This is a genomic window from Flavobacterium sp. GW823-FHT06G12 (assembly GCF_058794775.1).
This window is the reverse complement of the sequence record NZ_JBXAHE010000005.1, coordinates 57,672-115,342: the sequence shown is the minus strand read 5'-3', so window position 1 is coordinate 115,342 and position 57,671 is coordinate 57,672. Positions and strand designations below refer to the sequence as shown.

Sequence of the window (57,671 nt, the reverse complement as noted above, 5' to 3'; positions counted from 1 at the left end):
ACATTCGAGTAAATCTGACTCATTTTGACACTAAATTCAAGAAATTCGATTTAGATCAAATGGATTTTAATATTCCGAATATTAATTTAAACGGACTTAAAGTAGTTTTAGATCAAGATGTTGTGGAGAAAATAGCTGAAGTTTCAGTCAAAACTGTTGATACCGTTTCAAAACGTCCAGATTTTAAATTGAAATTGGATAAAATAACTTTGTCTAAAATCGATATTTTATACGATAATAAAGATTCCAAATTAAATTCAGGTATTCGTTTAGGAAATTTAAATCTTGCCGTAAACCAAATCGATCTGAACAAACAGCTTTTAGATTTTGATACTTTCGAAGTAAAAAATCTTAGCGGAAATCTAAGATTAGGTACAAAAGATAAACAAATTCAAACTCCCAATTTAGATACAACGGCAATAAAACAAGCAGGTTGGAAAGTAAAACTAAACGAGACCAATTTAGAAAATATAGCTTTCAAGTTTGATGATATGCAGTCAAAACCGAAAACAAAAGGTTTAGATTACGCACATTTAGATTTGAGTAAATTCAATTTTAAAGCCGAGAAATTGTATTACGGAAATGATACTATTTCTGGAAATATACAAACATTGACTGTCAACGAAAAAAGCGGTTTGCAAATTCAAGCTTTAAAAACAGACTTCTTTTACGGTCCAAAAAATGCTTCTTTAGAAAATCTATATTTAAAAACGCCACAAACACTCGTTCAAGATAAAGTTATAGCACAATATAAATCGTTAGAATCGCTTCAAAAAGATTTAGGAAATCTTGCTATTGATGCCAATTTAAAACAATCAAAAATTGGTTTTAAAGACATTTTACTGTTCGTTCCAGATTTGCAGCAAACAAATCCGTTTAAAAGTAATCCAAATGCGATTCTGTACGTAGACAGTCGTGTGAGTGGAAAAGTAAAAGATTTGAATATTTCGAAATTTGAAATGAGTGGAATAGGTTCTACAAAAGTTTCCCTTTCTGGTAAAATTGCCGGACTTCCTGATGCTCAAAAAGCCTATTACGATCTCAATATCAAGAAGATTTCGAGTACTTCAAAAGACATCAATATGTTTGTGCCTGCGGGAACAATTCCTAAAAATATTCAATTGCCTTCGCAACTAAGCTTGCAAGGAAAATTTAAAGGTTCGGTGCAGAATTTCAAAACCAATTTGGCTTTAAACAGCAGTTTTGGAAATGCAAAAGTAGACGCTCTTTTTGATCAGCGAATTAAGAATAAAGAAAAATACGATGCAGATGTTTCTCTGCAGGAATTCGATTTAGGCCGATTAATTAAAAATGATTCGATCGGAAAAATTACGCTTAAAGCGAAAGTTAAAGGAAATGGTTTAGATCCTAAAACCGCAAATGCAGCGATTGATGGTTTAGTACAGAAAGCGGTTTTTAATCGATACACTTATAGAGATTTAGCTTTAAAAGGAAATATCGAAAATGGTTCTTTTGCCGTAAAATCTGGAATGAAAGATCCGAATCTGAATTTTAATTTGACCGCAAGCGGAGACACAAAAGACAAATATCCAACTGTAAAATTAAAACTGAATTTAGATATTGCCGATTTAGAAAAATTGAATCTCCATGCAGGACCAATGAAACTGCGCGGAAATGTCGATGCTGATATAACCAACAGTAATCCTGATTTTCTTAACGGAAAAGTGTTTTTATCCAATATTCAGATTTTGCAAGATGTTGAGCCAATCGTATTAGATTCGATTCGCGTTTTTGCTTTCGCAGACAAAGACAGCAATTCAATTAAAATTTCGTCTCAATTTCTAAAAGCAGAAGTAACCGGAAAATACAAATTGACGACTTTAGCAAATTCAGTTCAAAAATCATTATCGAAATATATAGATCTTAAAAATCCGAAAGTCAATGCAGAATCAGATGAGCAAAGATTGGCATTTATGCTGAAGGTAGATAATGATCCGGTGCTTTTTAAATTATTGCCAAAACTAACAGGTTTAGAGCCTTTTACGATTAATGGAAAATACAATAATCAGACTGATTCGTTGGAAGTAAAAGGAACGATTCCGAGAATTGTTTACGCAAACAATACCATTTCTGACGGGAAAATCAATATTGAAGCAAAAGAAAATGCTTTAGAATATTCTGTTTCTGTTGCTACAATTGAAAGCGGTTCTTTAAAAATTCCGTTTACAAGTCTAAGCGGACAAGTTCAAAATAATATTTTGACTTATGCGCTCGAAGTTCAAGATGCAAAACAAAAACAGCAGTATTTTATTGCGGGCGAATTTAAAGCAGAAGATTCTAAAAATATAGTAAAACTGGATGCTGAAAACTTCATTTTGAATTATGATAAATGGAATGTCGATCCAGAAAATGCAATTGAAATTGGAGAAAAAAGATTATATGTTAATAAATTCAATTTGAATAATAATGGAAATGAATTAAAAGTACAATCGCAAGGAAATCAAGACAATGCACCGTTGCAAGTCGATTTTGTAAACTTCAAAATTGAGACCATTATGAATATGGTCAAAAAAGACGAATTGTTAATGCAAGGTTTGATAAACGGAAATGCTTTGGTTGAAAATGTAATGACCAATCCAACTTTTACATCAGATTTAAAAATTGATGATTTTACTTTTAAAGGATCAAAAGTTGGTGATTTAGAAATAAAAGTTGACAATAAAACTGCCAATACGCTTGCCGCAAATGTAACGCTAAGCGATGAAGGAAATGATCTCAAACTAACAGGAGATTATCAATTAGACGCTGGAAGTTTTGATTTTGATGTTGTAATTAACAAACTGTACATTAAAAGCATTCAAGGTTTCAGTATGGGAAATATTACCGAAGGACAAGGCTTTTTATCTGGAAATTTTAATTTGACTGGAAATACTTCGGCTCCCAAAATTAATGGCGAATTGAACTTTAATGATGCTGGTTTTAGAGTAACGCAATTGAATTCTTATTTTAAAACTAAAAACGAAAAAATCACTTTCAGCAATGAAACGATTTCATTTGATAAATTCTCTCTTTTCGACGAAAATGACAATGAATTATACGTAAACGGAACCATTCAGTCTCCAGATTTCGTTAAATACAATTTTAATTTGGTTGTAGAAGCAGATGATTTTAGAGCAATTCATTCAAAAGCAAAAGACAACGATTTGTTTTATGGCGATTTGTTTTTAGATACAAAACTAAACATTAAAGGAAATTTGGATAGTCCAATTGTAGATGGAACGCTTAAAATTAACAAAGAAACCAAGTTTACAGTGGTAATGCCTCAGTCTGATCCGTCAATTGCAGATCGAGAAGGAATTGTAGAATTTGTTGATGAAGATAATGCCTATCTCAAACAAACGGTTGATATGCAGAATAAACTGAATCAATCGGAATTGAAAGGAATGGATGTGAATGTTGCTATTTCGATTGATAAAGAAGCAGAATTGACGCTGCTGATAGATAAGTCGAATGGAGATTATCTGAATTTGAAAGGTGAAGCAGAATTAGTGGGAGGAATTGATCAATCTGGAAAAACAACTTTGACCGGAAAATATGAATTCTCAGACGGTTCTTATCAGATGAATTTCAACGGAATAAAAAGAAAGTTCGATATTCAGCAAGGAAGTTTTATCACTTGGAATGGTGAGCCAACAATGGCAACTTTAAATATTACAGCCATTTATAAAGTAAACACAGCACCAATTGATTTATTAGGAAATCAATTAAAAGGAGAATCGCAAGCGGTACAAAATACCTATAAACAAAAACTTCCATTTCAGACTTTATTGAAAATGAATGGAGAATTGCTGAAACCAGAAATCTCTTTCGGAATTGTGCTTCCAGAAGGGAATTATAATGTTTCTACAGATGTTGTAGAAATGACACAAACAAAACTGAAACAATTAGAGCAAGATCCAGCGGAATTGAATAAACAGGTTTTTGCACTTTTATTATTAAACCGATTTGTGGGCGAAAATCCGTTTTCTAGCGAAAGTGGCGGTACAAATGCAGAATCTTTTGCTAGACAAAGTGTAAGTAAAATTCTTTCGCAGCAATTAAATAATCTGGCAGGAGATCTTATTACAGGTTTTGAAGTGAATTTTGACTTAGAATCGACAGAAGATTACACAACAGGAACCATGCAAAACAGAACCGATTTGAATGTCGAAGTTTCTAAAAAATTACTAGATGATCGTTTGAAGGTTACTGTTGGAAGCAGTTTTGGAGTAGAAGGACAGGAACGCGCCAACGAAGAAACAACCAACATTGCGGGCGATGTTGCATTAGATTATCAATTGACAAAAGATGGCCGTTATATGATTCGTGCTTATCGTAAAAACCAATATCAGGTTGCTGTAGAAGGTCAGGTAATTGAAACTGGTGTCGCGTTTGTTATCACGATGAGTTACAATAAATTTAGAGAACTTTTCCATCGTACAGAAAAAGAAAAGGAATTGATAAAAGAAGATAAAGTCCGTAAGGAAAAAGAAAAACAGAAAAAGAAAGAACAGAAGGAAAAGGAAAAATTGCAGGAGAACGAAGACGAAAAAACAATTGAAGGAAATGAGCAGAAAACATAATCATATAAACCCATTTTATATAAAGTGTATTGCACTGCTTTCCTTATTTTTTGTTGTAGGATGCAGTAATACAAAATACCTTCCAGAGGGCGATTTGCTTTATACAGGAGGTTCCGTGACGATAAAAGATTCGATTATGAAAAAGAAAAATCGAAAAGCATTAGAAAAGGAACTCGAAGGTTTGTTGCGCCCAAAACCAAACAAGCAAATCTTTGGCTTGCGTCCAAAATTATTAATCTATAATCTTGCTGGCGAACCTAAAAAAGATAAAGGAACAAGATATTGGTTAAGAAATAAAGTCGGAGAACCGCCAGTACTTTTCAGTCAGGTAGATTTAGATTATAATGCTTCTGTCCTTAGAAATTTTACTGAAAATAGAGGCTATTTTAAAACCCGTGTAAGTGCCGATTCGACTGTTCGAAATAAAAGAGTTACGGCAGAGTATATCGTTACGCCAAGACAGCAATACATTATAAAAAGCGTGATATTTCCAGACGATTCTTTAAAAATGTCAAAGATTATTGCAAAAAGCAGCAGAAGAAGTTTGCTTAAAGTAGGTGCGCCTTATGATTTGGATGTTATTAAAGCAGAAAGAGAAAGAATCGATGCAAGACTGAAAGAGAAAGGCTATTTCTACTTTAATCCAGATTATATTTTGGCCAAAGTAGACAGCAGCAAAGGAGATCACGAAGTAAGAATTAGATTGGTTATAAAAGATGATACGCCAGTAAAAGCTTTAACCACTTATAAAATTGATAAGATTTTTGTGTATCCAAATTATTCTCTAACAAATGATAGTGCGGTTTATCGAAAAAGAAACATGACACAATATAAAGATCTTACGATAATTGATACGACAGAAACTTTCAAACCAAGAATTTATGATCGTACGATTTATTTTAAAAAAGGAGATGTTTACAATCGAAAAGATCATAATTTGACTTTAAACAGATTTGTTAATCTGGGAACATTTAGTTTTGTAAAGAACGAATTTAAACCGTCTGATTCTATTCCGAATGCGTTAGATTCTTATTACTTTCTAACGCTTTTGCCTAAAAAATTTATTCGTGTAGAAGTTATCGGTAAAACCAATTCTGCGAGTTACACTGGTACAGAATTAAACTTAAATTGGAATAATCGAAATTTTTTGAGAGGAGCAGAATTGTTTACCGCTTCTGTTTTTGGAGGAGCCGATTTTCAGCTTGGTGGAACAAACAAAGGAAAGAATATTTATAAACTCGGAGGTGAAGTAAGTTTAACTTGGCCAAGATTTATAACGCCTTTTAATATTGAAGGAAATAGCGAATATGTACCTAGAACTAAGGCAACGCTACGTTACGAATACCAAAAAAGAACACAACTTTATGCTTTAAACTCTTTCAACACTTCTTTTGGATATATGTGGAAAGAGAACATTCGTAAAGAACATCAACTGAATGTGATTGATGTTACATATGTAAGTCCGAATCATGTTACACCAGAATATTTGGCTGATATAGAAGATGATCCCGCATTAGGAAAGGTGATTGAGAAACAATTAATTTTTGGTCCGACCTATAACTATACGTACACCAACACGATGCAAAAACGTAAAAAGAATACGATCTATTTTAATGGTGAATTGGATTTGGCAGGAAACATTACGGGTTTGGTTACAGGAGCAGACTATCCAAACAAAGTAAAGACAATATTTGATGTACCGTTTAGCCAATATGTAAAAATCAGATCTGATTTTAGACATTATCTAAAGCTTGGAAAAGAAAGTGAATTAGCCAGCAGATTGATTGTTGGAGCTGGATTTGCTTACGGAAATTCGAATACGCTTCCAGCTTCAAAACAGTTTGTTGTGGGAGGAACCAATAGTATTCGAGCATTTAGAGCACGAACTTTAGGACCAGGAAGTTATGTTATTCCACCAACCACAAATGATAATTATACGCCAGATCAATCAGCCGATTTAAAACTGGAATTCAATACAGAATATCGCGCTAAATTGTTTAGCATTGTAAGAGGTGCTGTATTTGTAGATGCTGGAAATATTTGGCTTTTACATGCCGATCCTGATAAACCTGGAGCAGAAATTTCAAAAGATTTTATGAAAGAAATTGCTGTTGGGGCAGGAGTTGGTTTACGTTTCGATTTGTCATTTTTGGTTTTAAGAACCGATCTAGCCATTCCTCTTCGAAATCCTGCTTTGCCAGACGGGCAACGTTGGGTGATTGATGATATTAATTTAGGAAACAGTTCTTGGAGAAAAGACAACCTAATTTTGAATATTGCTATTGGATATCCATTTTAAGTTTATTTGCCACTCCTGATAGCTATCGGGATCACGAATTAGCACAAATTTCTCTTCTGTGTTTTTCAATTTTACAAATTAAAATTTGAAAAAATTAAAAATTAAACGCTTCAAAAAATTAGTGTAATTAGTGTAATTCGTGGTAAAAAAAACTAAAAAAAGGAGTAAATTGGTCTAAAATATTTTAGAGGAATGCAAAACTTGATCAAAAGAATTATAGGTGTTGGAGTTATCGTTTTAATAATTGTTCTGGGATTTAAATATTGCCAGTTCAAAAAAGAAGATGATTCAGATATTCAGTACAATACCAATTTAATTCAGCAGCAGATTCTTAACGTTGGAAAATTGGTTGTAACCGAAGGACATTTCTCTGAAGTGATTACCTATAAAAATCAGCAGAAATATTTAATGGACATGATTTCTTTTGAGAAAAAAGCGCTTATTGTGGTCAACGCAAATGTTACCGTTGCTTACGATCTGCATCAGATGAAATATGATATTGATGAGAAAAATAAAACCATTACGATTTTAAATATTCCGAAAGAAGAAATTACCATCAATCCAGATATTCAGTTTTATGATGTAGAACAAAGCAAACTGAATCCGTTTACGGGAGATGATTACAATAAAATTAATAAATCGGTAAAGGCAAATCTGGCTAAAAAAATCGAAAATTCTACACTTAAAACCAATGCCCAAAACCGATTGATAAGTGAATTGTCTAAGATTTTAATTATGACCAATTCAATGGGCTGGAAACTGCAATATAACGGGAAAACTATTGAATCTGAAACGGAGCTGACTCAGGATTTGAAGCTTTAGGTAAAGGTTCAAAGAGGCAAAGGTTCAGAGGTTGTCTTTCACAATCTTGTCATTTCGACGAAGGAGAAATCTCCACAAGAAGCTCGACAAAGATTGGATTCTCGTTGCGGAGTTACTTGTGGAGATTTCTCCTCAAAATGACAAACGGTACGTTTTACTTAGTAAAAAAAACTTCGCGTCTTAGTGCCTTTGTGGCAAAGAACTATCAAAAATCAAATCCAATCCTCCAGAAATTAAATGTGCAATTTCAGGACGTTTTTCTTTCAATTGATCTAAATAAACTAGTACTTCCTGTAAAAGCTGTTTCTCATTTGAATCTTTCAAAAGTTCTGCAATTTCAACAGATAACAACCAGTCGTTTGAATGATTATTTTTAAGCTTTTCAAAAACAGATTTTAATTCGTTTTTAAAACTTTTATTTGTTCTGATTTCTCTAACTGTTGCGTATAAATTCTCCAATTCATCACGCTCATCAGTATGTTTTGCTTTTATGGTTTTCGTTGACGGAACAATATTAATTAAGTCAAAACTATTCACATCGGCTGGTCCTGAAAATGCCGAAATCACTTTTTTACCAATTGCCATATCATAATTGCCCCATTCAGGCTGAAACAAAACTGTTTCTCCATGCGTAACGGTGCAATTTCTAAAACTGATTAAAATGATTTCTCCATGAAGATTTCTAGAACCTGTAATAATTTCACCTTCAACAATAATATTGCCTTCAAATTCCAATTTTACCGTTTCGTTTTCTACAATTCGGTAAGCTTGCAAATCCTTCGGACTCATATCTTCAATTGCCAGATTAAAACCTTTTAGTTTTCCAATCGGACTTCCAAATCCGTGAGGATGCGTTAAAGTTCCATGGCCGACTAATTCTTTTTCGCGATAAGAAAGAGCCGTTTTTCCTGTAGTCTGAATGTAAACGGGTTTTCCTTCCTCTTCAATTACATTTGTGAAAACTCCAGAGATTTGTAAACCCGTACTTAATTCGATTGTTCCTAAAGCATTCGATTGTATCAGTTTTTGAATTCCAGAAAGACCTCCAGTTCGTAGAGCCATTTTATTGGCAAATTCCTCCAAAATCAAACTCAAATGAGAGAAAGTTGGCGTTACATAAAGTTGTGGTTGTAATTGCGTAATATCAAAGTTCTGATTGGCAGCAGAAATATCATAAGGTATTTTCTTCACATTGTCGGTCATACAGTGGGCGCTTTCACCAATTGAAGAAAGCAATCCAGCACCGTATATTTTTGGGTTTTCAACCGTTCCAATCAAACCATATTCAACAGTCCACCAGTGTAAGTTTCTAATTTGAGCCATTTCAGATAATTCGCCCATATCGTTTTGCAAATCGGCTACCGCTTTTTCAGCTTCGTCGATTTTTTCTTGAGGCGTATCTTCGGCTTCTTTTAAAATAGAAAGCAGACGAATCGCTTCATACATTTGATAATCTTTGTGAGACGAAATTGCTTTACAGCCAATTTCGCCAAAACGTCTCAAATATTCAGCATATTCGGGATTTGCAATAATAGGAGCGTGGCCAGCACCTTCGTGAATAATATCTGGAGCAGGAGTATATTCAATATGTTCCAATTGTCTAATATCAGACGCAATAACTAGAACATTGTAAGCCTGAAATTCCATAAAAGCATTTGGCGGAATAAATCCATCAACAGCAACTGCAGCCCAGCCAATTTCGCTTAGAATTCGGTTCATGCCGTACATGCTTGGAATAGAATCAATTTCGATTCCTGTTTTGCGTAAGCCTTCCAAATAAGAATGATGCGCTACTTTAGAAAGATAATCTACATTTTTACGCATAACATATCGCCAAACTGCCTGATTAATAGGAGTATAATCACTATAATCTTGAGGTTTGATGAATTGCTGTAAATGTTTAGGCAATCGCTCTAATAACGGATTGGTTTCAATGTTTGGATTCATTTCGAAAACGATGTAGATTAAAATGTAAAATTACGAATTTACGACTCGTTTTTTTATCATCTATCATAAAATTTTTATTCGAAATAGAATTTTATTGCATTTTTGTAGATTTTTAAAGAGCTGAAATAAATAGAATTTTAGCAATCATTATTGTCAAAACTTACTCTTTCCATTGTTTGTTCATAGTTTTCAATCTCTTTTTTGGTCATTGGAGTTTCTTTCACATCTACTTTCAATTGTTTTTTAGCATCAGGACTAATCCATAAACCAGTGAAAGTATTTCCGCTTTTCTGTAAAATTAAAACACCACTGAAATTGTGTTCAACCATAACAAATTCATTTTCTTTCTTTTTGTTTTGAGTAGGGTAAATTTGAATCCAATTTTTTGATTTATTGTAGCGATACATTGCCGCATAGCTTAAATCGGCATTACATTGATTTTCTGATGTCTGAATGTAAAGCGTAATCGGGGTTTTTCCATCGACAGTACCTTTGTATAAATTAGAAGCTTTTGTTTGTGCTATAATTTGATTAAAAAAAGATAAGCAGATTGCGATAAAGAAAATTACTTTTTTCATAAATAAAAGAATATAGATTTGGGTTTAATTCATTTTATCCAAATATAAAGTTCTGCTTTTTATTTGAAAGAAATTTTTTAAGATTTTTTTATCGCATTTTTCATTTCATTTTCAGCATTTCTGAAATACTCAATTTTATGACTAAACATAAAAGCCATATTGGTAGCGCGCATTTTAGCTTCTTCGGTTATTGGTCCAGCAAATTGCGAATCGATTGTTGAGTTAAAAATGGCAATCCAGCGGTCAAAGTGTGTTTTGTCTACAGGTAATTGTTTATGCGGAGGAAATGGCGTTCCAGAATAAGCACGAACATCAAATAAAATTGTCTGCCAAAAGTTGTACATTTTCTGTAAATGTGGTTCCCAACGATCTTGCAGTTTATCATTAAAGATTGGACCAATTAAATCGTCTTTTCGAACATTAGCATAAAAGCTGTTAACCATTTGCTGAATGTCTTCTATTGTCGAAATATCCTTTAAAGCTGTCATTTTATTGTATTTTAAGTAAACTGCAAAAATACAATATATCTTTCTTTTACTTCCCTGATAATTGTCATATGCTCTTTATTTACTGGCAAAACGACATTTTGTAAGGAATTGTATAGATTTTATATTTTATGATGAGTTATTTTGATTTTAATAAGTAAGTTTTTTATGATTTTTTATATTTTAAATTATTGTTTTTCAGTAATTTAAAAACATGATAGATTGGTTTTTGTTGTATCATTTTTTTTTATTTGATGTGTATTTGTAAAGTATTGAAAATGATAATATTGCAAAAATACTCATAATATTGTGCTGTTTTAGTAAAATAAAACTGAATAAATAAGGAAAAACTAATTATCAAACCAAAACCACAAAAGAATGCACAAAACTACTCAAACACCTACAGATCGGGTAAGTAAAGCGCTGAGACTATTATGTTGCGGGTCGCTTTTATTCATGAACAGCTTAAATGCTCAGACGGTAACTCCTTGGATGACTACAGGAGATCAAACTAAATTATTACAGCAACAGGCAACTGTAAGTTTCGGAACCAATTCAGGAACAAACCCTTCAACCGTAACAGTAAATGCGGGAACAACTTATCAAACTATGGACGGATTCGGTTATACTCTGACCGAAGGAAGTTGCGAAGTAATTTCTGGAATGGCAGCCACTCAACAAAACCAATTGTTGAATGATTTGTACAATCCAACAACAGGATTAAATGCAAGCGTAGTTCGTATTAGTATTGGAGCTTCAGATTTGAGTAGTTCTTCTTACAGTTATAATGAAACTTCGGGAGATACCAATATGAACAATTTTAGTTTGAACGGACCTGATTTAACGTATTTAGTTCCAATCATTAAAAAAATCTTACTGATTAATCCTAATATCAAAATTTTAGCAACTCCTTGGTCAGCACCACGTTGGATGAAAACCAATGGATCTTGGGTTGGGGGTTCTCTGCAAACGCAATATTATGCAGCGTATGCAAAATACTTCGTAAAATATTTTGATGCAATGAAAGCACAAGGTATTAATATTTGGGGAATTACACCGCAAAACGAACCAGAAAATCCGAACAACGAACCAAGTATGCTGATGAATTCTACAGAACAAAAGAATTTTATCAACCAACAGCTTGGGCCTCAAATGGCTGCTGCGGGTTATGGAAACATAAAAATTATTGCTTTTGACCACAATTGCGATAATACAGCATATCCGATTGATGTTTTAAACAATAGTTCTTATGTTGATGGAGCGGCGTTCCACTTGTATTTAGGTAATATCTCTGCTATGTCAACAGTAAAAACTCAAACCAACAAAAACGTTTATTTTACAGAACAATACACTGGTTCGGGCGGAAGCTTTAGCGGAGATTTTGGCTGGCACATGCAAAACGTTGTTATCGGTAGTACAAATAACTGGTCTAAAACAGTTTTAGAATGGAATGCAGCAAATAATTCAAGTTTAGGGCCTCGTACTCCTGGTGGATGCAGTACTTGTTTAGGTGCTATTACAGTTAATAATAGTACAAGTTATACTAAGAATGTAGCGTATTATATTATTGGTCAGATTTCTAAATATGTAAAACCAGGTGCGGTAAGAATAGGTTCTTCAAGCACAAGCGGAAGTATTTCTTCTGTAGCATTTAAAAACCCTGACGGCTCAACTGCACTTGTAATTTATAATTCAGGCGGATCATCAAATACGATAAAAGTAGTTTCGGGATCATCAGCATTTAATTATGCAGTTCCAGGATCTTCTGCGGTTACTTTTACTTGGGGAACATCAAATCCGGTTGCGGTTACGGGAGTTAGCATAAGTCCGACTTCTGTAACACTTACTGCGGGTCAGTCACAGCAATTAACAGCGACAGTTTCTCCTAGCAATGCTACAAATACTGCAGTAAATTGGAGTTCAAGCAACACTTCTGTAGCAACAGTAAATTCAAGCGGTTTGGTTTCTGCAATTGCTGCTGGAAACGCAACGATTACGGTTACAACAGTTGACGGAGCTAAAACAGCAACTAGTGCAATTACCGTAACGGCAGGTTCAACGGGTTTTCCAGGATATTATAATATTATTTCAAGAAATAGTAATAAAGGTTTAGATGTTGCAGATAATGCTACTACAAGCGGAAGCAGAATTCAGCAATATGATATCACAAACGGAGGAGGAAGCAATCAACGTTGGAAATTTGTTTCTGATGGAAGCGGCAATTATTATATTATCGTAAAATCGACGGGAATGTATTTGGTGGTTGAGAATAACGGAACTGCGGATGGACTGAAAGTACAGCAGAAAACTTTTTCATCTTCAAGCGAATTTAAATGGACAGTAACAAGTATCGGAAGTGGATATTACAAAATTATAAATGTAAACAGCGGTAAATCTCTAGATGTTGAAAATGTTTCTACAGCAAATGGAGCTAACATTCAAGTTTGGGCATATACAGGTGGTTTAAATCAGCAATGGCAATTTGTCCAAGTTGAAACTTCTGCAGCGGCAAAAAGTGCTTTAGTAGCAGAAACTGTTGCAGTTGAGGATACAAGCTCAAACGATATGATGATTTTTGTAGATGAAGTAGATAAATCTTTAAAAATAGATACCAATCATGAAGGAAGTGGCGAAGTACAAATCTTTAATATAACAGGAGAACCGGTTTTAAAGAAAAATGTAAGTTTTGTAAAAGGAAATCAAGCTGCAGTAGAAATTTCTCGATTACCAAAAGGTGTTTATGTTGTAAAAGTTAGTGATAGTAAAGGCTCGTATTCGAAAAAAATCTTGAAGCAATAATTACATTCACAATTTAATTAGTAATTTGTATTGAATCTGAAAAGGCTGTCAAATCTCTGACAGCCTTTGTTTTTATTTTATCCTATTAACTGAGTAAACAAATCCTGATTGTCATTCAGATATTGAAATTCAAAACCATTTTCAGTCATTTTCAGTTTAATTGGCATAATATCATTTTTGTTTTTCAATTCTAAACCAACCACAACAGAACCTACTTCACGGCTATTTTTCTTAGCAAACTGAAAATAAGTAATGTCATCATCTGGGCCTAAAATATTATTGACAAACTCTTTTAAGGCTCCTGGACGTTGCGGAAACTGAATCATAAAATAGTGCATTAAACCTTCGTAAAGTAAAGAACGCTCTTTTATTTCGGCTGTTCTTTCGATGTCATTGTTGCTTCCACTTACAATACAAACTACATTTTTGCCTTTAATTTTATCTTTATAAAAATCCAAAGCTGCTATCGTCAAAGCGCCTGCTGGTTCTACAACCATCGCTTCTTCATTGTATAACCTTAAAATGGTCGTGCATACTTTTCCTTCGGGAACCAAAATAATATCTTCAAGATTATATCGGCAGATTTCAAAAGTTTTATCTCCAACTTGTTTTACGGCGGCACCATCCACAAATTTGTCAATTGTTTTTAGTGGCGTATTTTTATTTTCTTCGATGGAAGTTTTCATCGAAGGCGCACCTTTTGGTTCAACACCAATTATTTTGGTATGAGGGCTTAAATGTTTAAAGACTTCAGATAATCCCGAAGCTAGTCCACCACCGCCAATTGGAACAAAAACGTAATCGATAGGTTCTTTAAAGCTTTCTAGGATTTCTAATCCAACAGTTCCTTGTCCAGCGATTACTTTTTCATCATCAAAAGGATGAATAAATGTTTTATGATTTTTGATTGCGTCTGCGGTTGCGGAAGCATAAGCATCATCAAAAGTATCTCCAGTTAAAACAATTTCAACAAATGATTTCCCAAATAATTGTACTTGTTTTACTTTTTGTTTCGGAGTAGTTTTTGGCATGTAAATTTTACCTTTTATATGAAGCAAATTACACGAGTAAGCTACACCTTGAGCATGATTTCCTGCACTGGCGCATACAATTCCGTTTGCTTTTTCTTTTTCGTTTAACGAAGAAATCTTATTATACGCGCCCCGAATTTTATACGAACGAACAATTTGTAAATCTTCTCTTTTTAATAAAATAGTCGATTCAAATTCGTCTGAAAGATTTAAATTCTGTGTAAGAGGCGTTGCAGCAACTACATTTTCAAGTTGCTTTTTTGCGTTAAGTACTTCGTTAAATAAACTCATGATGTTTTGTTTTTTTGCCGCGAATTGCACCAATTGCCACTAATTTTATTGCCTTTTAAAAAAAATAATTCGCGCTAATTTGTGTAATTCGTGGCTATTTAAAATCTCTATTAAAATAAAAAACCTCCCAATTGGGAGGTTTCTATAAATTATATTTTACAAACTTATATAGCACCTCGCCATTATTGCTGAATTGCAATAATGCTAATAATAGCGATAATAATGTTGTTAAAGTTTGTCATTTTCTTTACTGATTGAAAGGCAAATGTAAATAATTATTTTTTTACTGGCGGATATTGGGCTAAAATTTTGCCTACAAACTCAGCAATTTTTTCGTCTTTTTTATCAATGTTTCTTGTCAAAGTTCCAATTCCTTCACCTTGCCATACCATTTCTTTTCTTTTAGCATCGATTAAATCAATGTATAAAGTGCCTTCAGTAGAAGTAGAAACTGTGGTCTGTCCTCCGTACATCATGTAAGGATTCCAACCCCAGCCCCAGCCATAACCCCAGCCAGCGGTAAATTGGTTTACATCTACTTGCTCTCTTGATTTAGTAAAAATGTTTATTAACAAATCAGGATTGTCGCTTTTGGTAAAACCTTTAGCTTGCATTTGATCGTCAATAGCATGTAAAATTCTTCTTTTGTCTAAATCTGATATTTCAACCTTGTCAATTCCTGGCTTAAAGTAGGCGTACGTTTTATAAGGCGTAAAATCGACAGTTTTGTCATAATCAGAATAAACGGTCACAGTACTGCAAGAAGTAAGTATCAGCAGTAGCAAAAACGGAATTAACTTAAGTGTTTTCATATATCTAAGAATTAATGTTCTTTTTTAAATCTGTCAGGCTGAGCGTAGTCGAAGCCCTTTCGTTTCTATAAGCCTTCGACTTCGTTCAGGATGACATTACGTTATTTTAAAGCAAACTTTCGTCAACTAAATTTGGTAAAGTCACTTTTAATAATGGCTCAACTTCCATTGCTCTTTTTATGGCAAAAACAGCACCTTCATTTCGTGCCCAGCTTCTTCTTGAAATTCCGTTGTTAACATCCCAAAAAAGCATTGAAGCTAAACGTTTTGAGGCCTCTGTAGAACCATCAAGAACCATACCAAATCCGCCATTTATAACCTCTCCCCAGCCAACTCCGCCGCCGTTATGAATAGAAACCCAAGTTGCTCCTCTAAAGCTGTCTCCAATCACATTATGAATGGCCATATCGGCAGTAAAACGAGATCCGTCATAAATATTTGAAGTTTCTCTATAAGGCGAATCAGTTCCAGAAACGTCGTGATGATCACGCCCTAAAACCACAGCGCCAATTTCGCCTTTTGCAATGGCCTGATTAAAAGCTTCTGCAATTTTAATTCTTCCTTCGGCATCAGCATAAAGAATACGAGCTTGAGAACCTACAACCAATTTATTTTCTTGCGCGCCTTTAATCCATTTAATATTATCCTGCATTTGCTGCTGAATTTCATTTGGAGAAGTTTCTGCCATTTTTTCTAAAACCTCACAAGCAATCGCATCTGTTTTTAATAAATCTTCTGGTTTTCCTGAAGTACAAACCCATCTGAAAGGACCAAATCCATAATCGAAACACATTGGTCCCATGATATCCTGAACGTAGCTAGGATATTTAAAATCGATATTATTTTCGGCCATAACATCGGCTCCAGCGCGTGAAGCTTCTAATAAAAAGGCATTTCCGTAATCGAAAAAGTAAGTTCCTTTTGCAGTGTGTTTGTTGATTGCATCTGCATGACGACGTAACGTTTCCTGAACTTTTTCTTTAAATAATTCTGGATTATTTGCCATCAAATCATTTGCTTCTTCAAATGAAGTTCCAACTGGATAATAACCTCCAGCCCATGGATTATGAAGCGAAGTCTGATCTGAACCTAAATCAATTTTGATATTTTCCTGATCGAAACGTTCCCAAACGTCAACTACATTTCCTAAATAAGCAATCGAAACGGTTTCTTTATTGGCTTTCGCCAAAGCTACTCTGGCAACCAATTCGTCTGTAGAAGTTACCACTTCGTTAATCCATCCTTGTTCGTGACGAATTTTAGTAATCTTCGGATTTACCTCAGCACAGACTGTAATACATCCTGCAATATTTCCAGCTTTTGGCTGAGCTCCTGACATTCCGCCAAGCCCAGAAGTTACAAACAAACTTCCTTCAGGATTTTGTTTTATTTTTCTAAAACCGTTTAAAACTGTAATCGTAGTTCCGTGTACAATTCCCTGCGGGCCAATATACATATAACTTCCCGCTGTCATTTGTCCGTATTGTGAAACACCTAAAGCATTCATTTTTTCCCAATCATCAGGTTTAGAATAATTCGGGATTACCATTCCGTTGGTAACCACAACTCTTGGAGCTTCTTTATGCGAAGGGAATAATCCCATTGGGTGGCCAGAATACATCGTTAAAGTTTGCTCATCTGTCATTTCAGACAAATATTGCATCGTCAATAAATATTGCGCCCAGTTTTGGAAAACAGCACCGTTTCCGCCATATGTAATTAATTCATGAGGATGTTGCGCTACAGCATAATCCAAATTGTTTTGAATCATGTGCATAATCGCTTTTGCTTGCAATGATTTTCCAGGATATTCTTCAATCGGTCTTGCGTACATTCTGTAATCTGGGCGAAGACGATACATATAAATACGTCCGTATTTTTCTAGTTCTTCTGAAAATTCAGGAATTAATTCGGCGTGATGTTTTGGATCAAAATAACGCAATGCATTTTTAAGCGCCAGTTTTTTCTCTTCTGCCGAAAGAATTTCTTTTCTTTTCGGAGCATGATTAATAGCTGGATCGTATGCTTGCTTTGGCGGTAATATATTTGGTATTCCTTGTTGTATTTGTTCTTGAAAAGTCATTTTTTTTTTAGAGATGCTAAGTTGCTAAGGTTCTAAGACGCTAAGGTATTTTACGTAGATTAACAACAGATTAATTTTTTGTTTTTTAAATTATGCCATTCGAAATGGACTTTAAATGCGCCACTGCTTTATTGAGTGCAATTGGAATTTGAAATTTAGTTTAATTATCCCTTTTTCAAATTGACTCATTCCCATATTGCCACATTTTCTAATTAAAAAACTAGGGATAACGGATATCCGACCTGTGATACGATTTATAAATCGTAATCTTAAACTTTCTTGAACGAATATCCATATCTGATATTTTAGATTGTTGATTTTAGATTTTAGATTGGGAAATTATCTTAATTATCACATTATCACATTATCTCATTAAGAATAAACTTCCTCATTAACACAAAAGGGCATTTTTTTATTTTCAAAAAGTGCTATTATATTTTGTGCGGCACAAACTGCCATTCCGTTTCTGGCTTCGTATGTCGCAGAACCAATATGTGGTAAAACACAACAATTTGCAAGCGATAATAACGGATTATCAGATTTCATTGGTTCTGGATTTGTCACATCCAATCCAGCACCCCAAATTATATTGTTCGTTAAAGCATCATATAAATCATTTTCATTTTGAAATTTTCCTCTTGCTGTATTAATGAAAATTGCATTCGATTTCATTTTAGCAAAAGTATTTTTATTGAAAAGTTCATTACTTTCTGCGGTGTAATTAGCATGAATGCTTAAAACATCGCTTTCTGCAAGTAAAGTCTCAAAATCTACATATTTAGCATCCAGTTCTTTTTCTGCATCTTCTTTATGGGAACGATTGTGATAAATGATATTCATTCCGAATGCAGCTTTGCATTTTTTTGCCATTTCAATACCAATTCTTCCCAAACCGAAAACCCCTAAAGTTTTGCCGTAAAGTTCTTGACCTAAATTGGCTAACGGATCAAAACTCCCCCAATCATTATCCAGAATTCTTTTATGATTAAAAAATGATTTTCTGGCAACACTCTGCATCAGTAAAAAAGCAACATCAGATGTAGCTCGGCTTAAAACATCTGGCGTATTTCCAATAGGAATTTTTCTGCTGTTAGCTGATGGAATATTGACAGAATCAAATCCGACAGAAAATAAAGCGATTCCTTTTAAATTCGGACATTGCTGAAAAAAATCTTCATCTAATTTGTTTGTTCCAACATTCAAAAGTGCTTCATGTTCTTGGCAGATTTTTATAAACTCTTCTCTTGACAATATATTCTCTGTTGGATTTATTGTAAAGTTAATGCCTTTATCTTGAAGCAATTTAATGCCAGCTTCGGGTATATTTTTATTTATAAAAACCTTCATCTTGTGGTATTCTAATTTTTATTTATTCGTCCTGTTTTTTTATCATATCCGTAAGGACAGTGGCGACAACCGCTTTTGCAGCAATAACCACGTTTTAAATGATGTTTTTCAGTAAAGCATTTGTAACCTTCGGGCGTATAATAAAAATCTTCGCCTTCGATTAATTTATTTTCATTACTTTGCTCTTTCATAAATCTGCTTCGTGTTCTTTTTCGAATAATTAAAATCAAAAATATAAATATTTGATTATGATTTTATTGAAATCGAACAATTTTATAGCTACAAATTTATAAATTTTACAGCCAATGTTTCTGATTGTTGCTAAATATTTAATTCCGAAAGGTTATCGAGGAATGGCTGTATTTCCGTTTGTTTTGGTAAAATATGATTTTGATAAAGCAAATGGAGTTTTTGTTAATCATGAAAAAATACATTTAAGGCAGCAGTTAGAACTTTTAATAATTCCGTTTTTTGTATGGTATTTTTTAGAATATCTAATTCGTCTGATTCAATATAAAAATGGAGCTTTAGCGTATCGAAATATCAGTTTTGAAAGAGAAGCTTATAAAAAAGAAGCCGATTTGAACTATTTGAAAAATAGATCTTTTTTCCAGTTTCTACATTACATAAAAAGTAATAAGCGATAGCTTTAAACTTAAAAAAAAAACAGGTATGAATTGTCACTTTTGACTTTTGACTTTCGACTTTTGACTTTTGACTTTCAACTTTAAATAATGAATTCAGTTTTCAATCAAAATATAAATATTCAGTTTCCGAATGATATTTCGTTGACAATTAAACGAGAAGATTTAATTCATCCGTTTGTTTCAGGAAATAAATTCCGAAAATTAAAATACAATTTGCTTCAGGCGAAAGCCGAAAATAAGGGCACTTTACTCACTTTTGGAGGAGCTTTTTCGAACCATATTGCGGCTGTGGCTTATGCGGGAAAAGAACAAGGATTTAAAACTATCGGAATCATTCGCGGAGATGAACTTTGGGATAAAATTGAAGAAAATCCAACCTTGAAATTTGCTCAAGAAAATGGAATGCAGTTTGAATTTGTTTCAAGAGAAGATTATCGTTTAAAAAACGAAGAATCTTTTATACAAAAGCTGAAAGACAAGTTTGGTGATTTTTATCTCGTTCCAGAAGGCGGTACAAATGAACTTGCAGTAAAGGGGGGTGAAGAGATTTTAACAGATGAAGATTCGGTTTTTAATTACGTTTGCTGTGCAGTTGGAACAGGCGGTACAATTTCGGGATTAATCAATAGTGCGTTGCCAAATCAGAAGATTTTGGGCTTTCCAGCGTTAAAAGGTGACTTTTTAAACGATGAAATTCGTATTTTTGCAAAAAAAGATAACTGGAATTTAATTTCTGACTATCATTTTGGAGGTTATGGCAAGATAAATTTAGAATTAATTGAATTTGTTAATTCTTTTTTCGAAAAGACAAAAGTGTCCTTAGATCCAATTTATACAGGAAAGATGGTTTTTGGCGTTATAGATTTAATCAGCAAAAATTATTTTCCTGCACATTCAAAAATTTTACTCATTCACACAGGCGGATTACAGGGAATTGACGGAATGAATATAAAGTTGAAGCAGAAGAAATTACCAATACTCAAAACCAATGATTAAAAAAATTGTATTACTTCTCGTAATATTAGCTTTAGCAAGCTGCTCTTCTAGTAAGCCTGCCATCGCGACGACTAAAAAAGCGGCAGCAGTTCAATCTCGAACGGCGGCGACAAAAAGAAGTACTCCTGTTAAACCAATCGGTAAAAATTACCCTTCTACAAATAATACAACTGAGGTTATTCAATCTACATCCAAAACAGTTGTTACCAGTGATTTAATTAATAACTATGTGTTGCAGTACAAAGATATTGCAATGGGAAACATGAAAACGTATGGAATTCCTGCAAGTATTATTCTGGCACAAGGAATTTTAGAATCTGGTGCAGGAAGAGGAGATTTAGCTGTAGATGCTAATAATCATTTTGGCATAAAATGTCATAATGATTGGTTGGGAGAAAGTGTTCGCCATGACGATGACTCGGCTCAGGAATGTTTTAGAAAATACCCCCAAGCATCAGAATCGTATAGAGATCACGCTTTATTTTTGGTTGGAAAAAAACGATATGCAACTTTATTCACTTACGAAAAAGACGATTATAAATCTTGGGCGAAAGGCTTGAGAGCGGCGGGTTACGCGACAGATCCAAAATATCCTGATAAATTGATTAGTTATATTGAAAGATACAATCTACATCAATATGATTGTCAGGTTACAGGAAGAAACTATGTTCCGATTAATACTTCGGCTCCACCAAAAAAATCATCTTATGACGTCGCTTCTGATCCAAAGATCAATATGAATCAATACGATCCGAATTTATATGAAGTTCAAAAAGGAGATACGCTATATTCTATTTCGAAGAAATTCAATTTGTTGGTTGAAGATTTAAAAAGAAAAAATAATCTGACTGATAATGCGATTTCTATTGGACAAAGGTTGAAAGTGAAGTAATAATTGTTAGTTATTAATTGTAAATTATCAATGAAAAAGAAAATCGCAATTGGGACTTTTATTTTCTCTACCGTTTTAATTATTAGACTTTTTTGCGGAGTTTATATTCATGATGAATTTGCAGAAAAACATTTATTTATAAAATATAAACCAACTTGGAAATGGACTTTTTATTCACCCATAAGAATGTCTGATACCAAAATAGAAGAGCTTTCAAAAGAAGAACAAATAGAACAACAATATTTCAATGAGTTTATAAAAGCCAAAGGATTAAGTAGATAATCTAAAATCTAAACTCAAAAATCTAAAATTAAATGTTATACAAAAGAAGTAGTCAGCTTTTTGCTGAAGCAGAAAAAGTAATTCCGGGAGGAGTAAATTCACCAGTAAGAGCGTTTAAAGCAGTTGGTGGAACTCCGATTTTTGTAAAAAGTGCTAAAGGCGCATATTTATATGATGAAGACGGAAACAAATTAATAGATTACATCAACTCTTGGGGACCAATGGTTTTAGGTCATGCTTATCAGCCAGTTGTTGATGCTGTTATTGAAAAAGCAAAACTAGGAACTTCATTTGGAATGCCAACAGAATTGGAAACAGAAATTGCAGCTTTGGCAGTTTCTATGGTTCCAAATATTGATAAAATACGTTTTGTAAATTCGGGTACAGAAGCTTGTATGAGCGCAATTCGTCTAGCTCGCGGATTTACAAAAAGAGATAAAATCATCAAATTTGCAGGTTGCTACCACGGACATTCTGATTCATTTTTGATTCAAGCGGGAAGTGGAGCCGTAACTTTTGGATCTCCAAATAGTCCAGGTGTTACAGAAGGAACAGCAAAAGATACTTTATTAGCGAAATACAATGATTTAGAAAATGTAAAAACATTGGTTGAAGCAAATAAAGGAGAAATTGCAGCAATTATTATTGAAGCAGTTGCTGGAAATATGGGATGTATTCCGCCAGCAAAAGGTTTCTTGCAAGGTTTAAGAGACTTATGTACAGCAAACGGAATCTTATTGATTTTTGATGAGGTAATGACTGGTTTCCGTTTGGCACGTGGAGGAGTTCAAGAATTATATGGAATTGATGCTGATATTGTGACTTTCGGAAAAGTTATCGGTGGAGGATTGCCAGTTGGAGCTTTTGCTGCACGTGAAGAGATTATGAACTATTTAGCGCCTCTTGGACCAGTTTATCAAGCAGGAACATTATCTGGAAATCCGTTAGCAATGGCTGCAGGATATGCGATGCTGAAAGCTCTTGATAATGATAGAGAAATTTTTACACGTTTAGAAGAAAAAACAGCTTACTTAGAAGCGGGAATCGATAGAGTTTTAAAAGCAAATAATGTTGTGTTTACAATCAATAGAGTAGGTTCTATGATTTCTGTTCACTTTGATGCGAATCCAGTTACAGATTTCCAAACTGCAGCAAAAGGAGATAACGAAACATTCAAAAAATTCTTCCACGGATTATTGCAAGAAGGCGTTTACATTGCGCCATCTGCATACGAAACGTGGTTTATTACAGATGCATTGACTTATGAAGATTTAGATTTTACAATCAATGCAATTGATAAAGTATCAAAATCATTTTAATAAAAAAGGAGGCTTTAAGCCTCCTTTTCTTTTTTAGTACCAAGATTATTTTTTGTCTTTTCTATATTCTTTCATTTTATCTTTATGCTCTTTCTGAATTGCAGTCCATTTTTTATATTGGTCAGCAGTCAGAATAGATTTCATTTTGGCATCATAAGCTTTATGATCTGTTTCCATCTGTTTTTTCATAGCTTTCTTGTCAGCTTCAGTTGGCTCGACACCAGAATCTTTTCTGCTTTTTTTAAGCATTTCCATTTTTGTGCTTCTGTCAGATAAAAGTTCACCGACTTGTTTTTGCTGATCCGCATTTAAGTTCAAATCGGTTGTCAGCTTTTGCAAATGAGCTTGATCGCGTTCTTGTGGCGATTTATGATCTTTTCCTCTATGATGACCTTTATGCTCTTTTTTTAGAGCTGTCCATTTTGTGTACTGATCCGCATTTAAAATCGATTTCATTTTAGCATCATTAGCTGCTTTATCTGCATCCATTTGTTTTTTGAAAGCTGCTTTTTCTTCAGCTGTAGGAGGCGTTTTAGTGTCTTTTCGAGATTGTTTAAACTTTTCGGCTTTAGCACTTCTTTCTGCGATAAGCTGTTTTACCTGCTCTTGCTGTTTATTATCTAAATTTAAATCAGAAGTCAATTTTTGCAAATATTTTTCGTTACGCTGTTCTGGAGTTAATTTTTCTCGTTGATCGCGTGTCGGCTTCTGATTGATGTCTTGTGCAAAACTTACTATTCCAACAAATAATAAAGCTGCAATAAATAATTTTTTCATAATTCGTTTTTTAAAAAAGGTTTATAGCAATTAGACTTCATCAGAATTATTAAGTTTAATGGCATTTTGAGGTTTATCTTTTATTTAACAGAAACTATTAAGGAAAGTTTAAAGAATATTGAGAAATAAAAAAGAGGCAATTAAGCCTCTTTTATTTAGTTTTTATCCTTTCTATATTCTTTCATTTTTTCTCTTGCTTTGTCTTTGTTTTCTTCCTGAATGGTTTTCCATTTTGTGTATTGGTCAGCATTTAAAATCGATTTCATTTTAGCATCGTTTGCGTCTCTCTCAGCCATCATTTCTTTTTTAAAAGCTTCTCTTTCTGCAGCAGTAGGTTTAGTGCCACTTTCTTTTTGTTCTTGACGTGCATCTCTTAGTTTTTCAGCTTTCGCACTTCTGTCTGCTAAAAGTTGTTTTACTTGAGCTTGTTGACTGGCATCCAGATTTAGTTCTGTTGTTAATTTTTGCAACTGTTTTTCATTGCGCTGTTCAGGAGTTAACCTTTCTTTCTTTTCTTGTGCAAAACTTGCTATTCCAACAAATAACATAGCAGCGATAATTAATTTTTTCATGTTTTAAGTTTTTTAATTGTTTATAAGAAATTAGACTTTTTTGAATAAAACAGGTTTAATTGAACTTTGAAAAATTATATTTTATTTAACATATTGAAAAACAGAGTTTTCAGCTGATAAGTAGTAAAAAAATAGACTTAACTATAAGAATGAATTTAAATAAGATTATAATAACGCTAAATGTTTGATTGTAAGTGTCTTGCTTTGAATATTTTTTTTAACTTTAGTAAAGTATTGCTTTTCAGGTGTTTTCTGAAAAAGCAGTTTTCATGATTCCCATATTTCAGTAATAGATTCTCAAAAACACAATTTAATACTTTATTCTATGGCAGATCTTTCCCAAGCCCACCGCATCCTTTTTTTAAATACTTTGGCATTTGCAATCTGTTTTGCATGCTGGACACTCAATGGAGTATTGGTTACTTTTTTAGTTGATAAAGAAATTTTTAATTGGAGCGTCGTACAAATAGGATGGCTTTTAGGAATTCCTGTTCTTACGGGATCAATTATGAGATTGCCAATGGGAATTTTAACCGATAAGTTTGGAGGTAAAATTGTGCATTCTGCGTTACTAATTTTGGCTTCAATCCCTCTGTTTTTATTACCATTTGCGACTTCTTTTACTGTCTTTGCCATTTTAAGTTTTCTATTCGGAATGGTAGGAACCAGTTTTGCTGTTGGTGTAGCTTCAACCTCTGTATGGTATCCTAAAGAATGGCAGGGAAGAGCTTTGGGAATCTTCGGAATGGGAACAGCCGGTGCTTCAATTACGCCATTTTTAGCGCCTTCACTCTTGAGTACATTCTCAGAAAACGATCCCGAAAATGGATGGAAATGGCTTCCCGTACTTTATGGTTCTGCTTTGCTATTGATGGGAATTGTGTTTCTGATTTTCGCTAAAAACAAAAAAAGCGAAGCACAATCTAAAACAGTAAAACAATTATTGCAACCCTTAAAGAGAGTGCGTGTTTGGCGCTTCGGAACTTATTATTTCTTAGTATTTGGATCGTTTGTGACTTTCTCGCAATGGCTTCTTCCAAATTTTATGAATGTCTATCACACAACTTTAGTTTTAGGCGGAATCTTTACTTCTTGTTTTAGTTTGCCTGCGGGTGTTGTACGTGCTTTTGGAGGTTTTTTGTCGGATAAATTCGGAGCCAGAAAAGTGATGTACTGGGTTTTGAGTTCTTCAGTCGTTTTAAGCTTTTTATTATTATTTCCAAAAATGGACATCACGACTTCAGGAAGCGGTCTTTTAGCGAGTAAAGCAGGAACTGTTACAGCGGTTTCGCCAGATAAAATAGTGGTCGATGGTAAAGAATATGCTATTAGCCAGAAAGATGAAAGTCAGCCGCATTCTAAGTTTTTTCCATCCAAAAAAACATGGCAGGAAGTTGTCGTAGCAGAAAATCAAAAAATACAGAAAAAAGATTTATTGGCAGAAGGAATTACACAAATTCATTTTGAAGCCAATATGTGGGTGTATTTAGTTTTGGTTATTCTAATAGGAATTTCATGGGGAATTGGTTCTGCAGCTGTTTACAAACATATACCAGATTATTTTCCCAATGAAGTGGGTGTAATTGGCGGAATGGTGGGACTCTTAGGCGGTTTAGGCGGATTCTTCGGACCAATTATTTTCGGGTATTTATTATCATTTACCGGATTTTGGACGAGTTCTTGGCTCTTTATTCTGGCATTATCATTAACCTGTCTGATTTGGATGCACCGTGTAATTGTAAATATGACAAAAGAAAGATTGCCTGAAATGGCTAAAGATATTGATCGAAAATAATCTGTCATGAAAGAAAAAACATTTAATACGAAAGCTTTATTAATTGCAACGGCAGCTTCGGTTTTTATGGTTGTATTGGTTTTCTATGGATCAAGAAAATTGCAAAATTTTGATGCGGCTTTGGTTACCTATCTGTTCGGAACTCTGTTTGCATTTTTCGGAGTTGTGTATCGCTATACGGTTTGGCTGCAACGACCGCCAACTTGGATGTATTTCAAACGCGGAATTCATTTTCTCTTTACAGGAAAAGTATTTTCACATTTGTGGTTTTTAGGAAAAGAATCTGTTCAGAATATTGCTTTTCAGAAATTCATTTATCCAAGAGGCAAATACAGATGGTTAGCTCATTTCTGTATTGCAATTGGCTGTTTTTCGGCTTTTGCAATTACTTTTCCGCTCACATTTGGATGGATTCATTTTACATTGGCACCAAATTCAATTTCTGTTTACGAAGCCCATTTTTTTGGTTTTAAAGTAATGGATTTCAGATTGGATTCAATCATGGCATTTTTGACTTTCCATGCTTTAAACTGGTCTTCTTATCTGGTTATTTTCGGTTCTCTTTATTATTTAAGAAGACGTTTAACCAATCCGGGATTAATTGCCACACAGACTTTTGAAGGCGATTTACTGCCACTTCTTTTATTAATTGCCATTTCTGTTACGGGTTTGTGTCTGACTTATTCTTACCAATTTATGAAAGGATTTGCATATGATTTTCTCGCAGTAGTTCATGCCGTAACGGTTATTATGTTTTTAATATGGATTCCGTTTGGAAAATTCTTCCATATTATTCAGCGACCTGCTCAGATTGGTGCGCATATTTACAAAAAAGAAGGAATGAAAAAAGGAATGGCAATCTGCAAAGAAACAGGAAAACCATTTACGACACAACTTCATATCGATGATTTAAAAATAGTAACTAAACAATTAGGTTTTGACTTTAGCGATGATGAAGGAAATTCACACTTGGATTTAAGTCCCGAAGGAAAACGAGATCGTTTGGCGAAAGCGCATTTAAAAGCAAGAATCGAAGGCGGAAATTTATTTGGATAAAATTATAGTTTCAAGTTTAAGGTTTCAAGTTTCGTCGCAGAACGTGAAACATGAAACATGAAACCAAAAAATAACAAAAAAAATCATGGCAAAACTACCTGTATCAACTGAAAAAATAATTGAAGCATTTGGTCCGCATCTGAATTATACGCCAAAAGAAGGGTATGCAGGACGTGATGAACCTGATAAAATGGTCAAAACGCATTGCTGTTTCTGCGGCATGCAGTGCGGTATTCAATTATCTGTAAAAGACAATAAAGTGGTTGGTTTTGAACCTTGGATGGAATTTCCGTTCAACGAAGGTCGTTTGTGTCCAAAAGGTGTTCAGCGTTATATGCAGAACAATCATCCAGATCGTTTATTGCATCCGATAAAAAGAGTAGAGGGCAAAGGTTTTGAACAAACTACTTGGGATGAAGCTATGGATAAAACCGTTTCTGAAATTAAAAGAATTCAGGAGAAATATGGTAAACATGCATTTTCGATGTTATCTGGAGTTTCGCTTACAAACGAAAAAAGTTATTTGGTTGGAAAGTTTGCCAGAGTGGCTTTAAAAACAAGAAATTTAGATTATAACGGACGTCTTTGCATGGTAAGTGCGGGCGCTGGAAATAAAAAAGCATTTGGTTTAGATCGCGCTTCAAACAATTATTCAGATTTAGAATATGCTGAAGTTATTATTGTTGCAGGAGCGAATATTAGTGAGACGTTTCCAACATTAACCCATTGGATTTGGAAGGCCAGAGATCGCGGAGCCAAATTGATTGTTGTTGATCCGCGAGTTATTCCATTAGCAAGAACGGCAGATGTTCATCTTGATGTAAGACCAGGAACCGATTCTGCTTTATATGGAGCAATGCTGAAATATCTCGTAGATCACGATATGCTGGATCATGATTTTATTGATAATCATACTTCAGGATTTCAGGAAACGATTGATGCCGTAAAGGATTATACTTTAGAATGGGCAGAAGAGATTACAGGAATTTCTAAAGAAAAAATTAAAGAAGCAGCCGAGTTATGGGGAAAAGCAAAAACAAGCTTTTTACTGCACGCAAGAGGAATCGAACATCACTCAAAAGGTGTCGATAATGTTTTAGGATGCATTAATCTGGTTTTAGCAACAGGAAGAATTGGAAGACCCTATTGCGGTTACGGAACCATTACCGGACAAGGAAATGGTCAGGGTGGAAGAGAGCACGGTCATAAATGCGATCAATTGCCTGGAAATCGTGATATCGAAAATATGGAACATCGAAAATACATTGCCGATGTCTGGAAAATAAAAGAAGAAGATATGCCTCATAAAGGCATTACAGCTTATGAAATTATAGAAGCCATTCATAGCGGTGAAATAAAGGGATTGATTTCAATTTGTTTTAATCCGTTAGTGTCTTTGCCGAATAATAATTATGTGCGTTCTGCTCTTGAAAAATTAGAGTTTTATGTTGCGATAGATTTCTTTTTGAATGAAACAGCGCGTCATGCCGATATCGTTTTAGCAGGTTCATTGCAGGAAGAAGAGGAAGGAACAACAACCTCAGCTGAAGGTCGTGTTATCCGAATTCGTCAAGCTGTAACACCTCCGGGAGATGCCAGAACAGACACTTCAATATTATTAGAATTAGCAAAGAGATTAGGCGAGGAAGAAAGATTTACTTACGCAAACAGCGAAGCCATTTTTAATGAACTGCGTATCGCTTCAAAAGGAGGAACAGCCGATTACAACGGAATTACTTATAAAAAAGTAGAAGATAATATGGGCGTTTTCTGGCCTTGTCCAACCGAAGATCATCCCGGAACACCAAGATTATGGGAAGATAAAAAGTTTGCAACGCCAGACGGAAAAGCGCATTTTAATCCCGCTCCTTATAAACTGCCAGGCGAGGTTACAGATGAAGAATATCCCATAACATTAACAACTGGCCGTGTCGTTTCTCAATATTTAAGCGGAACGCAAACTAGAAGAATTGGAAAACTAGTAGATCAATTTCCAGAACCTTTGTTGGAAATTCATCCTGAAATGGCGCAGAAATATAATATTCAGCAAAGGGAGTTAGTAAAAGTTTCAACCCGAAGAGGTGAAGGTATTTTTCCAGCCAATATTGTAGAAACTATCAGGAAAGATACCGTTTTTATTCCGTATCACTGGCCGGGGAAAAAGTCAGCCAATCAGTTAACGCCTGGTACATTAGATCCGATTTCTAAAATTCCAGAATTTAAAGTATGTGCCTGTAAGTTGGAACCTTTGGGAGAAATAGAAAATTCATCAGACAAATCAAATGCTTATGCAAGTGTTTAATCTATAAAAAGCAACAATTATGAATTTAACCAATTATAATAAAAACGAAGAGTTTTTTGTAGACTTACAAAGATGCATAGGCTGTAAAGCCTGTGAAATGGCTTGTGCAGAATGTGAAACAAATGGCCAAGAATCTATGATTCACGTTAATTATGTAGAACGTGAAGTTACCATTCAGACCACGGTTCAGGTTTGCATGCATTGCGAAGATCCTGTTTGTGCCAATGTCTGTCCGGCTGATGCTATTTCGCAAGACGAATTTGGAGTAGTTCATACCGCAAATACAGAACGCTGCATTGGTTGCTCTAATTGCGTTATGGCTTGTCCGTTTGGAGTTCCAAAGAAAATGGAAGAATACGATTTGATGATGAAATGTACAATGTGTTACGACAGAACCAGTGTTGGCAAAAAGCCAATGTGTGCAACAGTTTGCCCGAGTGGTGCATTGTTTTATGGGACTCGTGAACAAATCGAAGAAATGCGTCCAAACAGCACTCCGGTAAATTCCTTTGTTTTCGGAAAAGAGCGTGTAAACACAAAAGTGAATATCATGATGCCAAAAGGAAGCAGCGAATTACGAATATTTTAAATCTAAAATCCATGTCTAAAGAAGATAATTTAAGTGAAAACTGGAAGAAAGATTTTCCATATAAAAAGCAGGAATCAACACAAGTAAGCCGACGTGATTTTGCTAAATTCCTCACGCTGGTTTCAGGAGGTTTAATGGTAGGAAGTGGTTTGGTTGCAGCAAAAGCGTATTTATTGCCTAGCGAAGAAGTTGTTGGAGAACATTTTGTGTGTGAAATAAAAGATATTCCGTTAGGCGGGACAAGAGGTTTTGTGATTGAAGGTAGTACCATTCCTTATATTTTGGTGCATTTAGAAAGTGGCATGTTTCGAGCTTACGAACAAAAATGTACGCATCTTTCTTGTGCCGTTTATTACAAACCTGGAACAGGAATTATTCACTGTCCGTGCCACGAAGGTTCTTTTGACGCTTTAACTGGAGATGTTATCGCGGGACCTCCGCCAAGAGCTTTGCCTCAGTTGGAAGTGGTTTTAAAAGGAGAAAAGATTTTTGTAAAAGCTTTTGAAAACAAAGCGAGTTAATTGTTTAAGAAATATATTATGAGTACATTTAGAAAAAGCCAAAATCAGGCAAATCCAAATAAGTTGAATGTTATTCTGTCTACTTTAATATTTGTTTTAATCTTAAATGTAAGTATCCAGATTTGGTTATTGTATGCTGCTTTAAACAATGCATTAGACAACAATAAAGAAATTTTAATTCCGGCATTTATAGGTTCGCTTATTTTATTTTTAATTGGTTTTGGATGGTTGTATTATCTGCCAAAAGGGAATTTTCGAAATAACAAAACATAAATAATTTAATATTATGAGCTCAAATCTTGTTGCAAATAAAATAGCTTTTTTCTCGACTCAGCCTTACGATAAAACATTTTTCAATAAATACAATGAAGATTTTGGCTTTCGATTGGATTTTTTTGAAACCCAATTAAATCCTCAGACTGTAGCTTTAATTGAAGAATGCGAGATTGTTTGTGTTTTTGTAAATGACATTGTAAACGAAACGGTCATTAAACAATTAGCAGAAAAGAAAGTAAAAATAATTGCTTTACGCTGCGCTGGATTTAACAATGTCGATTTAGAAGTTGCAAAAAAACATAATATAAAAGTTTGCCGAGTTCCCGCATATTCTCCTCAGGCGGTTGCAGAACATGCTATGGCTATGATTTTAACTTTAAACAGAAAAACGCACAAAGCTTATAATAGAGTTCGCGAACAGAACTTCTCTTTAAACGGATTATTAGGTTTCGATTTATTCGGGAAAACAATCGGAATTATTGGAACTGGAAATATCGGAAAAGCATTTTCTAAAATTGCATTAGGTTTTGGCTGTAAAGTTTTGGCTTATGATATTGTTGAAAGTGACGAAATGAAAAAAGACGGGGTTTCTTTTGTTGGTTTAGAAGAAATTTTTAAATCGAGTGATATTATCTCGCTTCATTGTCCGCTGAACGATCAAACGAAACATGTTATTAATACCACCTCTATTTCTTTTATGAAAGAAAGTGTCATGATTATAAACACAAGCCGTGGCGGTTTAATAGAAACTTCGTCGGTTATTGAAGGTTTAAAAGAAGGAAAAATAGGTTATTTAGGAATTGACGTTTACGAACAAGAAGAAAAATTATTCTTCAGAGATCTTTCTGCAGACATTATTCAAGATGATGCGATTCAGCGTTTAATGAGTTTCCCAAATGTTTTGGTAACAGCACATCAGGCGTTTTTTACAAATGAAGCTTTGACACAGATTGCTTTGGTGACTTTCAATAATATAAAATCATTGTTAACGCAAAACGATATTGAAAATAAAGCCGCGTTGTTGGTTTAAATTATTATGAATTTAAAGTTTTGGATTATGAAAAATAAGATTTTAATTCTAATCGCAATTTTGGCATTAAGTTCTTGTCAGAATAAAGACAATTCGAAAAATATTGTAAAAACAATTGTTCAAGATACCTTGTCTAAAACACTTGGAGGAACAGCAGATTTGAGTGAAGTCACTTCAAAAGAAGACAAGACAGTCGAATTAATTCGCAAGCAATTGCTCGTTTTATTAGAGAAAGATATTCCTGCGCTGACCAAAGACGACCGTTATTTTTATTATGAAGCTTTCGATTTAAACAACGATAAGAAAAACGAATATTTTGTTGGTTTTTCAAATCCTTATTTCTGCGGAAGCGGAGGCTGTTCGGGATATATTTTGAAGAATGACGGAAGTGTAATCAATCGTTTCACCGTAACCGATTTTCCAATTTATGTAACCTCTTCGGTAACAGAAAAATTTTATGATTTGATATTTGAAAGGGGAGGAAAATTTCATCTTCTAAAAATGAAAGACGGAAAATACCCATCCAATCCATCTGTTCAAGAAGTTATAAAAGGTGATGTTCCAAAAGAGAGTACAAAGGTTTTAGATATTCAAGGAAAGAAATTGGAGAAGTATTCGTTTTAAAAATAAAAAACCCGACAGATTTAAAAACCTGTCGGGTTTGAATATTAGTAAGCTTTGTAATTCCTAAAAATCAAATTCTCCAATTAGAATTTTACTATCGCTTTCACGTTTGTTTTCTTTTTGGCTTTGGAAAACAGCAATTTTGCGTTCTTGTCTGCCATCAGAATAATACAAATAAACTTCTGCCATAACAGTCGTTGGTCCAGAAAGAATATTCTGTCTTTCACCGAAGAAATTCGTTTTGATTTTGTATTTCCCTTTAATCGCTTTTTTTAGTAAAAATTGTTCAGGACCAAAACCTTGAGTAAAATCATTGCTTAATCTTCCTCCAATTTCTGTAGATCTATGCGAGTACGAACAATCTTCTCCTCTTGGATCTGTAACCCAAAGATCGATATCTGTATTGTCCTTATTCCAGTTAATAACAATACGAATGTCTACTGGAAGATTTGCTTTTAAACGATCATCAACTTTGCTTGCATCAACATTTTTGTTTTGGCTCAAAATGTTATTGATTTCCATAATCAAAATCTCTTCAATACCATTATCTCTAATAGAAATCTCATCGGTATATTCCTGATAAAGCATGCCTTTATAGATATTAAGAGCTTCTTGAGGTTTTTTATTATCTACCAAAGCTAATGCATAATCTCTATGACTTTGAGGATCAAATGGTCTCCATTCTAGAATCTTTTGAGTTATCCACAATTCTTTTTCATAATTGCCTCTTTGTTTCAACAGATAAGATATCGTCTTATATAACTCTTCGTTTTCCAAATCAAGTTCTGCTAATGTACTTAAAACCTTTAGAGAAAGTGCTTTGTCACCTTTTTTGAATAGGAGTTTAGAAACATCAAAATAATAGGTTACCTGTTTCTCATATTTCGGACGATTTTCAAGATATTTCTGGTAAATCAATTCAGGAGACTGTAAAGACTGAAAATCTTTCATATACTCTTGAGTACTTTCTACATCTACCAAAGTTATTTTACCTGTAGAAGTTTTTTTATCGCCTGCTCTAGTTTCTGCTGAATATACAGCATTATCGCTAACAACACTTTCTTCTGCCGACGACAATTTTTGTGACTGCTTAGAAATGGTAGGATATTGTTTTTTTTCTGTAGGCTTAAATTCACTGTTCCACCAAGTTGTCAGTTCACGTGTTTTATCAAAAGCTTTAGATAGAAGATTTCTTCGTTTCTCTAAAATTTGTTTTTTGTTTTGAGAAACGATTCTGTTGTATTCTGATATTAATTCCTCTGGAGGAGTAATGCCAAAACGCACATAATCATTAACATCTTCCAATACGATAAGACTGGTGTTCTTACTTACTACACCAAACTGCTCACTCAGATTTCTGATTTCTTCACTGTTTTGTGTTGAATTAAGTTCAAGATCATTAATTTTTCGTTGTGCCCAAAATTGTGCAAGAGGCCAATTGTCTACTTGTACAGCGTTACTAAAATCTACAGGTACTTCAAATTTTTTATTTCCTACTGAAAAAACAGCAGTAAGTTTGCTCAAGTTTGAAGATGAAATTCCGAATATGTTGACTGGTTCGTTTACGGCAGTTCCAACATTTGGAAATAACTCCTGAAGTGTATTGGTTTCTTTAAAACCTAAAAATACAATAGGAAGTCTTTTATACGTTTTTAGAGCAGATTGAGTGTCTAATTCATTAAGATTGATAAAATTCCCTCCAGATTGTGATGCTAAAAGTTTAAGCAGATTAAAATCAGAAGTGGGTGTGCTTGTTATACTATTAACCGGTTTTTTGAATTTTAGAGTTAAATCACCAAAATTTGAAATTCCGTCAGAAAACAAAAGATATTCGTCTATTGATGAAATCTCTTTTAAAGCGCCAAAATCACTTCCGCCATCGTATTTCAGATTAAGAATTCTGTCTTTTAATGCATTCCAATTTCCACCAGAAACTGTAAATTCTTCTGTTTTTTCAAGAACGTTATTTAAAAGAACAAAAGAGACCGCAACGTCTTTGTTGTCTGAAAAATAAGCAGTAAGAAAGTCCAATTCTTTTTGGTGATTTCTTTTAGATCCGCTAAATGAATTGTCCCAAATAATGGCAATTTTTTGAGATTTTGCTTTTTCTTTTACAGGGAAATTCATTGAAACGCTTGCCGCAAAATAATATTTATCGTTAGAAGCTTTTTGAAGCATTACATTAGACGACTCATTTACTTTTGGAATAGCTATTTTAAGACTCTCATTTGGAGTGAAATTCGTTTTACTAATTTCAGCAATCCATTGATTTCCTTTCTTCTGAAAAGTAAAACTTCCATCTGGATTTTCTGTAATTTTAGGAGTTGTCAGACTTTCGTTAACCAATACTTTTAGATTAAATTTCGGAATGCTAACTGCATTGGCAAAACTTAAAAAATATTCATAATCGGTCGCAGAATTTTTTAATTCCTGATTGTAAGTAATCTTAATCATTCTGCTGCCTCTCGCAGTAATAGGATAAATTCTGGTTCTGAAATTGTTTCCAGCTACTTTTTCAATAATACCTGGATCTATATTTCTTTTTTCTATACTTTCAAAAACTTCTTTAGCTCGTTCTTTCGGAACAGGAACTGCATCTCTTAAGCTTCCGTTAATATCCAAAGCATAACCGCTTACGCTAACTCCTTCTGGCAATGGAAGTGTAAAATTTCCTTCTAAAATTCTGTCTCCGGGATTGTAAAATGTATAAGTTGCGGTAGTTGAAGCAAGATTTCCTAAAATTTTGGTTTCAATTTTCACTTCCTGTAAGATGACCGAATTTTTTTTCTGATTTTCGACATCCAGAGTTGGAATCTGTGAAAAAGCGACACCACAGAATAGTAGTGCGCAAATACTAAAAAATTTATTCATAATTAATTGAGTGCGATTTTTTATTCGATTTGAAATATCAAAATCCGATTAGTTTTAAAGTCTTTTTTCTGATTTTTTCAAATTAGAGCGATTGGATATGTTTGGCTACAATTCCAAAATTTATACCTTGAACTTGATCTACTCCACTGAAATTAACAGCAATCAGTTGGCCACATTCATTAAAAACTGGTGCGCCGCTCGCGCCATGTGTAGAAGTTATACTGTATTGAATTTTATTACCATCAGATTCTTTACTAATTTGACCATTGTAAAGCTGTACTTTTATACCAGAGTTTGTTTGTGCCAAATCCATTCCCATCGGATAACCTACCATTATTGCTTTTTGGCCAGGAGCTAAAGAAGCATCATTATCAATAATATTATCAAGACTAATGATGTTGGTAACAGTTTGTGGAGTTTTATGAGTAACTAACTGTAAAAGACCTAAATCAACATTAGTGTCATCTGAAACTTTTTTAACCTCACAACTATTCCATTCACTATCAGAATTATGAAGAGCTACTTCAATGTCGACAGTTTTTACATATACTTCAATGTTTTCTATGGGAACATATTCTTTTACCGGAATAGATGCTGCAATATCAGTAGATACTTGCGCTGTATCTGTTTCTGTTTCATTAGAACTAACAAATTCTTCACCTGCTGACTCAGTAGTTTCTTCGCCTGATTCTTCATATTCTCCTTCACCTTCATCATACGAGACTGAAGCATGTGACCAGTTGTTGTCAATAAAACTTTCATAGTCATTTTCAGAAACATCGGTAGTAAGAATAGAAGCAATCTTCATTCGTAGATTTCGTATAGTAGTATTTACTTTGGCGCTTTCTTCATCTGATGAATCCCATGGTTGTAAAACATGTCTATTGGTAATCATGTCACCTTCTGTATCAACAAAAAAGCCAGTTCCGTAAATTGTTTCTTCCTTAGCATCCTCAACATTAAGCTGAATTTCTTTTCCGTTAATTTTAGCAAAATAGCCATATCTATGCTTTATAAGCACAACTGCATCTTTGTAAGCATCATAGATTTTGGTATCTGTGCCTAAACAAATAGCTTCTTTTTTAGGCGTAAAATATTTAAAACCTAAAAAGCCTGCGGCAGAGAGAACGATAATAGCAATGAGAACAAATTTGAAACGATTTCTTTTTTTCTTGACTGTTGTTTCCAAGTCTTCGTTTGGGGCGATCTTTCTAATTTTCATTTAAAGTATTGGTTGAAAAATGTTAATTGAATGGGTTTGGGTTCAAAAAAAAATAGACTTTATATAAAGTCTATTTTTTTTTCAAATGTAGTAATTTGTTTGCTAAAAAAAAGCAAAAACAAAATCAATTGTATGTTCTTTATTAACGGAGTTTTGTCTTGTTTTTGAATGTTGTAACAAGGCTTGTGAAAGTATTTTCTTGTAAAACAATTCAGAAAAAGTAAAGTGTTGTTTTCCAGTTTTTTAAATGTAATTTTTAGTTTGTGTTTGGATATTGATGGGAAAAAATGGCGAGAAGTATTTGTTTTAAAAATAAAACCCGACAGGTTTTTAAAACCTGTCGGGTTTGAATATCATAAAATCCAACGTGTAATTTGGAATTTTAATTTTGGAATTTATCCAACTAATTCCACAAATTTAAACTCGCCGTCAACAACAACTTTAGTCAAACCGTGTTTAGATAAGTTTTTCATAGAAGCATCCCATTTTTTACCGCTTAAGTTAGCTGTAATTTTTAGTTGCGTTAAATCCATTCTATTTTCATTTTTGGTAAGCAAGTCAATAATGAATTTTTCTTCATCAGAAAGTTCGATCTGAGCTTGTTTTTTCTCAGGACGCATTTGAGGAAACAGTAAAACTTCCTGAATCGAAGCATTGTTTGTCAAATACATAATCAAACGATCCATTCCAATTCCCATTCCAGAAGTAGGAGGCATACCGTACTCAAGAGCTCTTAAGAAATCTTCGTCGATAATTCCGTTTGCTTCATCATCACCTTTTGCTGCCAAACGCATTTGATCTTCAAAACGCTCTCTTTGATCAATTGGATCATTTAATTCAGAATATGCATTTGCAATTTCTTTACCGCAAACCATTAATTCAAAACGCTCAGTCAAATCTGGATTATCACGGTGCTCTTTACAAAGCGGTGACATTTCTTTAGGATAATCTGTAATGAAAGTTGGCTGAATATAATTTCCTTCACATTTAGCTCCAAAAATTTCATCAATCAATTTTCCTTTACCCATTGTTTCGTCAACCTCGATTCCCATTCCGCGAGCAGCTTCAAACAATTCTTGTTCTGTTTTTCCAGAAATATCAAAACCAGTAAAATGTTTGATAGAATCTGTCATTGTAACACGAGCATAAGGCGCTTTAAAGTTAATTTTGTGCTCGCCAAAAGTAACTTCGCTAGTTCCGTTAACAGCAATTGCACAATGCTCCAATAAGCCTTCAGCAAATTCCATCATCCAGTTGTAGTCTTTGTAGGCTACATATATTTCCATTGCCGTAAACTCAGGATTATGCGTTCTGTCCATACCTTCGTTACGGAAGTTTCTAGAAAACTCATAAACACCTTCAAATCCACCAACAATTAATCTTTTTAAGTATAACTCATTTGCAATACGCATGTAAAGCGGAATATCAAGCGAGTTGTGGTGCGTAATAAATGGTCTTGCCGAAGCTCCACCAGGAATAGATTGTAAAACAGGAGTGTCAACCTCTAAATATCCTGCATCGTTAAAATAACCACGCATCGCACTGAACAATTTAGTACGTTTGATGAAAGTTTCTTTAACCTGAGGATTTACTGTTAAATCTACATAACGCATTCTATAACGCAATTCAGCGTCGTTAAAAGCATCGTGAACATTTCCTTCTTCGTCAACTTTTGGTAACGGTAACGGACGCAAAGTTTTGCTTAAGAAAGTAAAACCAGTCACGCGAATACATTTTGCACCAACTTGAGTTGTAAACAATTCACCTTCAATACCAATAAAATCACCTAGATCGGTTAATTTTTTGAACACTTGGTTGTATAGCGTTTTATCGTCACCTTCACACAAAACATCGCGATTTACGTACAATTGAATACGTCCTTCGCTATCTTGCAACTCAGCAAAACAAGCTTTACCTTGATCACGAACACTCATCAAACGACCCGCAACGATAACCTTCTTACCCTCTTCAAACGTTTCCTTTATCTGCTTAGATGTATGATTTACAGGAAAAAGATTAGCTGGATAAGGATTGATTCCTAAGTTGCGTAAGTTCTGAAGTTTTTCTCTTCTAATGATTTCTTGTTCTGATAATGCCATTTTGTGCTATTTTTTTAAGTGTGCAAAGATAAAATTTTTGTTTCAAGTTTCAACTCAAAGTGTTAAGGTTTTTTGCAGCAGAAATTTTCGTCTTTTCATGAACGTTTTGTCCCGCTATACGCTTGTATCTTTTCCTTGCTAAAGAAGCAAGAAAAAGGATACCGCTTCTATCGGGGCTAGATTAGAAATTTTCGTTTTCAAAAGAGTTTTTAGTTGGAATGCAATGACTGAAAAAACTTACTATATTAGCTTTTTGTAACTTTAGAATTTTAACAAAAAATGAAATATTTATCCGTTTTTTTACTGTTGTTTTCTTTTATAAGCTGTCAAATTACAGAAACACTTACCATAAATTCAGACAGAAGCGGAAGTATCGAAGTATACAGTCTTCGAGATGAGAATAGTTTCGCACAGTTAGGAAGACAAGATTTTGGAGATGAAAAATTTATAGACACAACTTTTACTTTTCGAGATTACATCGTCAAGTACCAAGATACTTTTGTGAAATTTAATAAAGCCGACCAAGCTTTATTTACAGAGCATGCAAATGTAAAAATGCAGATCAAATTGGACCCAATTCAAATGGAAAATTTCAACAAAGTAGCTTTTGAATTTAAGAACATAGAAGAAATACCCAATCTTTATGAAAGCCTTGGATTGGCAAATTCTCTTAAAGAAAATTATCCCATATACAGAAAAAGCTATAAAATAAAATACACTTTTGATGGTAAAGTCTTTAAAAGAACTTTAGCCATAACCAATCCAGAAAAGTTTGAAAAAGATAAAAAAGAAATGGATGAACACGAAAAAATATATTCTAAGTATAAAGTAATGCAATCCTATACGCTCAAATATTATTTTCCTCAAAAAATAAAATCGGTTTCAAATTCAAACGCAATTATTGGTTCAGACCAAAAATCTTTAAGCTTAAAATTTCAGCTTTCAGATTGTTTAAAAAATCCAGAAAGTACAAATCTAGAAGTTGTTTTAGAATAAAAAGGTTTTAGCGGGTTTTTAAATAAAGTTAGCGCCTTAAAAAAGTTCGTATCTTTGATGAAAAATTGTACATCGATGAAATTATACAAATTACTTTGTTTTTCTTTTTTAATAGCGACTTTAACTAGCTGTACTTTCACTGAAAATGTTTACATAAACGATAACGGAACCGGAAAATTCTCTGTAGATATGGACGGTTCTCCTATAATGGAAATGGCTGGTGATCAAATTGCAGGTCAAATGGGAGACAATAAAAAAGATATAGATACTACTTTTACTTTCAAAGAAGTATTTCAAGAGAAAAAAGACAGTATCGCCAAATTGTCGCCAGAAACGCAAAAAGAACTTAAAAAACTGGAAAGTTATGTTGTATCGACAAAAATAAGTTCAGAGAAGAAAGAATTTCTAATGAACATGTCAACTGATTTTAAAAACGTAAACGAATTACAAGATATTTTACAGACATTGGGCACGCTTCAAAAATTAGAAGGAGGCAAAAACCCTATGGGAAGCGGTTTCGGAGATAATGGCAGTAAATTAAGTTATACTTATGACGGAAAGAAATTTACAAGAAAAGCAGTAGTCGATCAACAAAAAAAAGCAGCAAAGGCGCAAGATGCAGAAGGAGATATGTCAAAAATGATGTTTGCTTCGTCTAGCTACATTGTTAAATATCACTTTCCAAAAAAGATAAAGAAAGTCTCTAATCCAAGTGCTTTGTTTAGCGACGACAGAAAATCAATTACAATTCAATACTCTTTTACGGATTATATGGAGAATCCCGACAAACTTGACTGTGATGTTGAGTTTGAAAAATAATTAAAATGAACAAAAAAATCCAACTTCAGGATCTGGGTAAAAAAGATTATAAATCTACTTGGGAATATCAAGAAGAAATCTTTAAAGACATAGTCGATTTAAAAATCAAGAATAGAAGAGAAGAACTAGAGCTGCCAACACCAAATTATTTGCTGTTTGTAGAGCATCCGCATGTTTATACTTTAGGAAAAAGTGGCGATCTAGAGAACTTATTATTAAACGAAAAACAACTCGAAGCCAAAGGAGCAACTTTTTATAAGATCAATCGTGGCGGAGATATTACGTATCATGGACCTGGACAAATTGTAGGTTATCCGATTTTAGATTTAGAAAATTTCTTTACTGATATTCATAAATACCTGCGTTTGTTAGAAGAATCAATCATTCTAACTTTGGCAGAATATGGTTTAGAATCGGGCAGAAGCGAAGGAGAAACTGGAGTTTGGCTTGGCGTAGGAACTCCGTTTGCACGTAAAATATGCGCAATGGGTGTTCGTGCTTCAAGATGGGTTACCATGCACGGATTTGCTTTAAATGTAAATATCGATTTAGGATATTTTGATAATATTATTCCATGCGGTATTCGCGGAAAAGGCGTTACTTCTTTAAATGTAGAACTCGGGGTAGAAAAAGTAAATGAAGAAGAAATAAAAGCTAAAATCATAAAACATTTCGCAGAGCTCTTCGAAGCTGAATTTGTTTAAAAACATCTCTAAGAAAGTAAACCGTTTCAGATATTCATTTGAAACGGTTTTTTATTTCGTGTCAATTTTTAGAGAGAAATCGGTTTTTTTCTAAAAAAATATTGAAAAAAGAGAAAAAACATTTCGCAAAAGTTAAGATTTTGAAAGAAAGACAAATTATAGATTATTCGTCGTTCTCTAAGGTATTTATGCTAAATTTGAGTACTTACTATTAAATTTTTAATTCCTGATTGCTTATGAGAAAAATCTACTTATTCTGTTTTCTTTTTGTGCTAAATGGTCTTTTTGCCCAAAAGAAAGATAAATTATATCCAGTTACAGTTTATGAAAAAGTGTGGCAGGAAAAAAATAGCGATACTAGATTAAAGATGATAAAATCAATCTGGTTAGAAGACAGTACTTTTGAAGATCCTTCAGCTTCTATAAAAGGAACTGTTGCGTTTAATAATGTTATTAACGAATTTTACAAGAAAAACCCAGATGCAGTTTTAACTTCGGGAGCCAAAATTGTAAAGGACAATTATGTAACTTGGGAATGGAAAATTCTTGATTCTAAAAATAATCTTGTAATGGCTGGACGTGATTTTGCACGTTTAAACGGAAAAGGTCAGGTAAGTAAAATTATTAGTTTCTGGGATAAAGGAGCAACTTTGTCTGAGGCAGATATTTTAAAAAATCTAGAAGCTGATAATTTGAAAGTAGTGGCGAAATATTATGAAAGTCTTTTTAAAACAAGAGACTTTGATGCTTTGAGTGCTTTAATTGCAGACGGAGCAGTTTATAATCAGGCTACAGGATTGCCTTACGGAGGAACTTATATTGGTTTTAGCGAATGGACAAAAATGTTCACAAAATCAACAGAGTTTTTTGATTTACAGATAGAAAAAGAACCGGTTTATTTTAGTGATGCTTCTAAAAATGAAGTAATCATTTATTTTACAATAAGCTGTAAATCTAAAAAATCAGGTAAAACAATGTCAGTTCCAATTTCAGAACATTTTGATTTGAAGGACGGAAAAATTACGGCTGTCAGACCTTTTTACTATGACACAAAAACATTTGCAGAATTCTTAAAAAGTAAAAAATAAAAAAAACGACCTATGCAAAATAGGTCGTTTTTTTTATTAGAAGAGATCAAGTTCTAGTTGCTCTGGCAAAAGTCTAAAACTCATTCTATGGTATTTTGTGGTTCCAAATTCTTTAATGGCTTCACGATGCTCTTTGGTTGGATATCCTTTGTTTTGTTTCCAATTGTACATCGGAAATTCTTCGTGAATTTGATCCATATATTCGTCGCGATATGTTTTTGCTAAAACAGATGCAGCAGCAATACTCAAGTATTTTCCATCGCCTTTGATAATACTTTGATTCGGAATCGATTTTAAAAGTGCAATTTCGTCCTGAGAAAACTGTTTTCCAAAAGTATTTTTAAGTCCGAGTTTAGCATTTAAGGAACGATTTCCATCAACAATAATATATTCTGGAACATGCTTTAACTTTAAAATGCATTCTTGCATTCCTTTCATAGAAGCATTTAAAATATTTATTTCATCAATTTCGTCTGGAAACAAATGTGTAACGGCAAAACATAAAGCTTCTTGTTCTATAATTGGTCTTAAAAGCGCTCTTGTTTTTTCAGACAATTGCTTACTATCATTCAAGATTTTATTTTCAAAATGTTCGGGTAAAATTATAGCTGCGGCAGTAACTGGTCCAGCTAGACATCCTCTGCCAGCCTCATCGGTTCCGGTTTCCAAAACAAATCCTGAGAAATTTTTTTCGAGCATTTTTTAGGTTTTAAATAACAAATTAGATGAAATTTTTGGCAAAAATATTCGTTTTCGTACTGTCAGCCAAGGCAATTGTATAAAATGAAGTGTTTTTTTATTTATTTGTTTTTATAATTTACCTTTGCTTAGCAAATTTTGTCAAAATAAATTTATACAAAGCCATCAAATGAGAATATTCATTTTTCTATATCTATTAGTTGTACCAACTTTATTGTTTTCTCAAGAAAAAAATCCTGCTTCTAAAAATAATTTAGATATGAATACGAAATATTCAAGTATTACGGATACAGTAAAAAAGAAAAAACAAAAAATAGCGAAAATAGACCAGTATAAAATTGTTACTCTAGAACACGATACAATTTATGCTGATACTTCGTTGACTCTTAAAAGTGCTTACAAACAAAATCATCTAAGAAAAGATCTTTTTGGTCTTATGGAGTTCTCTAATATTGGACAGCCTTTAAATACATTACAATATAGTTTGACAAGTTTTTCTCCGTATCCTGAAATTGGTTTTAGTGGCAAGCATTCTATTTACATGCAGGCAGATCAAATTAGATATTATTCTGTTGCAACACCTTTTACGGAGTTGTTTTTTAACACTACAATTAAAAAAGGGCAAAATGTAGATTCATTTATCACATTAAACGTTTCTAAAAATCTTAATTTTTCTATTGCTTATAAAGGATTAAGATCTGAAGGAGATTATAATAACCAATTGGTTAGTGCAGGAAATTTAAGAATTACAACCAGTTATGCTACAACAGACAAGCGTTATGCGATAAATGCACATTTTACAAATCAAGATATTTTGAATGAAGAAAATGGAGGTATAACGAGTGATTCTGATTTTGAAAGCAATAGTAATGATTATAAAAACCGACAGAGATTGCAAGTTTATTTAACTGATGCAGAATCATTTTTAAAAGGGCGAAGATTGTTTTTTGACCATGCTTTTAGAGTAAATCCAAAAGATGGGAGCAATAACCTTTATATAACGCATCAATTTAATTATGAATATAAGGATTACGAATATAAGCAACCAACGGTAATTTCGACTATAACTTCTAATGACGGAACAACTAGTCGCATACAACGATTTGGAGATTCCTATTCGTCAGGCAATATTAACGACCAGACCAAATATGAGAGACTTTATAATAAAGTAGGTGCAGCTTATGAGAATTCGCTGTTAGGTAAATTTATATTTTTTATAGACGATTACAGATCTAATTACAAATACAATCGAGTTATTATTGGTTCTGATGGAAATGCGATTCCAGATAATTTGTTTTTGCAGTTTAATAATTTCGGTGCTCAGTATGAATATCAGAAAAACAAATGGAACGGTAGATTTTTGTATTCTAGATCAATTACCAACCAATCGCTTTCAGATTTAGATGCAAAGTTGCGATATAATATGAACGAAAAAATCAAGTTTGATTTTAGATATCGCAACATCAATAAACTGCCTAATAATAATTATAATTTGTATCAAAGTAGTTGGATTTCATACAATTGGGCAAATAATTTTAAAAACGAAAAAATCAATTCGTTAAGTGCAGAAATTACAACTCCTTGGTTGACCGGACAAGTTCAGTATACGGTACTAAAAGATCATTTGTATTTTACAGATATGGCTACAGATGCGGAGCAAGCAGCTCAAGAGCAGATCGTTAAGCCAATGCAGTATGGAAATGTAATTAACTATTTAGAAATAAAAGCAAGCAGAGAGTTTAAATTTGGACCTTTTGCATTAGATAATACGCTTTTGTACCAAAAAGTAGATCAATCAGATTTAATTTTAAATGTACCTGATTTTGTAACTAGAAACACATTCTATTATTCAAATCATTTCTTTAAAAAAGCTTTATTTATGCAAACAGGACTTGTGTTTAATTACCTTACGAAGTATTACGGAGATGATTATAACCCTGTTATTGCTGAATTTTTTGTACAGCAGGAGAAAAAAACGGGTGGTTTTGCAACATTCGATTTCTTTGTGAATGCCAGAATACGCCAAACGCGTTTTTATTTAAAAGCAGAGCATTTTAATGCTTTGTTTTCGCAGAGCAACTATTATTCAGCGCCACATAATCCGTATCGTGATTTTGTGTTGCGTTTTGGTCTGGTTTGGAATTTCTTCCAATAAAAAACGGACTATTTTTTATTTAGAACCACTTAATAAAACTTAAATAAAAATGGACTTTTCAAATAATATTTTAGAAACAATTGGTAACACGCCATTGGTAAAACTGAACAAAATTGTTGCTGAAATTGATGCATTAGTATTGGCAAAAGTCGAAACCTTTAATCCTGGTAATTCTGTAAAAGACAGAATGGCTGTAAAAATGATTGAAGATGCTGAGGCAGATGGCCGATTAAAACCTGGAGGAACTATTATTGAAGGAACTTCTGGAAATACAGGAATGGGACTTGCACTTGTGGCAATCGTAAAAGGCTACAAATTAATTTGTGTGATTTCAGACAAACAGTCTAAAGAAAAAATGGATATTCTTCGTGCTGTTGGTGCAAAAGTTGTTGTTTGTCCTACAGATGTTGAGCCTACAGATCCACGTTCATATTATTCGGTTTCAAAGCGTTTAGCAGAAGAAACTCCAAATTCTTGGTACGTAAATCAGTACGATAATATGTCAAATTCATTGGCGCACTATGAGCAAACTGGACCAGAAATTTGGAAACAGACTGATGGAAAAATCACTCATTTTGTTGTTGGTGTTGGAACAGGAGGAACTATTTCTGGAGTTGGAAAATATTTGAAGGAACAAAATCCAAATATTAAAATCTGGGGTATTGATACTTATGGTTCTGTTTTTAAGAAATACCATGAAACAGGAATCTTCGACGAAAACGAAATCTATTCGTATATAACAGAAGGTATTGGAGAAGATATTCTGCCTAAGAATGTTGATTTTTCTCTAATTGACGGTTTTACAAAAGTAACCGATAAAGATGCTGCAGTTTATACTAGAAAGATTGCTCTTGAAGAAGGAATTTTTGTTGGAAATTCTGCTGGAGCTTGTATTAAAGGTTTGTTACAGTTAAAAGAACATTTTAAACCAGATGATGTAGTTGTGGTATTATTTCACGATTCTGGAAGCCGTTATGTTGGAAAAATGTTTAATGATGATTGGATGCGCGAACGCGGATTTTTGGAAGAAAACATAACAAAAGCAGAAGACGTTATTAAAGATCATATTGACAAAGAATTAATCGTTGTTCGTACAGAGGAATTGGTCTCGCATGCAATTGAGCGTATGCGTAAATATAAGATTTCGCAAATTCCAGTTGTAGATATCAATGGTTTTGTTGGTTCTGTAGACGAAACAGACTTGTTTAGAAGTTATGTTGAAGATAAAAATGTTGCCGAAAAACCAATTAAAGAGGTAATGGGTAAACCTTTTCCAATTGTAAAATTAGGAACACCAATTGAGGAAGTTTCAAAACTTTTTAGCAAAGAAAATGACGCTGTTTTGGTTGATTTAGGAAACGGACATCATCACATTATTACTAAATATGATATTATTGGCGCAATAAAATAAGCCTTTATAAATACAAATAATCCATAAATCTTGTTGTAAAACAATTAGGTTTATGGATTTGTCTTTTAAATATATAAAATGAATTTTACAGCTATAGATTTTGAAACCGCAACAGGATATCATCCATGTTCGGTGGGTATTGTAACAGTCGAAAACGGAATTATAGTAGACGAGTATGTAACTTTAATTAAGCCACCAAATAATGAGTATAATCCATTTACGATTCGTGTTCATGGAATTTACCCAAAAGATACTATCAACGCAAAATCTTTTTTCCAAATTTACCCTGAGATTGAAAAGAGACTAAAAAATAGAGTTGTGGTAGCGCATAATGAAAGTTTTGACCGAAATGTTTTAATGAAAACAATGTTGCTTCATGGCTTAAATTATGAAGATTTGAATATTGCTACAAAATGGGAATGCACGGTTAAAATCTATAAAGCAAAAGGCATAAAGCCAACAAAATTAAGTGATTGCTGTCGCGAAATGGATATTCAGCTCAATCACCACGAAGCTTTATCAGATGCAAGGGCTTGTGCTAAGTTATATATGCTTCGTTAATTTTTTATATTTGTAAGAATAATATTAAAAAATAATTTACTTTTAGATTTTGTAACAGCATCATAAAATCTAAAAATGAAAGAAGACTTTCTTCATTATCTCTGGAAATTCAAGAAATTTGATAGCTTGAATTTAAAAACTGCCCAAGGCGAAGTAATAACAATTTTAAAATCGGGCGATTATCTAGAACTTGCCGGGCCTGATTTTTTCAATGCTTACATAGAAATTGGAAATCAGAAATGGGCAGGCAATGTCGAGATTCATTTAAAATCTTCAGATTGGTATTTGCACAATCATGAGAAAGATCCTGCCTACAAAAATGTCATTCTTCATGTAGTGTGGGAAAACGATACTGCTGTTTTTAGAGAAAACAATACTGAAATTCCTGTTTTGGTTCTTAAAGATTATGTTTCAAAAGAAATAATCGAAAATTATAGCACATTGGTTGCTCCAAAAACTTGGATTTTTTGTGAAAGACAATTAAAAGATATTGATGGTTTTGTTTTTAAAAACTGGCAAGAAAGATTGTTTTTTGAGCGTTTAGAGCGAAAATCTGGGTTTATTTATCAATTATTAGAAGAAACCAATCAAGATTGGGAAGCCGTCTTATTTTGCCTTCTAGCAAAGAATTTTGGTTTGAATACAAATGGAAATTCCTTTCTGCAGATTTCAAAAGCAATTCCGTTTGCTATAATCAGAAAAGAGAGTTTTGAGGTTGAAAATTTAGAAGCGCTACTATTTGGAACTTCAAATTTATTAAATGCAGAAAAAGAAGATGTTTACTATAAAGATTTAAAGTTTCGTTATTTCTATTTACTGCATAAATATCAAATAAAAAAAACATATACAGAACCGCTTCAGTTTTTTAAACTTCGGCCAGATAATTTCCCAACAATTAGACTTTCTCAATTGGCGGCATTATATCATAAACATCAAAATCTGTTTTCAAAAATTATTGATTTAAAATCAGTCGATACTGTACATAGTTTGTTAACAGTATCTGCGAGCCTTTATTGGCAAAATCACTATAAGTTTGATAAAGAAAGTCCAAAGAAATCAAAAACACTTTCTAAGTCATTTATAGATCTGCTGATTCTAAATACGATTGTTCCGCTCCAATTTGCTTATTCAAACATCATGGGTGAGTCAATTGCCGAAGATTTAATTGATTTTATGAATGAAGTCACTTCAGAGAAAAATGCTATTATCGATAAATTCAATTCGTTTGGCATTAAGTCAAAAACGGCATTTGATAGTCAGGCATTATTAGAACTCAAAAATGAATATTGCGAACGCAAGGCTTGCTTAAAATGTGCTATCGGATTGGAATTGCTTAAAAATAATTAACGAATTAGAAAATTTCATAATTAGATAATTCCTATTTTTGTAAATCTAAAATCTAAAAAGAAATGTCAGCAATTTTAAAACTAAAATTCTTTTTTGAAAAATATGGTTTCCATGTTTCTTCAAGACTAGCAGATAAACTTGGAATGCGCGTAACAAGTGTGCGCTTGTTTTTTATTTACATTTCTTTTGTTACAGCTGGTTTAGGGTTTGGAGTTTATTTAACTCTTGCTTTCTGGATCAGACTAAAAGATTTAATTCGCTCAAAAAGAACATCAGTATTCGATTTATAAAAAAAAGCTCCAATTTTAAATTGGAGCTTTTTTTATGAAGTTGTATTTATTATTCTTCTGTTGTATTGTTAAGTCTAGATCTTTTCTTGCTATATCCAAAGTATACAATTATACCCAGAACAAGCCATCCAAAAGATAGTAACTGTGCATCTTTACTTAAATTAAAAATTAAATAAGAATTGATTGCAATTCCTAGTACCGCAATAATTGGTAAAGCGGGAACTTTAAATGTTCTTGTTAATCCTGGTTGTTTTACTCTTAAAATCCAAACAGCGATACAAACCATTGTAAAGGCAAACAAAGTACCAAAACTTGTCATATCAGCCAATTTGTTGATTGGTGTAAAAGCAGCAACAGTTGCGATAATAGCTCCAAGAATCATTAAGTTCGTTTTTGGAGTTCCAGAAATAGGGTTTACTTTAGAGAAAACAGAAGGAATTAAACCATCTTTAGACATTCCAAGAAAAATTCTAGATTGTCCCATGATCATAACCATCAATACTGAAATTAAACCAATAGTCGCAGCAACAGTAATAATAGAACCAGCCCAGCCCTGTCCAGCAATATCAAATGCATAAGCAACAGGAGCTTTAATAGCCTCAGGATATTTTCCTAGTGGATTAAAGTCTTGGTAGTTCATCATTCCTGTTAATACTAAAGAAACAAGAATGTATAAAGTTGTACAGATTAATAAAGAAGCAATAATTGCAAAAGGAACATCTTTTTTAGGATTGATAGCTTCTCCAGCTTGTGTAGAAACGGCATCAAAACCAACATAAGCAAAGAAGATCGCAGCAGCTCCAGAAACGATTCCTCCAATTCCGTAAGCATTGTGCGTAGTTTCTTTTTCAATAATCTGAGTTGCTTCAGGAATAAAAGGACTCCAGTTTGCTGTATTAATAAAGAAAAGACCAGCAATAATTACAAAGATTACAGCAGATACTTTAAGAATAACAATTGCGTTATTTGCTTTAGCAGCGCTTTTTGTTCCTTTAATAAGCAATGAAATAACTAAAAGGACAATCAAGAAAGCTGGAAGATTCATAGAAAAACCTTCTCCTGTGTAACTTGCAGGATCTGTAGTTAACCAATCAGGAAGGTGAATGTGAAATATTTTTAGCAATTTGTTAAAGTATCCGGACCAGGAAACCGCTACAGTCATAGATCCCATTGCATACTCGAGAATTAGACCCCATCCAATAATCCAAGCAAAAACTTCTCCAATTGTACCGTAAGCATATGCGTAAGCAGATCCCTCAACAGGTAAAATAGAAGCAAATTCAGAATAGCAAAGAGCCGCAAAAACACACGCAATACCTGCGATGATAAACGAAATTGCTAATGCTGGACCTGCATGATAATAAGCCCCAGTACCTGTAAGTACAAAAATTCCCCCACCGATAATGGCACCAACACCAATGGCAGTAAGACTCCATTTTCCTAGGACTCTTTTTAAATCACTTTTTTTCATATCGGCCTCAAAGGCTGATATAGGTTTAACTCTCCAAATTGACATATTATTTTATTGGTTTATTTGTTATTAAGTGCCAAATGTATTGTTTTTTGTAAAAAATAAAAACAATTATCATGTTTTAAGTTATAAAATCTTTGTTTTTTTTACAGTACTCGTAAGAAACTTTCTCTAAGTATTGACATTCATTAAACTAATTGGACTTTTATAAAAGATTCGATAATTTTTTAAAAACTACTTTTCTTACTAATTTCTATTATAAATTTGAAGGATTTTTCTTTCTTGTTCGAACAAAGATATTTTAGTTATGAATTTTAAGTTTTTCAATAAGTATTTTCATTTTACAAAACAGCAGCGAATAGGCCTCTTTATGCTCTTCATTATTATGATAGGGTTGCAACTGTTTTATTATTTATCCGATTTTAATATTTCAGAAAGTAAAAGTTCTGAAAAAGAGCAATGGCTTGCTCTACAGTCAGAAATCGATCAGGAAAAGTTAGACGATAAAAAGGTAAGCCCAATTAATTATCTTTTCAATCCTAATTTTATTTCTGATTATAAAGGATACAAGCTCGGAATGTCGGTAGAGGAAATTGATCGACTAATGGCATTTCGGAAAGAGAATAAATATATAAATTCAGCAGAAGAATTTCAGAAAGTCACAGGAGTTTCAGATTCACTATTAGATAAAATTTCTCCTTTGTTTAAATTTCCAGATTGGAAACAGAATAAAAATAATTATAGTGCTGAGAAAAGAGATTTTAGTATAAATAGTTTTCCGAAAAAAGAAAAGCTTCCAATATTAGATATTAATGAAGCAACTCAAGAAGATCTGATTAAAATCTACGGAATAGGAGAAGGCTTGTCTTCTAGAATCTTAAAACAAAAAGAAATTTTGGGTTCATTCGTTTCAATGGAACAAATGAATGATATTTGGGGACTCTCTCCACAAGTTGTTAATGAATTAAAAGCTCATTTTAAAGTTGTAATTCCTTCAAACTTGAAGAAAATAAATGTAAATGAGGCTTCATTAAAAGAACTGGCTCAATTTTCATACTTCAAATACACACTCGCAAAACAAATAGTCACTTATAGAAGTATGAACGGAAATTTTAATAATATTGAGGATTTAGCAAAAATTAAAGATTTTCCTGTTGAAAAAGCAAAAATAATTAGTTTATATTTGGAGTTCTAAAAAGAAACTAACTCATGAACTTTGATTACAACGAAACACAACTAATGATTGCACAGTCTATAAAAGACTTTGCAGAAAAAAATATTAGACCTTATATAATGGAATGGGACGAAGCGCAAATTTTCCCAATCCAATTGTTTAAGCAACTTGGCGAGATGGGCTTCATGGGAGTTTTAGTTCCAGAAGAGTATGGAGGTTCAGGTTTGGGGTATCACGAATATATTACAGTTGTAGAAGAAATTTCAAAAGTAGATCCATCAATCGGGTTGTCTGTTGCTGCGCACAATTCTTTATGCACCAATCATATCTTAACGTTCGGAAACGAAGAGCAAAAGAAAAAATGGCTTCCTAAACTTGCTACCGCTGAATTCATAGGTGCGTGGGGATTAACAGAACACAATACAGGTTCAGATGCTGGCGGTATGAATACTACTGCAGTTAAAGACGGAGACCATTGGATTGTAAACGGTGCTAAAAACTTTATTACGCATGGTATTTCTGGAGATGTTGCAGTTGTGGTAGTGCGAACTGGCGAAAAAGGAGATTCTAAAGGAATGACTGCTTTTGTTTTTGAAAAGGGAATGAAAGGCTTTTCATCAGGCAAAAAAGAGAATAAATTAGGAATGAGAGCAAGCGAAACTGCCGAATTGGTTTTTGATAATTGTCGAGTTCCCGATGAAAATAGATTAGGAGAAGTTGGAGAAGGTTTTGTTCAGGCAATGAAAATTCTTGATGGCGGGAGAATCTCGATAGGGGCTCTATCTTTAGGAATTTCAAAAGGAGCGTATGAAGCTGCATTAAAATATTCAAAAGAAAGACATCAATTTGGACAGCCAATTAGTAATTTTCAGGGAATCTCTTTTAAATTAGCAGATATGGCAACAGAGATTGAGGCTTCAGAATTATTGCTCCATAAGGCAGCTTTTTTAAAGCAAAAGCATAAACCAGTAACCACATCTGGTGCTATGGCAAAAATGTATGCTTCAGAAGCATGTGTCAAAATTGCAAATGATGCTGTTCAGATTCATGGAGGTTATGGTTACACTAAAGATTTTCCAGTGGAAAAATTCTATAGAGATTCTAAATTATGTACTATAGGAGAGGGAACAACCGAAATCCAAAAGGTTGTCATTTCTAGAAACTTATTGAAATAAGCATTTGGAAGACGAAATGAAGTTGGTAAATACTAGTTTTCTTCCTGATTATAGGTTTTAAGTGAAAATAATTTAAAATTTATAACTCATAATTCATAATTAATATATACATTTGCAGCCTTAACGAGAGGAGGTGTCTATATTATGTTAATTATACCAATTAAAGACGGAGAAAATATCGATAGAGCATTAAAGCGCTATAAAAGAAAATTTGATAAAACAGGAACTGTTCGTCAATTAAGAGCACGTACTGCTTTTATTAAACCATCTGTTATCAAAAGAGCTCAAATTCAAAAAGCAGCTTACATTCAAGGCTTGAAAGACAGTTTAGAAAGTTAGTATTTAGCTTTTCAAAAATAATTACCGTTAGTGGTCAAAATGTTTTAATTTTGATACTAACGGTTTTTTTGTGCTTAATATTTAAATTATGAAAACAAATAAAGAAGCTTTTTCGGATTATCTTTTATTGGAAAAAAAATATTCTGTGCATACAGTTGGGGCTTACTTAAATGATATTGTGTCTTTTGGATCTTTTGTGAAAGAATCTTTTGATCAAGAGAGTATTGATTTGGTTAATTATAGTCAGGTAAGAAGTTGGATTGTTTTTTTGGTTGATCAAGGTATTTCTAATGTTTCTATAAATAGAAAGATGGCTTCTTTAAAAGCTTTTTATAAGTTTCTTTTGAAAACAAAGCAAATAGAGGTTAATCCCATGCTGAAGCATAAATCTCTAAAAACGCCTAAAGTGGTTCAGATTCCTTTTTCAGAAAAAGAACTGAGTGATCTGCTTACTGTTATAGATACTCCTGTTGGTTTTGAGGAAATAAGAGATAGGCTTATTGTGGAGATGTTTTATGTGACGGGGATGCGTCGAGCGGAATTGATTAATTTGATGATTAAAAATGTGGATCGTTCAAATGGTTTGATTAAGGTTTTGGGAAAAAGAAATAAAGAGCGTATTATTCCGATTTTGCCGATTATTGCAGATCAGATTGATTTGTATATAAAGGAAAGGGACGGTTTGGATAGTTTGGTAAATCATGAGTGTTTTTTTGTTTCGAAAAAAGGGTTAAAATTGAGCGAATCTTTTGTTTATCGTTTAATAAATTCATACTTTAGTAGGGTCTCAGAAAAGGTTAAAAAAAGTCCGCATGTGCTTCGTCATACTTTTGCAACACACCTTTTAAATAATGGGGCAGATTTGAATTCAGTTAAAGAATTACTAGGGCATTCTAGTTTGGCGTCTACGCAAGTTTATACTCATAATAGTTTAGCGGAGCTTAAAAAAGTGTATAGAGGTGCGCATCCGAGAAGTAAATAGTGATTCTAAATGTTAATCCTAAAATTTTTATTATGAAGGTAGATGTTCATGCAGTTAATTTTACTGTCGACAGAAAATTGGTCGATTTTATCCAAGAAAGAATGGGTAAGCTAGAGAAATACTACGATCGAGTGGTTTCATCAGATGTTTTTTTGAAAGTTGAAAGAACGAGTGATAAAGAGAATAAGGTGGTGGAGATAAAGATTAATGTTCCTGGTGATGATTTTTTGGTAAAAAAACAGTGTAAAACATTTGAAGAGGCCGTTGAGCTTTCGGCAGAATCATTAGAACGTTTGCTTGTAAAAAGGAAAGAAAAAATTAGAGCGCACATTTAATTGAAATTTTTTTGAAAAAATGTTTTGATTAAAAGATAAAATAGCTACATTTGCAGTCCGTTAGAAATAGCGGACTTTTTTAATACATTCGCCGATGTAGCTCAGCTGGCTAGAGCAGCTGATTTGTAATCAGCAGGTCGTGGGTTCGAGTCCCTCTATCGGCTCAATAAATTTCAAATGCGATTTGAAATTGGTTCTTTAAAATAATGGACTTTTAAAACTAGGGGAGATACTCAAGCGGCCAACGAGGGCAGACTGTAAATCTGCTGTGTGAACTTCGCAGGTTCGAATCCTGCTCTCCCCACAAATAAAAGTTTAGATTTTAGATTGTAAGTTATAGGTTGTTAAATCTGTATTTTAAAGTCTTTTAATCTAAAAATGGAAACTCTGCCGGTGTAGCTCAGGGGTAGAGTGCTTCCTTGGTAAGGAAGAGGTCTCGGGTTCAAATCCCGACATTGGCTCAAGTAAGTAGGAAATTGAAAATTAATATATAACTAAGATTAAAAATTAAGTAAAATGGCAAAGGAGAATTTTAATCGTTCCAAACCGCACTTAAACATAGGTACAATTGGACACGTAGATCACGGAAAAACTACATTAACTGCTGCAATTACAAAAGTATTGTCAGATGCTGGTTACTGTCAAGCAAAATCGTTTGATCAAATCGATAACGCTCCAGAGGAGAAAGAAAGAGGTATTACTATTAATACATCACACGTAGAGTACGAAACAGCTAACCGTCACTACGCTCACGTTGACTGTCCAGGTCACGCGGATTACGTAAAGAACATGGTTACTGGTGCTGCTCAAATGGACGGAGCTATCTTAGTGGTTGCTGCTACAGATGGTCCAATGCCACAAACTCGTGAGCACATCCTTTTAGGACGTCAGGTAGGTATTCCAAGAATCGTTGTTTTCATGAACAAAGTGGATATGGTTGATGATGCTGAGTTGTTAGAGCTTGTTGAAATGGAAATTAGAGATTTATTATCTTTCTACGAATATGATGGAGATAATGGTCCTGTAGTTCAAGGTTCTGCTTTAGGAGGATTAAACAATGATCCAAACTGGGTACCTAAAATTATCGAATTAATGGAAGCTGTTGACAACTGGATCGAAGAGCCAGTACGTGACGTTGCTAAACCATTCTTGATGCCAGTTGAGGACGTATTTACAATTACAGGTCGTGGAACTGTTGCTACAGGTCGTATCGAAACTGGAGTTGCTAACACTGGAGATCCTGTTGAAATCATTGGTATGGGAGCTGAAAAATTAACTTCTACTATTACAGGAGTTGAGATGTTCCGTAAAATCCTTGATAGAGGTGAAGCTGGAGATAACGTAGGTTTATTGTTAAGAGGTATTGATAAAGCTGATATCAAAAGAGGTATGGTTATTATTAAGCCAGGTTCAGTAAAACCACACGCTAAATTCAAAGCTGAGGTTTATATCTTGAAAAAAGAAGAAGGTGGACGTCACACTCCATTCCACAATAACTACCGTCCACAGTTCTACGTACGTACAACTGACGTAACAGGAGTTATTTCTTTACCAGCAGGTGTAGAGATGGTAATGCCAGGTGATAACTTAACTATTGAGGTTGCTTTATTAAGCCCAATCGCTATGAACGTAGGTTTACGTTTCGCTATCCGTGAAGGTGGTAGAACAGTTGGTGCTGGTCAGGTTACTGAAATCGTAGAGTAATTCTATTAAAATAAATAAGAAGCCAGTGATTATTTTTTAATCACTGGCTTTAATTACGGGCGTAGTTCAAGGGTAGAATAGCGGTCTCCAAAACCGTTGATGGGGGTTCGAATCCCTCCGCCCGTGCAATAAAAAATATATCAAATGACAAAAGTTACTAATTATTTATCAGAGGCTTTCGAAGAGTTAAAGTCAAATGTTACTTGGCCAGCTTGGGCTGAAGTACAAAAATTGACAATTGTTGTGGCTGTATTTTCGATCTTATTCGCTTTGGCAACTTGGGGAGTAGACGAATTTTTTGCAAAAGCTTTGGCTGGATTTTTTAACTGGTTAAAAGGATAATTTTTTTGTGATGGCAGATAATAATGTGAAAAAATGGTACGTAGTTAGAGCGGTTAGCGGTCAAGAAAATAAAGTGAAAGCTTATATCGAGACTGAGATTGCGAGATTAGGTATGGAGGATTATGTTTCTCAAGTTTTGGTTCCTACTGAAAAAGTGGTTACTGTAAAAGATGGGAAAAAATCATCTAAGGATAAAGTGTATTTTCCTGGATATGTTATGATCGAAGCTAACTTAGTTGGTGAGATTCCTCATATTATTAAGTCAATTACTAGTGTTATTGGATTTTTAGGGGAAACTAAAGGTGGAGAGCCGGTTCCTTTAAGACTTTCTGAAGTAAACCGTATGTTAGGTAAAGTAGATGAGCTAGCTGTAAATACAGATACTCGCTCTATTCCATTTAGTGTTGGTGAAACAGTTAAGGTTATTGATGGACCTTTCAATGGATTTAATGGATCTGTTGAGAAAATCAATGAAGAAAAGCGTAAGCTTGAGGTAATGGTTAAGATTTTCGGAAGAAAGACTCCATTAGAATTGAGCTTTATGCAAGTTGAAAAAGTATAATTTTTTGTTACACTATAATAAACCATTGTAATCGCTTCCATTGATTACAGTGTAAAATTTTTTAAAAATGGCTAAAGAAATTAGTAAGGTAGTTAAACTACAAGTTAAGGGAGGTGCTGCGAACCCGTCGCCACCGGTTGGACCTGCTTTAGGAGCTGCTGGGGTAAACATCATGGAGTTCTGTAAGCAATTTAATGCTAGAACTCAAGATAAACCTGGCAAAATTTGTCCAGTGCAAATCACTGTGTACAAAGACAAATCATTTGATTTTGTTGTTAAGACTCCTCCAGCAGCAGTTCAGTTAATGGAAGCTGCAAAGCTAAAATCTGGTTCTGGTGAGCCTAATCGTAAAAAAGTAGCAAGCGTTACTTGGGAACAAATTAGAACTATTGCTGAAGACAAAATGCCAGACTTAAACGCTTTCACAATTGAGAAAGCTATGAGTATGGTTGCTGGAACAGCTAGATCTATGGGTATAACTGTATCAGGAGATGCTCCTTTTTAATTAAGAAAAAGAAATGGCAAAATTAACAAAAAAGCAAAAAGAGGCTGCTTCAAAAATTGAAAAGA

General features: G+C 33.6%; 51 protein-coding genes and 4 tRNA genes (2 of these 55 cut by a window edge). 40 read left to right on the top strand and 15 right to left on the bottom strand.

From position 1 onward, the window contains the following. From AC1Q5Z_RS18880 to AC1Q5Z_RS18870, 3 genes are all read left to right on the top strand, one after another. On the top strand, positions 1 to 4,583 hold the 3' portion of the coding sequence (locus AC1Q5Z_RS18880) for a translocation/assembly module TamB domain-containing protein (RefSeq protein ID WP_492446367.1). 529 nt of this gene lie to the left of the window's left edge; only the last 4,583 of its 5,112 coding nucleotides appear in the window; the start codon falls outside the window, past its left edge; its stop codon occupies positions 4,581 to 4,583. Beyond that, positions 4,567 to 6,882 carry a translocation and assembly module lipoprotein TamL gene (tamL, locus tag AC1Q5Z_RS18875; protein ID WP_343587274.1) on the top strand — a complete coding sequence of 772 codons (2,316 nt, stop codon included), beginning with the start codon at positions 4,567 to 4,569 and terminating at the stop codon, positions 6,880 to 6,882. The genes AC1Q5Z_RS18880 and tamL overlap by 17 nt, the downstream gene beginning before the upstream one ends. Positions 6,883 to 7,074: 192 nt before the next feature. Then, positions 7,075 to 7,704 (top strand): DUF4230 domain-containing protein, encoded by a 630-nt coding sequence (locus AC1Q5Z_RS18870; protein WP_198857561.1) that lies wholly within the window; start codon positions 7,075 to 7,077, stop codon positions 7,702 to 7,704. A gap of 180 nt (positions 7,705 to 7,884) precedes the next feature. Here AC1Q5Z_RS18870 and AC1Q5Z_RS18865 read toward each other — a convergent pair whose 3' ends face one another. The 3 genes from AC1Q5Z_RS18865 to AC1Q5Z_RS18855 all read right to left on the bottom strand — a co-directional run bounded on the left by AC1Q5Z_RS18865 (position 7,885) and on the right by AC1Q5Z_RS18855 (position 10,717). After that, positions 7,885 to 9,651 (bottom strand): aromatic amino acid hydroxylase, encoded by a 1,767-nt coding sequence (locus AC1Q5Z_RS18865; protein ID WP_492446364.1) that lies wholly within the window; start codon positions 9,649 to 9,651, stop codon positions 7,885 to 7,887. 137 nt (positions 9,652 to 9,788) lie between these two features. Continuing rightward, positions 9,789 to 10,229: a hypothetical protein gene (locus AC1Q5Z_RS18860; protein WP_343587270.1), complete on the bottom strand. Its 441-nt coding sequence runs from the start codon at positions 10,227 to 10,229 to the stop codon at positions 9,789 to 9,791. A gap of 77 nt (positions 10,230 to 10,306) precedes the next feature. Continuing rightward, positions 10,307 to 10,717 (bottom strand): group III truncated hemoglobin, encoded by a 411-nt coding sequence (locus AC1Q5Z_RS18855; protein ID WP_198857558.1) that lies wholly within the window; start codon positions 10,715 to 10,717, stop codon positions 10,307 to 10,309. 375 nt (positions 10,718 to 11,092) lie between these two features. Here AC1Q5Z_RS18855 and AC1Q5Z_RS18850 point away from each other — a divergent pair, with 375 nt between their 5' ends. Next, positions 11,093 to 13,513, top strand: a complete 2,421-nt coding sequence (locus tag AC1Q5Z_RS18850) for an RICIN domain-containing protein (protein ID WP_492446362.1) — start codon at positions 11,093 to 11,095, stop codon at positions 13,511 to 13,513. A 77-nt stretch (positions 13,514 to 13,590) separates the two neighbouring features. Here the strand turns inward: AC1Q5Z_RS18850 and ilvA are convergent, their stop codons facing one another. The 5 genes from ilvA to AC1Q5Z_RS18825 all read right to left on the bottom strand — a co-directional run bounded on the left by ilvA (position 13,591) and on the right by AC1Q5Z_RS18825 (position 19,268). Next, a complete protein-coding gene (gene ilvA, locus AC1Q5Z_RS18845) occupies positions 13,591 to 14,835 on the bottom strand; it encodes a threonine ammonia-lyase IlvA (RefSeq protein ID WP_343587265.1) in 1,245 nt (414 codons plus the stop codon). A gap of 275 nt (positions 14,836 to 15,110) precedes the next feature. Beyond that, complete coding sequence (locus AC1Q5Z_RS18840) at positions 15,111 to 15,647, bottom strand: DUF4136 domain-containing protein (RefSeq protein ID WP_198857555.1); 537 nt, start codon at positions 15,645 to 15,647, stop codon at positions 15,111 to 15,113. 106 nt (positions 15,648 to 15,753) lie between these two features. Then, the gene (gene hutU / locus AC1Q5Z_RS18835; protein ID WP_492446359.1) at positions 15,754 to 17,730 is read right to left on the bottom strand and encodes a urocanate hydratase; all 1,977 of its coding nucleotides are present in this window, start codon (positions 17,728 to 17,730) and stop codon (positions 15,754 to 15,756) included. A gap of 372 nt (positions 17,731 to 18,102) precedes the next feature. Next, complete coding sequence (locus AC1Q5Z_RS18830) at positions 18,103 to 19,077, bottom strand: 2-hydroxyacid dehydrogenase (protein WP_343587258.1); 975 nt, start codon at positions 19,075 to 19,077, stop codon at positions 18,103 to 18,105. A gap of 11 nt (positions 19,078 to 19,088) precedes the next feature. Beyond that, entirely contained in the window at positions 19,089 to 19,268 is a 180-nt protein-coding gene (locus AC1Q5Z_RS18825; protein ID WP_095928730.1) for a C1orf53 family protein, read from the bottom strand. A 114-nt stretch (positions 19,269 to 19,382) separates the two neighbouring features. Between AC1Q5Z_RS18825 and AC1Q5Z_RS18820 the strand changes: the two genes are divergently transcribed. The 5 genes from AC1Q5Z_RS18820 (at position 19,383) to hemL (ending at position 23,213) form a co-directional block, all read left to right on the top strand. After that, positions 19,383 to 19,724: a hypothetical protein gene (locus AC1Q5Z_RS18820; RefSeq protein ID WP_492446357.1), complete on the top strand. Its 342-nt coding sequence runs from the start codon at positions 19,383 to 19,385 to the stop codon at positions 19,722 to 19,724. Between the two features lie 87 nt (positions 19,725 to 19,811). After that, positions 19,812 to 20,720 carry a 1-aminocyclopropane-1-carboxylate deaminase/D-cysteine desulfhydrase gene (locus AC1Q5Z_RS18815; RefSeq protein ID WP_492446355.1) on the top strand — a complete coding sequence of 303 codons (909 nt, stop codon included), beginning with the start codon at positions 19,812 to 19,814 and terminating at the stop codon, positions 20,718 to 20,720. After that, positions 20,713 to 21,612 (top strand): glucosaminidase domain-containing protein, encoded by a 900-nt coding sequence (locus AC1Q5Z_RS18810; protein WP_343587250.1) that lies wholly within the window; start codon positions 20,713 to 20,715, stop codon positions 21,610 to 21,612. Before AC1Q5Z_RS18815 ends, AC1Q5Z_RS18810 begins: the two co-directional genes overlap by 8 nt. A gap of 30 nt (positions 21,613 to 21,642) precedes the next feature. Beyond that, positions 21,643 to 21,894: a hypothetical protein gene (locus AC1Q5Z_RS18805; protein ID WP_492446353.1), complete on the top strand. Its 252-nt coding sequence runs from the start codon at positions 21,643 to 21,645 to the stop codon at positions 21,892 to 21,894. A gap of 32 nt (positions 21,895 to 21,926) precedes the next feature. Then, positions 21,927 to 23,213 carry a glutamate-1-semialdehyde 2,1-aminomutase gene (hemL, locus tag AC1Q5Z_RS18800; protein WP_343587248.1) on the top strand — a complete coding sequence of 429 codons (1,287 nt, stop codon included), beginning with the start codon at positions 21,927 to 21,929 and terminating at the stop codon, positions 23,211 to 23,213. 45 nt (positions 23,214 to 23,258) lie between these two features. On the opposite strand, the gene AC1Q5Z_RS18795 is transcribed toward hemL, so the two are convergent. Together AC1Q5Z_RS18795 and AC1Q5Z_RS18790 are read right to left on the bottom strand one after the other, a co-directional pair. Continuing rightward, positions 23,259 to 23,990, bottom strand: coding sequence for a DUF4890 domain-containing protein (locus AC1Q5Z_RS18795; RefSeq protein WP_233074160.1), 732 nt, complete (start codon positions 23,988 to 23,990; stop codon positions 23,259 to 23,261). Positions 23,991 to 24,145: 155 nt separating this feature from the next. Further along, positions 24,146 to 24,562: a DUF4890 domain-containing protein gene (locus AC1Q5Z_RS18790; RefSeq protein WP_343587242.1), complete on the bottom strand. Its 417-nt coding sequence runs from the start codon at positions 24,560 to 24,562 to the stop codon at positions 24,146 to 24,148. A 325-nt stretch (positions 24,563 to 24,887) separates the two neighbouring features. On the opposite strand from AC1Q5Z_RS18790, the gene AC1Q5Z_RS18785 reads away from it, so the two are divergent. The 8 genes from AC1Q5Z_RS18785 (at position 24,888) to AC1Q5Z_RS18750 (ending at position 32,755) form a co-directional block, all read left to right on the top strand. Next, positions 24,888 to 26,357, top strand: coding sequence for an MFS transporter (locus AC1Q5Z_RS18785; protein WP_492446351.1), 1,470 nt, complete (start codon positions 24,888 to 24,890; stop codon positions 26,355 to 26,357). Between the two features lie 6 nt (positions 26,358 to 26,363). Continuing rightward, on the top strand, positions 26,364 to 27,413 hold the full coding sequence (locus AC1Q5Z_RS18780) for an MFS transporter (RefSeq protein WP_095928737.1): 1,050 nt from the start codon (positions 26,364 to 26,366) through the stop codon (positions 27,411 to 27,413). An 85-nt stretch (positions 27,414 to 27,498) separates the two neighbouring features. Continuing rightward, the gene (locus tag AC1Q5Z_RS18775) at positions 27,499 to 29,715 is read left to right on the top strand and encodes a molybdopterin oxidoreductase family protein (protein ID WP_492446349.1); all 2,217 of its coding nucleotides are present in this window, start codon (positions 27,499 to 27,501) and stop codon (positions 29,713 to 29,715) included. A 19-nt stretch (positions 29,716 to 29,734) separates the two neighbouring features. Continuing rightward, complete coding sequence (locus AC1Q5Z_RS18770) at positions 29,735 to 30,304, top strand: 4Fe-4S dicluster domain-containing protein (RefSeq protein WP_198857545.1); 570 nt, start codon at positions 29,735 to 29,737, stop codon at positions 30,302 to 30,304. An 11-nt stretch (positions 30,305 to 30,315) separates the two neighbouring features. After that, positions 30,316 to 30,825, top strand: a complete 510-nt coding sequence (locus tag AC1Q5Z_RS18765; protein ID WP_278022616.1) for a QcrA and Rieske domain-containing protein — start codon at positions 30,316 to 30,318, stop codon at positions 30,823 to 30,825. An 18-nt stretch (positions 30,826 to 30,843) separates the two neighbouring features. Beyond that, complete coding sequence (locus tag AC1Q5Z_RS18760; RefSeq protein ID WP_095928740.1) at positions 30,844 to 31,098, top strand: DUF6755 family protein; 255 nt, start codon at positions 30,844 to 30,846, stop codon at positions 31,096 to 31,098. Positions 31,099 to 31,111: 13 nt separating this feature from the next. Beyond that, on the top strand, positions 31,112 to 32,131 hold the full coding sequence (locus AC1Q5Z_RS18755; protein WP_492446346.1) for a 2-hydroxyacid dehydrogenase: 1,020 nt from the start codon (positions 31,112 to 31,114) through the stop codon (positions 32,129 to 32,131). Positions 32,132 to 32,158: 27 nt separating this feature from the next. After that, entirely contained in the window at positions 32,159 to 32,755 is a 597-nt protein-coding gene (locus tag AC1Q5Z_RS18750; RefSeq protein ID WP_492446344.1) for a hypothetical protein, read from the top strand. Positions 32,756 to 32,818: 63 nt separating this feature from the next. On the opposite strand, the gene AC1Q5Z_RS18745 is transcribed toward AC1Q5Z_RS18750, so the two are convergent. From AC1Q5Z_RS18745 to lysS, 3 genes are all read right to left on the bottom strand, one after another. Further along, entirely contained in the window at positions 32,819 to 35,626 is a 2,808-nt protein-coding gene (locus AC1Q5Z_RS18745; RefSeq protein ID WP_492446343.1) for a DUF2135 domain-containing protein, read from the bottom strand. 82 nt (positions 35,627 to 35,708) lie between these two features. Then, the gene (locus AC1Q5Z_RS18740; RefSeq protein WP_492446341.1) at positions 35,709 to 36,848 is read right to left on the bottom strand and encodes a S1 family peptidase; all 1,140 of its coding nucleotides are present in this window, start codon (positions 36,846 to 36,848) and stop codon (positions 35,709 to 35,711) included. 395 nt (positions 36,849 to 37,243) lie between these two features. Further along, positions 37,244 to 38,947 carry a lysine--tRNA ligase gene (gene lysS, locus AC1Q5Z_RS18735; RefSeq protein ID WP_343587219.1) on the bottom strand — a complete coding sequence of 568 codons (1,704 nt, stop codon included), beginning with the start codon at positions 38,945 to 38,947 and terminating at the stop codon, positions 37,244 to 37,246. A 279-nt stretch (positions 38,948 to 39,226) separates the two neighbouring features. Between lysS and AC1Q5Z_RS18730 the strand changes: the two genes are divergently transcribed. From AC1Q5Z_RS18730 to AC1Q5Z_RS18715, 4 genes are all read left to right on the top strand, one after another. Then, on the top strand, positions 39,227 to 39,943 hold the full coding sequence (locus tag AC1Q5Z_RS18730; protein WP_492446339.1) for a hypothetical protein: 717 nt from the start codon (positions 39,227 to 39,229) through the stop codon (positions 39,941 to 39,943). A gap of 75 nt (positions 39,944 to 40,018) precedes the next feature. Next, positions 40,019 to 40,762 carry a hypothetical protein gene (locus AC1Q5Z_RS18725; RefSeq protein WP_286968817.1) on the top strand — a complete coding sequence of 248 codons (744 nt, stop codon included), beginning with the start codon at positions 40,019 to 40,021 and terminating at the stop codon, positions 40,760 to 40,762. 5 nt (positions 40,763 to 40,767) lie between these two features. Then, the gene (lipB, locus tag AC1Q5Z_RS18720; RefSeq protein WP_198857533.1) at positions 40,768 to 41,466 is read left to right on the top strand and encodes a lipoyl(octanoyl) transferase LipB; all 699 of its coding nucleotides are present in this window, start codon (positions 40,768 to 40,770) and stop codon (positions 41,464 to 41,466) included. Between the two features lie 236 nt (positions 41,467 to 41,702). Beyond that, the gene (locus AC1Q5Z_RS18715; protein WP_198857532.1) at positions 41,703 to 42,554 is read left to right on the top strand and encodes a nuclear transport factor 2 family protein; all 852 of its coding nucleotides are present in this window, start codon (positions 41,703 to 41,705) and stop codon (positions 42,552 to 42,554) included. A gap of 36 nt (positions 42,555 to 42,590) precedes the next feature. Here the strand turns inward: AC1Q5Z_RS18715 and rnhB are convergent, their stop codons facing one another. Further along, positions 42,591 to 43,253, bottom strand: coding sequence for a ribonuclease HII (rnhB, locus tag AC1Q5Z_RS18710; protein ID WP_492446336.1), 663 nt, complete (start codon positions 43,251 to 43,253; stop codon positions 42,591 to 42,593). 169 nt (positions 43,254 to 43,422) lie between these two features. On the opposite strand from rnhB, the gene AC1Q5Z_RS18705 reads away from it, so the two are divergent. The 5 genes from AC1Q5Z_RS18705 (at position 43,423) to AC1Q5Z_RS18685 (ending at position 49,017) form a co-directional block, all read left to right on the top strand. Next, positions 43,423 to 45,408 (top strand): putative porin, encoded by a 1,986-nt coding sequence (locus AC1Q5Z_RS18705; protein WP_278022604.1) that lies wholly within the window; start codon positions 43,423 to 43,425, stop codon positions 45,406 to 45,408. 49 nt (positions 45,409 to 45,457) lie between these two features. Next, positions 45,458 to 46,819: a pyridoxal-phosphate dependent enzyme gene (locus tag AC1Q5Z_RS18700; protein ID WP_198857529.1), complete on the top strand. Its 1,362-nt coding sequence runs from the start codon at positions 45,458 to 45,460 to the stop codon at positions 46,817 to 46,819. Positions 46,820 to 46,897: 78 nt separating this feature from the next. Beyond that, on the top strand, positions 46,898 to 47,380 hold the full coding sequence (locus tag AC1Q5Z_RS18695; protein ID WP_278022603.1) for a 3'-5' exonuclease: 483 nt from the start codon (positions 46,898 to 46,900) through the stop codon (positions 47,378 to 47,380). Between the two features lie 75 nt (positions 47,381 to 47,455). Continuing rightward, positions 47,456 to 48,727, top strand: coding sequence for a DUF2851 family protein (locus AC1Q5Z_RS18690; RefSeq protein ID WP_492446334.1), 1,272 nt, complete (start codon positions 47,456 to 47,458; stop codon positions 48,725 to 48,727). Between the two features lie 62 nt (positions 48,728 to 48,789). Further along, a complete protein-coding gene (locus AC1Q5Z_RS18685) occupies positions 48,790 to 49,017 on the top strand; it encodes a PspC family transcriptional regulator (protein ID WP_008466940.1) in 228 nt (75 codons plus the stop codon). A 49-nt stretch (positions 49,018 to 49,066) separates the two neighbouring features. Here the strand turns inward: AC1Q5Z_RS18685 and AC1Q5Z_RS18680 are convergent, their stop codons facing one another. Further along, positions 49,067 to 50,533 (bottom strand): APC family permease, encoded by a 1,467-nt coding sequence (locus AC1Q5Z_RS18680; protein WP_343587200.1) that lies wholly within the window; start codon positions 50,531 to 50,533, stop codon positions 49,067 to 49,069. Positions 50,534 to 50,858: 325 nt separating this feature from the next. Between AC1Q5Z_RS18680 and AC1Q5Z_RS18675 the strand changes: the two genes are divergently transcribed. The 14 genes from AC1Q5Z_RS18675 to rplA form a co-directional block, all read left to right on the top strand. Further along, a complete protein-coding gene (locus AC1Q5Z_RS18675; protein ID WP_343587197.1) occupies positions 50,859 to 51,683 on the top strand; it encodes a ComEA family DNA-binding protein in 825 nt (274 codons plus the stop codon). A 14-nt stretch (positions 51,684 to 51,697) separates the two neighbouring features. Further along, positions 51,698 to 52,837 (top strand): acyl-CoA dehydrogenase family protein, encoded by a 1,140-nt coding sequence (locus AC1Q5Z_RS18670; RefSeq protein ID WP_198857524.1) that lies wholly within the window; start codon positions 51,698 to 51,700, stop codon positions 52,835 to 52,837. A gap of 144 nt (positions 52,838 to 52,981) precedes the next feature. Then, on the top strand, positions 52,982 to 53,176 hold the full coding sequence (gene rpsU, locus AC1Q5Z_RS18665) for a 30S ribosomal protein S21 (protein ID WP_026730435.1): 195 nt from the start codon (positions 52,982 to 52,984) through the stop codon (positions 53,174 to 53,176). An 88-nt stretch (positions 53,177 to 53,264) separates the two neighbouring features. Beyond that, positions 53,265 to 54,158 carry a tyrosine-type recombinase/integrase gene (locus AC1Q5Z_RS18660; protein WP_492446331.1) on the top strand — a complete coding sequence of 298 codons (894 nt, stop codon included), beginning with the start codon at positions 53,265 to 53,267 and terminating at the stop codon, positions 54,156 to 54,158. A 32-nt stretch (positions 54,159 to 54,190) separates the two neighbouring features. Next, entirely contained in the window at positions 54,191 to 54,493 is a 303-nt protein-coding gene (gene hpf, locus AC1Q5Z_RS18655; protein WP_008466930.1) for a ribosome hibernation-promoting factor, HPF/YfiA family, read from the top strand. 90 nt (positions 54,494 to 54,583) lie between these two features. Continuing rightward, positions 54,584 to 54,657, top strand: a tRNA-Thr gene (locus AC1Q5Z_RS18650). Positions 54,658 to 54,716: 59 nt separating this feature from the next. Further along, positions 54,717 to 54,797 (top strand) — tRNA-Tyr (locus AC1Q5Z_RS18645). An 85-nt stretch (positions 54,798 to 54,882) separates the two neighbouring features. Further along, a tRNA-Thr gene (locus tag AC1Q5Z_RS18640) sits at positions 54,883 to 54,954 on the top strand. 55 nt (positions 54,955 to 55,009) lie between these two features. Beyond that, positions 55,010 to 56,197 (top strand): elongation factor Tu, encoded by a 1,188-nt coding sequence (gene tuf / locus AC1Q5Z_RS18635; RefSeq protein WP_012024011.1) that lies wholly within the window; start codon positions 55,010 to 55,012, stop codon positions 56,195 to 56,197. A 55-nt stretch (positions 56,198 to 56,252) separates the two neighbouring features. Then, a tRNA-Trp gene (locus tag AC1Q5Z_RS18630) sits at positions 56,253 to 56,323 on the top strand. An 18-nt stretch (positions 56,324 to 56,341) separates the two neighbouring features. Beyond that, positions 56,342 to 56,539 carry a preprotein translocase subunit SecE gene (gene secE, locus AC1Q5Z_RS18625; RefSeq protein WP_008466927.1) on the top strand — a complete coding sequence of 66 codons (198 nt, stop codon included), beginning with the start codon at positions 56,342 to 56,344 and terminating at the stop codon, positions 56,537 to 56,539. A gap of 10 nt (positions 56,540 to 56,549) precedes the next feature. Further along, the gene (gene nusG, locus AC1Q5Z_RS18620) at positions 56,550 to 57,101 is read left to right on the top strand and encodes a transcription termination/antitermination protein NusG (RefSeq protein WP_008466925.1); all 552 of its coding nucleotides are present in this window, start codon (positions 56,550 to 56,552) and stop codon (positions 57,099 to 57,101) included. 67 nt (positions 57,102 to 57,168) lie between these two features. After that, positions 57,169 to 57,606 (top strand): 50S ribosomal protein L11, encoded by a 438-nt coding sequence (gene rplK / locus AC1Q5Z_RS18615; RefSeq protein WP_008466923.1) that lies wholly within the window; start codon positions 57,169 to 57,171, stop codon positions 57,604 to 57,606. 13 nt (positions 57,607 to 57,619) lie between these two features. Continuing rightward, a protein-coding gene (gene rplA / locus AC1Q5Z_RS18610; protein WP_025572415.1) for a 50S ribosomal protein L1 crosses the window boundary here: on the top strand, positions 57,620 to 57,671 show its start. The gene runs 638 nt beyond the window's last position; the window shows 52 of its 690 coding nt (coding positions 1-52); it begins with the start codon at positions 57,620 to 57,622; the stop codon falls past the right edge of the window.

Coding starts and splice junctions, on each gene's coding strand:
- rpsU (WP_026730435.1), top strand. CDS start 52,982: ATGTTAATTATACCAATTAAAGACGGAGAAAATATCGATAGAGCATTA.
- AC1Q5Z_RS18740 (WP_492446341.1), bottom strand. CDS start 36,848: ATGAAAATTAGAAAGATCGCCCCAAACGAAGACTTGGAAACAACAGTC.
- lipB (WP_198857533.1), top strand. CDS start 40,768: ATGAACAAAAAAATCCAACTTCAGGATCTGGGTAAAAAAGATTATAAA.
- AC1Q5Z_RS18865 (WP_492446364.1), bottom strand. CDS start 9,651: ATGAATCCAAACATTGAAACCAATCCGTTATTAGAGCGATTGCCTAAA.
- lysS (WP_343587219.1), bottom strand. CDS start 38,947: ATGGCATTATCAGAACAAGAAATCATTAGAAGAGAAAAACTTCAGAAC.
- AC1Q5Z_RS18815 (WP_492446355.1), top strand. CDS start 19,812: ATGAATTCAGTTTTCAATCAAAATATAAATATTCAGTTTCCGAATGAT.
- AC1Q5Z_RS18700 (WP_198857529.1), top strand. CDS start 45,458: ATGGACTTTTCAAATAATATTTTAGAAACAATTGGTAACACGCCATTG.
- hpf (WP_008466930.1), top strand. CDS start 54,191: ATGAAGGTAGATGTTCATGCAGTTAATTTTACTGTCGACAGAAAATTG.
- AC1Q5Z_RS18680 (WP_343587200.1), bottom strand. CDS start 50,533: ATGTCAATTTGGAGAGTTAAACCTATATCAGCCTTTGAGGCCGATATG.
- AC1Q5Z_RS18755 (WP_492446346.1), top strand. CDS start 31,112: ATGAGCTCAAATCTTGTTGCAAATAAAATAGCTTTTTTCTCGACTCAG.
- AC1Q5Z_RS18725 (WP_286968817.1), top strand. CDS start 40,019: ATGAAATTATACAAATTACTTTGTTTTTCTTTTTTAATAGCGACTTTA.
- AC1Q5Z_RS18675 (WP_343587197.1), top strand. CDS start 50,859: ATGCTCTTCATTATTATGATAGGGTTGCAACTGTTTTATTATTTATCC.
- AC1Q5Z_RS18745 (WP_492446343.1), bottom strand. CDS start 35,626: ATGAATAAATTTTTTAGTATTTGCGCACTACTATTCTGTGGTGTCGCT.
- hutU (WP_492446359.1), bottom strand. CDS start 17,730: ATGACTTTTCAAGAACAAATACAACAAGGAATACCAAATATATTACCG.
- AC1Q5Z_RS18770 (WP_198857545.1), top strand. CDS start 29,735: ATGAATTTAACCAATTATAATAAAAACGAAGAGTTTTTTGTAGACTTA.
- ilvA (WP_343587265.1), bottom strand. CDS start 14,835: ATGAGTTTATTTAACGAAGTACTTAACGCAAAAAAGCAACTTGAAAAT.
- AC1Q5Z_RS18715 (WP_198857532.1), top strand. CDS start 41,703: ATGAGAAAAATCTACTTATTCTGTTTTCTTTTTGTGCTAAATGGTCTT.
- tuf (WP_012024011.1), top strand. CDS start 55,010: ATGGCAAAGGAGAATTTTAATCGTTCCAAACCGCACTTAAACATAGGT.
- AC1Q5Z_RS18825 (WP_095928730.1), bottom strand. CDS start 19,268: ATGAAAGAGCAAAGTAATGAAAATAAATTAATCGAAGGCGAAGATTTT.
- AC1Q5Z_RS18840 (WP_198857555.1), bottom strand. CDS start 15,647: ATGAAAACACTTAAGTTAATTCCGTTTTTGCTACTGCTGATACTTACT.
- nusG (WP_008466925.1), top strand. CDS start 56,550: ATGGCAGATAATAATGTGAAAAAATGGTACGTAGTTAGAGCGGTTAGC.
- AC1Q5Z_RS18750 (WP_492446344.1), top strand. CDS start 32,159: ATGAAAAATAAGATTTTAATTCTAATCGCAATTTTGGCATTAAGTTCT.
- AC1Q5Z_RS18820 (WP_492446357.1), top strand. CDS start 19,383: ATGTTTCTGATTGTTGCTAAATATTTAATTCCGAAAGGTTATCGAGGA.
- hemL (WP_343587248.1), top strand. CDS start 21,927: ATGTTATACAAAAGAAGTAGTCAGCTTTTTGCTGAAGCAGAAAAAGTA.
- AC1Q5Z_RS18790 (WP_343587242.1), bottom strand. CDS start 24,562: ATGAAAAAATTAATTATCGCTGCTATGTTATTTGTTGGAATAGCAAGT.
- AC1Q5Z_RS18855 (WP_198857558.1), bottom strand. CDS start 10,717: ATGACAGCTTTAAAGGATATTTCGACAATAGAAGACATTCAGCAAATG.
- AC1Q5Z_RS18760 (WP_095928740.1), top strand. CDS start 30,844: ATGAGTACATTTAGAAAAAGCCAAAATCAGGCAAATCCAAATAAGTTG.
- AC1Q5Z_RS18660 (WP_492446331.1), top strand. CDS start 53,265: ATGAAAACAAATAAAGAAGCTTTTTCGGATTATCTTTTATTGGAAAAA.
- AC1Q5Z_RS18775 (WP_492446349.1), top strand. CDS start 27,499: ATGGCAAAACTACCTGTATCAACTGAAAAAATAATTGAAGCATTTGGT.
- AC1Q5Z_RS18685 (WP_008466940.1), top strand. CDS start 48,790: ATGTCAGCAATTTTAAAACTAAAATTCTTTTTTGAAAAATATGGTTTC.
- tamL (WP_343587274.1), top strand. CDS start 4,567: ATGAGCAGAAAACATAATCATATAAACCCATTTTATATAAAGTGTATT.
- AC1Q5Z_RS18765 (WP_278022616.1), top strand. CDS start 30,316: ATGTCTAAAGAAGATAATTTAAGTGAAAACTGGAAGAAAGATTTTCCA.
- AC1Q5Z_RS18805 (WP_492446353.1), top strand. CDS start 21,643: ATGAAAAAGAAAATCGCAATTGGGACTTTTATTTTCTCTACCGTTTTA.
- AC1Q5Z_RS18870 (WP_198857561.1), top strand. CDS start 7,075: ATGCAAAACTTGATCAAAAGAATTATAGGTGTTGGAGTTATCGTTTTA.
- rplK (WP_008466923.1), top strand. CDS start 57,169: ATGGCTAAAGAAATTAGTAAGGTAGTTAAACTACAAGTTAAGGGAGGT.
- AC1Q5Z_RS18730 (WP_492446339.1), top strand. CDS start 39,227: ATGAAATATTTATCCGTTTTTTTACTGTTGTTTTCTTTTATAAGCTGT.
- AC1Q5Z_RS18810 (WP_343587250.1), top strand. CDS start 20,713: ATGATTAAAAAAATTGTATTACTTCTCGTAATATTAGCTTTAGCAAGC.
- AC1Q5Z_RS18850 (WP_492446362.1), top strand. CDS start 11,093: ATGCACAAAACTACTCAAACACCTACAGATCGGGTAAGTAAAGCGCTG.
- rnhB (WP_492446336.1), bottom strand. CDS start 43,253: ATGCTCGAAAAAAATTTCTCAGGATTTGTTTTGGAAACCGGAACCGAT.
- AC1Q5Z_RS18860 (WP_343587270.1), bottom strand. CDS start 10,229: ATGAAAAAAGTAATTTTCTTTATCGCAATCTGCTTATCTTTTTTTAAT.
- AC1Q5Z_RS18670 (WP_198857524.1), top strand. CDS start 51,698: ATGAACTTTGATTACAACGAAACACAACTAATGATTGCACAGTCTATA.
- AC1Q5Z_RS18780 (WP_095928737.1), top strand. CDS start 26,364: ATGAAAGAAAAAACATTTAATACGAAAGCTTTATTAATTGCAACGGCA.
- AC1Q5Z_RS18705 (WP_278022604.1), top strand. CDS start 43,423: ATGAGAATATTCATTTTTCTATATCTATTAGTTGTACCAACTTTATTG.
- AC1Q5Z_RS18785 (WP_492446351.1), top strand. CDS start 24,888: ATGGCAGATCTTTCCCAAGCCCACCGCATCCTTTTTTTAAATACTTTG.
- AC1Q5Z_RS18695 (WP_278022603.1), top strand. CDS start 46,898: ATGAATTTTACAGCTATAGATTTTGAAACCGCAACAGGATATCATCCA.
- secE (WP_008466927.1), top strand. CDS start 56,342: ATGACAAAAGTTACTAATTATTTATCAGAGGCTTTCGAAGAGTTAAAG.
- AC1Q5Z_RS18795 (WP_233074160.1), bottom strand. CDS start 23,990: ATGAAAAAATTATTTATTGCAGCTTTATTATTTGTTGGAATAGTAAGT.
- AC1Q5Z_RS18830 (WP_343587258.1), bottom strand. CDS start 19,077: ATGAAGGTTTTTATAAATAAAAATATACCCGAAGCTGGCATTAAATTG.
- AC1Q5Z_RS18690 (WP_492446334.1), top strand. CDS start 47,456: ATGAAAGAAGACTTTCTTCATTATCTCTGGAAATTCAAGAAATTTGAT.